The organism is Caballeronia sp. 11_S32 (assembly GCF_056930355.1).
The window spans coordinates 632,423-690,093 of sequence record NZ_JBXOWH010000002.1; the positions used below are offsets into that span (position 1 = coordinate 632,423).

The window sequence follows — 57,671 nt, forward strand, 5'->3', positions numbered from 1 at the left end:
CGCGAATTTTGAAATTCAGCTTGATGAAAATGATTAGTATCACTACAGGAGACGTAAGGTGAAGAGCATCAGACTTATTGAAGGAAGGACGATCAAGACCGCCGATCGTGGCGGCGCAACAAACGGCGTGGCAGAAATATCATGGGCGATCGGTGACAACGAAGGCGCAGCACTGCCGTGCGGATTTGGCGCCTGGGACGAAGCCGCGTGCGAGCCGAAGACCTTGGGCTACGACGAAGTCATACTCGTCCTCGAAGGCACGTTCGGCGTCGAGTCGAGCGACGGCGAGCGCGTGGAAGGGCGTTCCGGCGACGTTATCGAGCTGACCAAAGGCACGACCGTCAAGTATTTCGGCAGCAAAGCGAAACTGTTCTTCGTGACCAACTGAGGGGAGACGACATCATGCACAGCGCCTCTTCGTCAGGACATCTTCAGCGTCGGCTGAAGAACCGTCACATTCAGCTCATCGCGCTCGGCGGAACGATCGGCACCGGCCTGTTTTTGGGTTCGGCGGGCATCATCGAACTCGCCGGACCCGGTGTCATCCTCGGTTACGCCATTGGCGGCCTCATCATCTTCTGCATCATGCGTTTCCTCGGCGAAATGCTGGTGGAAGAGCCGACGGCCGGTTCGTTCAGCCACTTCGCCAACCGTTACGTGTCGCACTTCGCGGGCTTCATGTCGGGTTGGAACTGCATTGCCTTGTATGTACTCGTCGGGATGCTGGAACTGACCGCAGTCGGGAAATTCATCCAGTTCTGGTGGCCGGAAATACCGACCTGGGTGACGGTCGCCGTGTTCTTCCTGCTGATCAATGCGGTCAACTTCATCAACGTCAAGATCTACGGCGAGTTCGAGTTCTGGTTCGCGTTGATCAAGATCGTCGCGGTGCTGGCGATGATCGTGGTCGGTCTCTATCTGCTCGCGACGACCCACAACCCGAATCAATCCATCAGTAACCTGTGGTCGCACGGCGGCTTTCTGCCGAACGGCATCTCTGGGCTTGTCATGTCTTTCGCGTTCATCATGTTCGCGTTCGGTGGCGTCGAGATGCTGGGCTTCGCCGCTGCGGAAACCGACGACCCGCGCAAGGTGATCCCGAAAGCGATCAATCAGCTGGTTTATCGCGTGCTGGTTTTCTACATCGGCTCAATGGTGGTCCTGCTTTCGCTCACGCCCTGGAACACGCTCGTCGCACAACTCAAGGCCGGCGGTGGTACCTACAGCAGCAGCCCGTTTGTGCTGGTCTTCTCGGGAATCGGAGCGCACTTCGCCGCGAACATTCTGAACTTCGTGATTCTGACGGCGACCCTGTCCGTCTATAACAGCATGGTGTACAGCAGCAGCCGCCTGCTGTATGGCATGGCCCTCGAAGGCAACGCGCCGAAGTCTCTTATGCAGGTCAACAAGCGCGGCGTGCCGGTGCGCGCCATCGTCTATCCCGGCATCGTGACCGCGTTCTGCATCGTGCTGAACTACGTGGCGCCTGCAGGCGTGCTCGAACTGCTGATGTCCCTGATCGTGGCCGCGCTCGTCATCACGTGGGTCGTCGTCATCGTGGCACACATGGGCTTTCGCAAGAGCAACAGGGAGAAGGGCATCGCCGCGCGGTTTCCCGCCCCCCTCGCACCGTTCACGAACTACCTATGTCTGCTGGCGATGGTCGTGGTTGTCGTCGTCATGCTGCTGACGCCGGGCATCCGCGTGTCTGCTATCGCGATTCCGATCTGGATTGCCATCGTCTACGTGTCGTATCGCATCGTTGCGCCGAAGACGCTGCAAGTTCCTGTCGACGTGTCCTGAATTCAATCTCTAGAGGAAATCACCGTGACTGATCTATTCGATAATCCGATGGGTTTGATGGGCTTCGAGTTCGTCGAATTCGCATCGCCCGTTTCGAACGTGCTGGAGCCGATGCTGGAGAAACTCGGCTTCACGCTGGTCGCCAAACATCGCTCGAAGGATGTGGTGCTGTATCGTCAGGGCGACATCAATTTCATCGTCAATCGTGAACCGAACAGCCCGGCAGCGTATTTCGCCGCCGAGCATGGCCCGTCGGCTTGCGGTCTGGCGTTTCGCATGAAGGACTCACATAAGGCGTACGCCCGCGCTCTCGCGCTGGGCGCTCAGCCGCTCGAAACGCCGACCGGCCCGATGGAGCTTCGCCTTCCGGCGATCAAGGGTATCGGCGGGGCGCCGCTGTATCTGATCGACCGTTTCGAAGACGGCCAGTCCATTTACGACATCGATTTCGAGTTCCTTCCCGATGTCGACCGTCGCCCCAAAGGACACGGCCTCAAGCTCATTGACCACCTGACGCACAATGTCTATCGCGGACGTATGGCGCATTGGGCAAGTTTCTACGAGAGGCTCTTCAACTTCCGCGAGATTCGCTATTTCGACATCTCGGGCGAATATACCGGCCTGACTTCGAAGGCGATGACCGCGCCCGACGGCAAGATCCGCATTCCGCTGAACGAAGAGTCGGCCAAGGGCGGCGGGCAGATCGAAGAGTTCTTGATGCAGTTCAACGGCGAAGGCATTCAGCACGTCGCGTTGCTGACTGACGACCTCATCTCGACCGTCGACAGCCTGCAAATGGCCGGCGTTCCGTTGATGACTGCGCCGAACGAGTACTACTATGAGGCGATCGAAACGCGCCTGCCTTCGCACGGTCAGCCGGTTCCGGAACTCCAGGCGCGTGGCATTCTGCTCGACGGTACGACGCAAGGCGGTCAGAAACGGCTGTTGCTACAGATCTTTTCGCAGCCGACTTTCGGCCCGGTCTTCTTCGAATTCATCCAGCGCGCGGGTGACGAAGGCTTCGGCGAAGGCAATTTCAAGGCGCTGTTCGAATCGCTGGAGCGCGATCAGATTCAACGTGGTGCGCTGAAGGTAGAGGACACCCAGTGAAAATCGATCGAATACACCACGTCGCCTATCGCTGTCGCGACGCCAAAGAAACCGTGCTCTGGTACAACCAGATGCTGAAGATGGACTTCGTGCTCGCGATTGCCGAGAACCGGGTGCCATCCACCAAGGAGCCGGACCCATACATGCACGTCTTCCTTGATGCGGGCAACGGCAATGTGCTGGCGTTCTTCGAGCTTCCGACCCGGCCGCCCATGGGACGCGATCCCAACACGCCAGAGTGGGTTCAGCACATCGCGTTTCGCGTGAAGGATCGCGAGGAAATGCTCGAATTCAAGACGCATCTGCAAAGCAACGGTGTTGAAGTACTGGGCGTCACCGATCACGGCGCGTTCCATTCCATTTATTTCTTCGATCCGAACGGGCACCGCGTCGAGCTGGCTTGTCCGGACCCGGACGAGGAAGAGATGATCCGCAGGCTCGATGCGGTCAAATGGGCCATGCTCGAAGACTGGTCGAGGACCAAGCGCGCGCCGCAGCACGCTGCCTTTCTCCATGACCGGGAGTTCAAAAAGTGATTGCCGCGATGGATGACACACACGACCCGGCGCTGAAGAGCTGGGTGAGTTCGGCCAATGCCGACGGGACCGATTTCCCGATCCAGAATCTGCCGTTCGGCTCGTTGCGTCGCCGCGGTGCTGACGAGCCCTATCGCATCGGCGTGGCTATCGGCGATCAGGTGTTCGATTTGCGGCTCGCGTCGGAACGCGCTGCGTGGCCGGATCAAATCGCCAAGGCGCTTGTGCCGTTGGCCGCAGGCGATCTGAACGCCTTCATGGCGATGGGTGCGACGGTACGCGCAGACGTGCGGCGTGCGCTGTCGGCAGCCCTTGCGGAGGGTTCCGCCCAGCAGGCGGCGTTGATCGAATGCCTCGTGCCGCAGGCGGACGCGGAGATGGCGCTGCCGTGCCGCATTGGAGACTACACCGACTTCTACATCAGCGTTCATCACGCGACGACCATCGGCAAGCAGTTCCGTCCCGACAATCCGCTGCTGCCGAACTACAAGTGGGTGCCTATCGGATACCACGGCCGCGCCTCGTCGATCCAGCCGAGCGGGCGCGCCTTTCATCGTCCAGTGGGCCAGACCAAGGCGGCGGACGCTGATATGCCCGCGCTCGGGCCGAGCAAGCGGCTGGACTATGAACTGGAGATGGGCATCGTGATGGCGAGCACGAACGAGCAAGGCGAACCGGTTTCGATCGAGCAAGCCGAGGAACATGTCTTCGGTTTGACACTGTTCAACGACTGGAGCGCGCGTGACATCCAGGGCTGGGAATATCAGCCGCTCGGGCCGTTCTTGTCGAAAAACTTCGCCTCGACGCTCTCGCCGTGGGTCGTGACGATGGAGGCGCTCGCGCCGTTTCGTCGGGCGTTCAGCCGTCCGGCAACGGATCCGCAGCCTCTGCCGTATCTCGATTCGCCGGAGAACCGGGAAGCCGGTGCTATCGACGTACAGCTCGAAGTCTGGATTCAAACCGAGGCGATGCGGCGCGCCGGCCATGCGGGCGATTTGCTGTCGACGTCCAATCTCGCCGATGCCTATTGGAGCATCGCCCAACTGGTCGCGCATCACACGGTCAACGGCTGCAATCTCAATCCTGGCGATTTGCTGGGCACCGGAACGCTTTCGGGACCGAAACCGGAACAGGCGGCGTCGTTGATGGAGCTGACGTCAAACGGCAAACAGCCCATCACGCTCTCCAATGGCGAAGAGCGCGGCTTTTTAAATGACGGCGACAGCATCATCCTGCGAGGATATTGCCAGCGCGCGGGACAACGCCGCATTGGATTTGGCGAGTGCCGCGGCACGGTCCTGCCAGCTCGCGGCCCTCGCGCGACCTGATACAGAAGCCACTCGATGAAACGGAAGGAGGCTCGATGGGCAAGACCTGTAATGTGAGCGATGCGGTGGCTTCCATTCCGGAGGAGGCGACGCTGATGATTGGCGGGTTCATGGGCGTCGGTACGCCACGACGCCTGATCGACGAACTGGTGCGGCAGGAACGACGCGGATTGACCGTCATTGCGAATGACACGGCACGACCGGGCATCGGTATTGGCCGGCTGATTTCGGCGCGCCTCGTGAAGCGTCTCATCACCAGTCATATCGGCACCAACCCCGAGACGCAGCAACAGATGCTTGCGCGTGAGATCGATGTCGAACTCGTTCCTCAGGGAACGCTTGCGGAAAGAATTCGCGCCGGCGGACACGGGCTCGGCGGGGTGCTGACGCCCACGGGCGTCGGCACGGTCGTGCAGGACGGAAAGCAGACGCTCGAAATCGACGGGCAGATATTTCTCGTGGAACGACCACTGCGGGCCGACTTCGCGCTCGTCAACGCGTGGCGCGCGGATCACATCGGTAACCTGACGTACGCGATGACGGCCCGCAACTTCAATCCCCTCATGGCGATGGCCGCTGATGTCGTCATCGCAGAGTCGAAGGAGATCGTGCCGACGGGCGTCATCGCGCCTGACGATGTGATGACGCCCGCCGTGATCGTGGACCGTCTGATTGGCAGGGAGAGGCTCAATGGATGACAAGAAGCTGATCGCGATGCGCGTTGCGCAGGAGCTGCGCCCGGGATACCTCGTGAATTTGGGTATCGGGCTGCCGACGCTCGTAGCCGCCATGGTGCCTAAAGACGCCGATATCTTCTTTCAGTCGGAGAACGGCATCGTCGGTATGCACGCCATTCCCGAAGAAGGCCTCGAAGCGGAAGACCTGACAGATGCAGGCGGAAGCCCCATCAGTGCCCTTCCCGGCGCGGCGACGTTCGACAGCGCGATGTCTTTCGGCCTGATCCGCGGTGGTCATCTCGACGTGACCGTGCTCGGCGGCCTTCAGGTCGATCAACAAGGGCGGCTTGCGAATTGGATGGTGCCCGGACACATGGTCCCGGGAATGGGAGGAGCGATGGATCTGGTCACGGGCGCTCGACGCGTTATCGTGGCCATGACGCATACGGCGAAGGGCAAGCCGAAGATCGTCGAGAACAGTACATTGCCGCTGACTTCGCAAAGAAGAGTGGACTTGATCGTGACCGAACTTGCGGTCATCAAGCCCTCGGACCAGGGACTGATCTTGCAGGAGCTCGCGCCGGGCGTCGATGTAGCGACTGTCCAGCGCGCGACGGAAGCGCGTCTGATCGTGCCAGACGAAGTCGTCACGATGCGTCTCGACTCGAAATAGGCGTCCTGCGAATCATGCGAGCGTCTCGCGCAAATCGGATCGCGCCGCGCCGGCTTTTCCCGCGTCAACGATCATCTGTGTAACGACGTCGAGTTGCAACGACGTCGCCTGTTCATCGACACCGAAGATCCGCATCACGGAAAGACCGCGCAGCGCAGCGAACACTACCGCCGCGAAGTGCTCGGGTTGGGAATGCGTCTCGGCAATTTCGGGGAAGACGGTCACGAAATGCTGGAAGAACAACGGATCGTGCTTCGCCCGATGCTCATCGATGCGCTGAAATAACTGCGGAGAAGTTCTGCACCCGAAAAAAAGACTCCACGCGGCAACGTAACTTGGGGGCGCATACACCTTGTCCCAGGCAGCGTGCACAAAGCGGCTCGCACGTTCTTCGAGCGGCACATGAGCCGCGTTCTCCGGCCATACCGAGCCGAGTTCGCCAAGTGGCTTCATGACCTCATCGACGACGTGTTCCATCAGCACGGCCCGATTTCCAAACTGATGTTGCACCGCGCCCAGCGTCACCTTTGCGCCTCGCGCGATGTCCTGCAGATTTGTCTCCTGGAAGCCGACTTTCTGGAGCAGCCGGATCGCGGACGCGATGATTCTTCGTTGCGTGGTCTCGCTTCGCTCCGCTTGCGTGCGCCGCTTTGGCAAGGACCTCGCTGCTGGTGACTTTGGTTCCTTCATGACAGGTTTCGCATGTTGCAATACACGATTAACGTTCAACCAATTCTACACAGTCGCAAGACAGCCAGCACGCGTTCTGATGGGTGCAAAGACGATGCCCGCCGCTGAGCCGCTCCGGTCCGGTTGCCCGTAACGAGATGCGCACGGCGCGCCAATTGAGCCGAGCCGCCGAATGCAGACGATGAGAGATTTTCCGATTCTCTATTCGGCACCTCGTACCAATACACGCGGGGAGGCGGAACGACAGGACACGAGGGCGTGACCTATCAGCAGGCCAATATCGGGCTGGATTATTTTCTGTCGAAGCGCACGGATCTCTATGCGGTCGTGCTGTGTCAACATGCGTCCGGGACCGATTCGACGGGCAACAAGGCGGTTGCCGCGATCTATGGATTCACGCCGTCATCGACATCGAATCAGGTCGGTGCGACTGCGGGCATTCGCCATGCGGTTTGAGTTTTCAGGAGTCGGTCCAGTCGTTGCGTCTCGTCGCCGGCGTTTGCTCTTCGCGAACGGCAGGTCCTCGCATTTGAGGGGACGTTTGGATCGGCGTACACCGGAAGGAGGCTTCGGGCCGGGAGCGAGAATTGGTCAATGCAAGACGCGGCTCTCGCCTGCCTTACACGCGACCAATCGGCTCAAGAATCAACGGAAGCGGTGCGATGTTCCGCTTCCCCGTTGCAAGGTCCACGAAGATTTGCAGCGAATGAGCCGTCTTGGCCGGTTCGGCGGGCACTTCCTCATGTACAACGCCGCGACCCGCCGTGGTTCAATGCAAGCCCCCGGCAGGATGAGGTTGCGAGTCACGATCGAGTCACGATCGAGTCGCGGTCGTTGATGCCCGTCTCCGAGTCGAGGAACACGTAGGACACGGCGGAAATGCCTTCATGCAGATGAGGCGGAAACGTCGGCCCGCTCATTCATGCATGATCGACTCCTATGTACGGATTGATCAGCTCGGCCACACCACGCAGGTTGTAAGCCTGGAAGTGGCTGCCATGATTGGCGCGCTGCAGTGTCGCGACGGTAAGCATCATGTCCGCCTTATGCGCTCGCGGAGGCGGCCAAGGCCGGATAGTCGGTGTACCCTTGCGCGTCGCCACCAAAGTAGGTGTTGCGATGGGCCTCATTCAGCGCGACGCCGGCCAGAAGACGTGCAACGAAGTCCGGATTGGCGAGCACCATCTGGCCGTACGCTTCGAGATCGGCCAGGCCCGATTCCACATCAGCACCAATCTCTTCGCGCGGACGCCCCGGTCGATTCAGGATGAGCGATCCCTTCCAGAGTTCGCGGATATCATCCAGCAGCGCGTCGTTGCCCAGATGCATGATGTGCAGATAGGCGAGACCGAGCTTGTTCAGCTCTGCAACCAGATAGCGGTAGAGCTCCGGCCCTTCGCTGCCCTCGTCGATACCCCACATCGCGGTACCGGGCGACAGACGGATGCCGGTCCTGTCCGCACCGATCTCTTCCGCGATCGCAGCCGCCACTTCGATGGCAAAGCGCGCGCGGTTCTCGATGGAACCACCGTATTCGTCGGTCCGGGTATTCGCGCTCGGGGCAAAGAACTGCTGGACGAGATAGGCGTTCGCACCGTGGATCTCGACGCCGTCGGCCCCGGCTTCGATCGCGCGCCGCGCAGCATGGCGGAAGTCAGCAACGGTCCGACGCACTTCCTCGGTCGAGAGCGCGCGCGGCACGGGAATGTCCTGCATGCCCGTTGCTGTGAACATCTGCGTACTGGGCGCAATCGCCGACGGCGCCACGCCCGGGCGATGATGCGGCGTGTTGTCCGGGTGGGACATGCGTCCGGCGTGCATCAACTGGATGAACAGATGGCTGCCGTTCGCGTGCACGGCATCGGTGGTCTTCTTCCAGCCAGCGACGTGCGCGTCGGTATAGATGCCCGGCGTGGTGAGGTAGCCCTGTCCGACGTCCGACGGCTGGGTGCCCTCGGTGACGATCAGCCCGACGCTCGCGCGCTGCGCATAGTATTCGGCCGCCAGATTACCGGGCGTGCCATCGGACTGCGCACGGCTGCGGGTCATCGGCGCCATCACGAGGCGGTTTTGCAGCGTGTAGCGGCCGACGCTAATCCGACTGAACAGGCGATTATTGCTCCCTTCACGAACAGGGCTGAGGCGGTGACTCATGGTGAACTCCCGGAGATTGAATGGGGATAACAGAGCTCGGTTTCAGGTTCTACGAAGCTGCGCTCGAACTGCCGGCCGGGCGCTCAGCGCGGCCATGAAGTTGCGGATGTTCGATTCCGTGGCGAGATAATCAACCGCTTTGTCGCTGAGATAAATATGGTAATTTGGAGATCATTGATCCATTGGCGGAGCAATCAGCGTGGAACTGTTGAACGACATGGCGCTCTTCGTGGAAGTTGTGAGAGCCAAAGGCTTCCGTAGTGCTGCGGAGACGTTGCGAATACCAAACTCGACCCTGTCCCGGCGCATCAGCCTGCTTGAAAAGACAATCGGGCTGCGCCTGCTTCACCGCACGACGCGCAAGATCGAATTGACCGAAGCGGGACAGATCTACTTCGAGCGCTGCAAGCGGATTGTTGACGAGGCTCGACTTGCTCATGAGCAATTGGGCGAAATGCTCGCTCAACCCAGCGGCCTGCTGCGCGCGTCGCTTCCGGTGGATTTCGCGGTCACGTATCTCGCGCCGTTGATCGCCGAGTTCGCCTCCCTTTACCCTGGCATCGCTTTCGAGTTCGACCTGACGCCACGCCGGATCGACCTCGTGAGTGAACCGTTCGACGTCGCGATCCGGATGGGTGAGTCGGAAGATTCACAGTTGATCGCGCGCCCATTGGCAATGCTCGAGGCACATCTCTACGCTTCGCCGGCTTACCTCGCTCGCTGGGGCGAACCACGCGAACCAGCAGACCTCGAGCGGCATGAGTGCCTGAGCATATTGAAAGGGGGATCTGGTTCCTGGACGCTGCAAAGCGGTGCGCAATCGACCCAGGTCACAATCGGCGGACGATTCACGATCAATAGCGTGGGCATGATCCGCCGACTCGCGACGCTCGACTTGGGCATCGTCCTGCTACCGGAAGAAATCGTTGCGGACGAGGTCGCCAACGGACAGTTACGCCGGGTGATGCCCGAATGGCATGGCAAACCCCAGCCGGTTTATGCGATCACCGAGACTCGCCTGCTGCCCGCAAAAACGCAGCGGTTTATTGAGTTTTTGCGCGACCGCCTTGCCGCCCGCAGGTGATTGGGCGTGTACGCACCGCCCGACCACGGGTCGTGTCTCCGTGCTGCGCTTCGTCGCGGCCGACTCCAACGTGGACCGGGGCGCTAGGGCAGGTCACGTTCCATTCCGGATAACAGTGATTTGCATCCGTCGGTATTAACCCGGCGCGGATTCGCCATTAGACTTCCGCCATTTGCTGTGCAAGGTTCTTCTTGCTCGCAGCGGTAACAGGTCACGGAGTGTCTATGGAAATCACGCTTAAAGCTATTGCGCTCGGCGCGCTGCTCGCGAGTCCGCTCGCAACGCTGGCGCAGCCGTCTCAGCCGTTGACTCGCGAGCAGGTTCGCGCGGATCTCGTGCAGTACGAAAACGCCGGATACAACCCGACCGACTGGTTGCACTATCCGCAGAACGCACAGATGGTGCGAGCAAGAATCGACGCGAACCGCGATTACGGCGGCAGTACGCCGGAAACGTCGCAAGCGGGCGAGCCGCACGCGTCGCCAGACTAAGCTTGCATCATGTTCGTCCTTACGCCCCACCCAAGGCGGGGCTTTTTGCTTCCGCTGCAGGGGGCGACGCCATCGATGTGATTGAACCGACGCACCGGCGGAACGACGAACGTTCCCGATCCCACGCGACTCATCGCGGTGACTGTCAGTTCTTCGCCGGGCAAATATTCCTCGACGATCGCACGCGAGCCGAACGCCCCGCTCTCGAACAGCGACGTCAACGCGGCAATCAGCGCCGCGCGATCCTTTACGAGACTCACGCTCTGGCTGCCGCGCCCTCGCACGGGTTTGACGATCACGGGAAAGGTTAGCGCGCGCTCGTCGAGCGAGACGAGGTCATCGCGGCTCACGAGTAAGGACGCGGCAACTGGAAGGCCGATGGCGCGTAACGCGTCGTTGGTCGCGAATTTGTCGTCCACAGGCAAGGCGGCGCTACCTGCTGATAGATGACCGCGACGCGCCGCGGCACGTCATCGCCGATAAACTCGACGCGCTCCTTCACTTGTCGAACGCCGATGAAGGAACCAGCACGAAGCCTTCCATCAGTCTCCGTGCGCTGCGGCTCATGAGCGCCTTGGTGACGGTCCATGCGCCGTCCTTCTGCTGTGCTTCCGCGCCCACTTCGAGACTGCCCGACGGATGCCCGAAGCGCACCGAACGCTTCGATTTAGGCACAAGCCGGTTGACCACGGTTCCCCGAATGACCGCCGCGACGGCGATCGCTACCGCGCCGGTGCCGGTCATCGCATGATGCAGTTTGCCCATGGAGAAGATGCGCGCGTTGATGTCGAGCGTGTGCGCGCACGGGAAGCAGCCAGATCGCGACGCTCGTCGAACGCCAGACCCGCTATGACAGCCCACGAGCATAAAGGGCAGGTAAGGAGCGCATCGGTATGCAATGCCCGCCTTTGGCGGGCATGCTTATTTGTACTTCGATGAGGTGCGTCGTGTGCATCTTTCGAGCGATGCACACGCATGAAAGGCATCAAGCAATCGGCGGATTGCAGGACCACCGATGCCCCTTCGCACACTGATGATCCGTCGGGCAATGCCCTTTGGGCAGCACGCAAGTCAAGGCACAACAACCGCCGCCCGGCGTTCCGGGCGGATCATCGTGCGTGCATGCTTCGCCGCAGCGCGTATCCGCGTTTGAGGTCGCGTCTTCATCTGAATCTGTCGACATGGTCTGCCTCCTGTCCGTCGAAACTTCCCTTCGGCCCCGCTGCCTGCCGTACCGTGAAGTTCGAAAGAAAGCGAGTCACGCATACAGCATACGCAGAACGAAGTAGCACCGTTCGCGAATCAAGCGGTCGATTTCGGCCAGAGTGTAGGCGGCAAACGCAAGAACCGAACGTCCGGCTTCTGATGAATTAAAACGATATTGGCGAGACCCGTCACGCATGAACATGCAGGCGCGCACTATCGGGGAAAGACATGGCGACACGAACCTATGCCAGGACGCAGGACCAGACGCCGCGTCGAGCACGATCGAATGCCGAAAAGCCCGCGGCGGTCCTTCCTCAGCTTGAGCGCCAGACACCCGAACTCCTTCGATTGCAACGTGCGCTCGGCAATCAGGCGGTTAGCCGGCTGCTGGGCGAGGCGCAATCCGGCATCGCGGTACAGCGCAAGGAGCCGCAGGCCGACAGCCCGGCACCCGCCAACGATGCCAAAGCAACAACGACTCCGGCCACGAATTCACCAGCGCCTGCAAAAAAGACCTCGACACCGATGAAGATCAAGGCGAGCTACGAAGAGTTGCCGGGTGCATCGAGCACAGGGGCGGAGCGCAGCAAGGCGGAGAACGCGCTCTGGTTCAACCCGCTGACCATCGCGTCGCTGTCGCCATCCGTCGATGAAGTCTCGGTGTCGAAAGGCGTGACGCGTGGAGGCGGTCAGTTGATCGAGACCTACAACGCGCCGCTCAACGAAAACCCGGCCGAGGGCACGGGCATGATCTCGGCGCAGCTTCAGTACGCGAAGGATGTCAACAAGAGCTACAGCATCAAGGTGAGCGGCCTGAAGGGCAAGCAGGCGACGGACGCGCAGTTCGAAGCCAAGAAGTTCGTCGCGGAGAGAATCAAGACATTCGGCGACTTCGAAGAGATCCAGCAGCAGGCCTCCGCGCACATGGAAGAGAAGTTTCCTGGCTCGCAGACGGAGATCACGGTCTCAAGCGACCAGAAAGTCATGAGCGATGCGGGCCGCAGCAAGTTCTTCTACAAGGCGCGCGCGACCCCGACCATCCTGCTCGAAGTGCCCGTCACGCCCGTCGCGGAAAAGACCATCCACAGTGGCAGCACGACGACCAAGTCGCAGGGTTCGGAGAGCCAGCAGGAAACGCACAGGGACAACGAGAGCGAGAAGGTCGACACCACCAGAACGAAGACCGATCAGGAGCGCCACGGCGAGTCGTCGGTCGAGAAGGTGCAACAGGAGTACAACGAGGCTGTCGTGAAAACGCTCGACGATATGGTCACCAACGTGACGACCGTGCATGACAAGGTAAAGTCGGAACTGGTGCAGAAGACGGTTTCATCGTTCAAGTATCACGATCAGGATGCATGGGAAACGCATCGCGTCGAGGGACACTTCACCGACTATACGAAGAACGTGAAGGGCTACACCGAGAGCGGCGACAAGGAGAAAAGGAACTGGGCCTGGTGGCTGCAAAAAGGCGTGAACATCGTTCAGAAAGTCACCGATATTCCCTTTATCACGGACATTCCGAAGATCGGCAAGTATGTGCGAAAGGTCAAAGGATGGGGCATTGCGCTCGATCTCATCGATAAGGTCGCCGGTACGTTCGCGGAGACGGGCAAGGTCAAGTACACCGACAGCAAGGAAGACACGACCGTTCACGAGAAGGGCGGCACGAAAGACGATACGTCGGGCAAGGGCCGCCGGGACGTCACGGGCGACGCCACGTCCACCACGACCGCCAACCTCGAGCAGTCGTTCGACAGCACGACCAAAACGGAATGGAACCGTCACATGAGCGAGGCGACCGACACGAAGAAGTCGTTCTCCAGCGTCACGACCAAGGATTCCTCGGGCGGCTCCAGTAGTTCATCCACGGACGATTCCACCTACGACCGCAACAAGCAGAGTAGCGGCGGCTCGGACAAGAAGAAGGAAAATCAGAGCATGACCACGACGATGAACTACGACGTGAGCGCCAAGGAAACCTATACGAAGCCGTATCTGAAGGCGACCGTGGTGGACGGCGACGGCGAGGTCAGCGCGACTCCGTTCACTGCCACCAAGCCGGAAAACACCGAAGGCAAATAGGCGCATCGAAGAGGCAGACTGTCGCCGTCTCTACGTCTTTGCGTCTATATCACGCCGACCGAAGGCGCGGCCCGGGCGCAAGACGAAACGCAGGCGCGCCCTCACACGCGGAAGCAGGCCTTTGCCGATTTTGGCGACCTTCGAGCCTTTGACACTGAAGACTGAGACAACGTCCGCTTCCCCGGCCACGCCGCGCGCGCGATTCGCGTCGGCTTTAACGACGCTTGCGTCAATGGCAAACCCTTTGCCTTCGACGAGTCCTTCATTCATGCGGCGACGCAAAGCCGATTCGAACACATGCCGCATGGTTTCGCTGTCGCGGAACCGGCCATGCACGTGATCGTCAAGGTTGAAGGAGTAAAAGAGTCTGTCTTGCACGCCACCTTGACGACCCATCATGGCGACGCGCTCCCGTCGCCCAATGCATCGAGGATAGGCAACCGACGTCTAATTCGCCGAGTTCCTCACCAGAATCGGCCAGTTGCCGCCTTTCGCCGGGACCTCGCGGCGGCTAGACATCTAAAGGTCCGAAGCATACCGGTAAGGGTTTACCAATAAGGGCAATTCTCGGGCATAGGTTCGCCCTATGTGCGTCAAATGAAACTCGTATTTCCGCCGGACGGGGCTTTCCAATAGAGTCCATCTAACCAAACAACGACTTGCTAGTTCGGCACACCGGTCGCCCTTGTTGTGCGTATTTCACCGCAACGGTTGGCGTGGTGTCCGGAGCCAACGACGCCATAAGCCACCGCCCGCCTTTGCTTTAACGACGGACGCCGAATTCGGCGCCGCTGGCGCTCTCGCGTTCAACGAGGCGACATGGTAATCAGCCAACCAAATGATTTGCGTGAGCGCTTTCAAAAATAAGATCTAAATCGATTCAGGCGCGCGAGCCGCAATGCTTGCTCTGAGATGCGTCGGTCGGCCGGTTCACTAAATATAGACCCGCCGTCTAGTTAGAATTTCAGGAGACACAAATGCAAAAGGATTTAGGCCATATCGGAATCGAAAGTGATTCGTCTTCCCCTTCCACTCCCATGTCCATCCGAGTAAAGGGAATCATCGGTGCCTGCTCTGGCAACCTCGTCGAATGGTTCGACTTCTTCGTCTACGCGTACACATCGATCTACTTCGCCGCTGCGTTTTTCCCATCCGGGAACCAGGTAAGTCAGCTTCTCGCGACTGCAGGTGTATTTGCCGTGGGATTTTTCATGAGGCCACTAGGAGGCTGGATATTCGGATGGATTGCCGATACCAAGGGCCGAAAAGTGTCGATGATCATCTCTGTCTTCATGATGTGCGCCGGCTCACTATTGATCGCTCTGTTGCCGACCTACCAGACGATAGGGGTTGCCGCACCGGTGCTCCTCGTGGTCGCCCGTCTAATTCAGGGCTTGTCCGTAGGTGCGGAGTACGGGACTGGAGCAACATATCTCAGTGAAGCGTCCGTTACTGGCCGCCGCGGCTTTTTCGGCTCGTTTCAGTACTTCACGATCATCTCCGGGCAACTGCTTGCCTTGCTCACGGTCGCCATTCTTCAGCACACCCTGTCACTTGCCGAGCTGAAAGAGTGGGGATGGCGGATCCCGTTCTTCTTGGGCGCGGTAAGTTCGATTGTGGTGGTCTACCTCCGGCGCTCGATGGTGGAGACTGCGTCGAGGCAGGACATGAAACGTAAGGAAGCAGGCTCCATCTCTGGATTGCTTCTGCACAAACGCGCCGTACTGCTCGTGCTTGCGTTCACCGGAGGGGGCTCACTGTATTTCTATACGTTCACAACCTACATGCAAAAGTTCTTGGTCGTTTCAGCCGGAATGACGCCACAGGTTGTCAGCTTTGTCATGACTGCCTCGCTCATTTGCTTCATGCTTTGTCAGCCGATTCTCGGCTTGCTCGCGGACAAGATTGGAGTCAAAACGCATATGCTGCTGTTCTCCGGCCTTGCGACCTTATTGGTTGTCCCGCTCCTGTTTGCGTTGAAGTCGGTCACGAGCCCATACATGGCCTTTGCGCTGGTTGCAGCCGGATTGTTGATCGCATCGTTCTACACGCCGATTTCTGGCTTGGTGAAAGCCGACCTTTTCCCGCCGACGGTGCGTGCACTCGGTGTTGGTCTTCCGTATGCGCTAGCGAATGCAACCTTCGGAGGCACTGCGGAGTATGTGGCACTCACCTTGCGCTCGGCGAACGTCGAATCCACGTTCTTTTACTATGTCGCGGTGCTCACGGGAATCACTTTCGTGGCCTCAATCCTAATGCCGGACCTTGGCAAGCATGGCTATCTGGATGGCAGCGGAGAAATCGAGGCGAACACTGGATTGAGGAAGCAAGGCTAGCATTTGCGAAGCCCTCCATTAGGTGCTGGATCGCCAATCGGGCTGTAAGAGGAAAGGCGTAAGTCGGAGTTGTCCTCCAAGTTGAATTTCAGCGAGGGACGTATCGGATGATGGACTTCTGGAATATGGGCCGAGCACGGCGGCCAACGGAAGCCGGTATCGCGTCGTTGTGCAATGCGTTGTCGAACTTCGGCGGATGAAAGTTGTTCGGCTTGGCTTCAGACTTCGTAACGAAGGTTAGAAGGGAGATTACTTTGAGGATTTTGGTGCCAGTCAAGCGCGTGGTCGACTACAACGTGAAGGTCCGTGTGAAGTCGGATAACACGGGTGTCGATATCGCCAACGTGAAGATGTCGATGAACCCGTTCGACGAGATCGCCGTGGAAGAGGCGGTGCGTCTGAAGGAAGCGGGTGTCGCTACGGAAGTGATCGCCGTGTCGTGCGGCGTGACGCAGTGTCAGGAGACGTTGCGTACGGCTTTGGCCATCGGCGCGGATCGCGCGATTCTGGTCGAAAGCGCTGATGAATTGCAGCCGCTCGCGGTCGCGAAGATTCTCAAGGCATTGGTCGATCAGGAAAAGCCTGAGCTCGTGATTCTCGGCAAGCAGGCCATCGATGATGATTCGAACCAGACCGGCCAGATGCTCGCCGCGCTGGCGGGCCTGCCGCAAGCGACGTTCGCATCGAAGGTCGTGATCGCGGACGGCAAGGCCACGGTGTCGCGTGAAGTCGATGGCGGCGCGGAAACGCTGTCGTTGAAGCTGCCTGCGGTCGTGACCACGGACCTGCGCCTGAACGAGCCGCGCTACGTGACGCTGCCGAACATCATGAAGGCGAAGAAGAAGCCGCTGACGACGGTGAAGCCCGCTGATCTGGGCGTTGACGTCGCACCGCGCCTGAAGACGCTGAAGGTCACGGAGCCGCCGAAGCGCAGCGCCGGCATCATGGTGCCGGACGTGAAGACGCTGGTCGAGAAGCTCAAGACCGAAGCCAAGGTGCTGTAAAGGAGACGCGAGAAAATGACGATTCTGGTAATTGCGGAACACGACGCCCCGAAGGAAGCCCCCTTGGGGGGCAACGCGTCGATCAAAGCAGCGACGCTGAACACGGTTGCAGCGGCGGCTGAGGTTGGCAAATTCGTCGGCGGTGACATCCATGTGCTGGTCGCGGGTTCGAACGCGCAAGGCGCGGCGGACGCGGCGGCAAAGATCGCAGGCGTGGCGAAGGTGCTGCTGGCCGATGCGCCTCAACTCGCCGATGGCCTCGCGGAGAATGTCGAAGGCACGGTGCTGAACATCGCGAAGGACTATTCGCACATTCTTGCGCCCGCGACGGCTTACGGTAAAAACATCGCGCCGCGCATCGCCGCGCATCTGGATGTCGCGCAAATCAGCGACATCACCGCCGTCGACAGCGCCGACACCTTCGAGCGCCCGATCTACGCGGGCAACGCCATCGCGATCGTTCAGTCGATCGATCCGATCAAGGTCATCACGGTTCGCGCGACGGGCTTCGATCCGGTCGCGGCCGAAGGCGGCAGCGCGGCGGTCGAAAAGATCGAAGCCGCAGCCGACGCGGGCATCTCGCAGTTCGTGAGCCGTGAAGTCACGAAGCTCGATCGTCCGGAACTGACGAGCGCGACGATCATCGTGTCGGGCGGCCGGGGTCTCGGCAGCGGCGAGAACTACACGAAGACGCTCGAGCCGCTGGCGGACAAACTCGGCGCGGCGCTGGGCGCATCGCGCGCGGCAGTCGATGCGGGCTATGTCCCGAACGACTTTCAGGTCGGTCAAACCGGCAAGATCGTCGCGCCGCAACTGTACGTGGCCGTCGGCATCTCGGGCGCGATTCAGCACTTGGCCGGTATGAAGGACTCGAAGGTCATCGTCGCGATCAACAAGGATCCGGAAGCGCCGATCTTCAGCGTGGCGGACTATGGTCTCGTCGGCGATCTGTTCACGCTCGTGCCGGAACTGGCGGCAACACTGTGACCGAGGACACTGCCATGAGTAGTCTTGCGCAACTCCGCTCATTCCTGTTCGTGCCTGGCGATCGGCCGGAGCGTTTCGACAAGGCACTGCAAAGTGGTGCGGACGCTGTCATCCTTGATCTGGAAGACGCGGTTTCACCAGAGAATAAGAATGACGCAAGACGAGCGATCGAAGCATGGTTAACGCCCGATCGCCCGGTGCTCATCCGCGTGAATGCGCGAGGCACATCCTGGTTCGAGCAGGATGCGCAGCTTGGCAAGCTGCGAGGCGTCGCCGGAATCGTACTGCCGAAGGCGGAAAGTGCGTCCGACGTCGTCGAACTTGTATCTCAAACGAAGAGCAGGATGCCTGTCTATGCGCTCATCGAGACGGCGAAGGGAATGTTCAATGCAATGGAAGTCGCCCGAGCACCATTTGTCCGCCAATTGATGTTCGGAACGCTGGACTTCTGTGCGGACCTGAGGCTCGCTTCGGATGGCGGCGAACTCGACCATTTCCGCGCCGACCTCGCCGTTACTTCGCGGGTCGCTGGAATTGCGCCTCCGATCGATGGCGTGACATCCGCCATCGGAGACGAAGACTTGTTACGCGCCGAGACCCTCAAGGCAAGGCGATGGGGATTCGCCGGGAAACTCTGCATTCATCCGCGCCAGGTCCCGATTGTGAATGCGGGCTTCGCGCCGAATGAAGACGAGCTTGCATGGGCGAGACGTGTCATCGAAGCCTTCAAAACTGCGGATGGCGCTGCCGTCGCCGTCGATGGAAAAATGGTCGATAAGCCCGTCGTACAGCGCGCGCAATCGATTCTCGATGCTGTCGGCGCATGAGCAGCAATTCTCTCATCGAGCAATACGGTCCCCGCGAATCGATGGAATACGACGTCGTCATCGTCGGCGGCGGACCAGCCGGTTTGTCGGCGGCCATCCGTTTGAAGCAACTGGCGGAGGAAAAGGGCGTCGAGATCGGCGTGTGCGTCCTGGAGAAAGGCTCCGAGATCGGCGCGCACATCCTCTCCGGCGCGGTGATGGACCCGCGCGGCCTGTCCGAACTCATCCCCGACTGGAAGGAAAAAGGCGCGCCGCTCGATGTCGAAGTGACCGAAGACCGCTTCCTGTTCCTGTCGCAGAACGACGCGAAGCAGGTGCCGAACTGGCTGCTTCCCGACAACTTCAAGAACCACGGCAACTACGTCATCAGTCTCGCGAACGTCACGCGCTGGCTGGGGCAGCAGGCCGAGGCACTCGGCGTCGAGATTTTCCCGGGCTTTCCGGCCGCCGAAGTGCTGTACGCCGATGACGGCGCGGTGCGCGGCGTCGTGACGGGCAACATGGGCGTCGGCAAGGATGGCGAGCCGACCGAGAACTTCCAGCTCGGCATGGAACTGCACGCGAAGTACACGCTCTTCTGCGAAGGCGCGCGCGGGCATCTGGGCCGTCAGCTGATGGAGAAGTTCAGGCTCAACCAGAATTCCGATCCGCAGGTGTACGGCATCGGCATCAAGGAGCTGTGGGAGATCGATCCGGTCAAGCACAAGCCCGGCCTCGTGATCCACACCGCCGGCTGGCCGCTCGAACCCGATACCTATGGCGGCTCGTTCCTCTACCACATGGACAACAACCAGGTGGTCGTGGGCTTCGTCGTCGGGCTCGGATATTCGAATCCGTATCTCTCGCCGTTCGAAGAGTTTCAGCGCTACAAGACGCATCCGTCGATTCGCGCGTTTCTCGAAGGCGGCAAGCGCATCTCCTACGGCGCGCGCGCGATCACGGCCGGCGGTCTGATGTCGCTGCCGAAACTCACGTTCCCCGGCGGCGCGCTCGCGGGCGATGACGCGGGCTTCCTGAACGCATCGCGCATCAAGGGCAGCCACGCGGCGATCAAGTCCGGCAAGATGGCCGCCGAGGCCGCATTCGAAGCCGTGCAGGCGGGCCGTCAGAACGATGAACTCACCGCCTACCCCGAACTGTTCGATACGTCCTGGCTCAAGACCGAACTGCACCGCGCGCGCAACTTCAAGCAGTGGATGAGCAAGGGCCTGTACCTCGGCACGTTCATGGTCGGTCTGGAGCAAAAGGTGATGGGCGGCAACGTGCCGTGGACGCTGCATCATCAGCATTGGGATCACGAGATGCTGAAGCCGGCGTCGCAGTGCAAGCCCATTGTCTATCCGAAGCCGGACGGCAAGCTCACGTTCGATCGTCTCTCGTCGGTGTTCATCTCCAACACGAACCACGAAGAGAACCAGCCCGCGCATCTGACGCTGAAGGATGCGAGCGTGCCGGTCAACGTGAACCTGCGCACCTATGCCGGACCGGAAGGCCGCTACTGCCCCGCGGGCGTGTACGAGTTCGTCAAGTCCGACGAAGGCAGCGAGCGCCTGCAGATCAACGCGCAGAACTGCGTGCACTGCAAGACCTGCGACATCAAGGACCCGACGCAGAATATCGTGTGGGTCACCCCGGAAGGCGGCGGCGGGCCGAATTATCCGAACATGTAGCAGGCGCTACGTCGGCGTCCGGAGCGTACAATTCGCATCACTTCAACGCTCCAGTCGCTGACCAGTCAGCCTTTCACGCTCATGGACGTCCGGCAGCTGCGCTACTTCGTCAACATCGTCGATTACGGCAGTCTCGGCAGGGCAGCGGAGAAGCTATACGTCGCTCAGCCTTCCTTGAGCCAGCAGATGGCGCGCCTCGAAGAGGAACTCGGCGTTGCGCTTCTGCTGCGCAGCAACCACGGCGTCACGCCAACTGCGGAAGGCAATGCGCTTTACCGGCACGCGCGACTCGTCCTGCGCCAGATGGAGCAGCTCAAACAAGAGGTCAGCAAAGGCGGCGGCGCGGAATCGGGCACCGTCGCGCTCGGCCTGCCCACGACGATGGCCTGCGTACTTGCCGTGCCGCTCTTCGAGCGAGTGCAGGACAAGTATCCAGGCATCCGCCTGCAGTTCTTCGAAAGCATGAGTGGCTACCTGAATGAGTTGCTCGCAAACGGAAGACTCGATCTCGGCATACTTTTTCGCGAATCGGACACGCCGGGGATCGGCGCGCTGCCGGTTTTCGATGAAACGCTTTACTTGCTGGGAGAGCCGGACATCGATATTTCCCCGCGTTCCAGCACGTGCGCGCTAGCCAAACTCGCGGGGGTCAAGCTCGTCGCGCCTGGCGTTGCAAATGGATTGCGGCTGTTGATCGAACGCACGTTCTCCAGCGAGAACGTCGAGTTGAACATCATCGCGGACATCGACTCCTTGCCGTCCCTCCTGCTCATTGCTCATTCGGGGAGAGCCTGCACGATCTTGCCCGCTTCCGCCGTTGCCCAGTTCGATTCTTCGCGTTTGCCACGCATGCGCAAGATCGTCGATCCGGTGATTCGGCGTCCCGCCAGCATTTGCTGGCCGAACAGCATGCCGATGCATGCTGCCACTGTCGCTGTTCGGCAAACGCTGGTCGAACTGATCACCGAGCTCGTTGCGCGCGAGACATGGAAAGGCGTGTCGCTGCGCGATCAGGAAAGCGATCAGTGAGTCCGGCGCACCACGTCGATGATCGAGCCATCACGATATTGCTGAAGCGCCACGACAGGCGCATCGTCGGGCGGGCGTGTGGTCCGTTCGGGCTCGCCTGCACCTTCCATCGCTAAATCGTGAAGCCGCGCGATCGATACGGTTTCGATGCCCGCGCTTTTCAGCATATCGGCGAGATCGTCGCGGGACGGATTCACCGCGATCCCCGCTTCGGTGACGACTACATCGATCGATGCGCCCGGCGTCGTTATCGTGCGCACCGATTCCACGACCTTTGGATTCGCGCCCGCGCGAAGACGCGTTGTGACGATGGCAAGCTTTGCACCCGCGGCGGTGTCGCTGTGTCCCCCGGAGCCGCCGATGATGCGTCCGTCAGCAGTCGTCGTGACGTTCACATTGAAGTCGAGGTCGACTTGCGCGGCGCCGAGAATCATCGCGTCGAGCCTGTCGGCGACGGAACCGCGCACCGACGGGCTCGCATACATCGAAGCCGACATCGCCTGGTGCCTGCTATTCCTGCGATAAGATTCGACCGCATGCAGGTCGAAGCATTGAACATCGAAGAGTGTGTCAAAAAGCCCCGCTTCGAGCATCCCGACGATCTGCCCGGTGATGCCGCCAGAAGCAAAGCTCCCTTGTACACCGCGGCGGCGCATTGCGTCTTCGACGAACCTGGCGACCGCCAGCGAAACGCCTCCTGCGCCAGTCTGGAATGAGAAGCCGTCGTCAAGCAATCCCGCCGCTTCGATGATTCGCGCAGCGGACTTCGCGATATCGAGACCGACAGGATCATCCGTAATCCGCGTCGTACCCGAAACGATACGTGCCGCGTCGCCGATGCTTTCAACGGGAACGACGAAATCCACGCAGTCCTGTGCAATGTCGATGGGGCAGGCCGGATACTTCACCAGATGGTCCGTTATGGCGACAACCCGTTTGGCGTAGCGCGCGTCGACCATTGCGTATCCGAGTGTGCCACATGCGTTCGGCCCTGAAACGCCGTTGATGTTGCCGCAGTCGTCTGAAGCAGGCGCCGCGATGAACGCGACGTCGATCATGAGTTCCCCGCTCTCGATGGCATGCGCCCGCCCGCCGTGAGTTTGCAGCACGGCGGGTACATTCAGCGCGCCCCGGCCGATGGCATCGGCGGCCGGACCCGACACATAAGCGGTATGAATGCTTCGAATGACGCCAGCATTCATGAGCCCGACGAGCGGCTCATGCACTGGAAAGATCGAACTTGGCGCGATCCGCAGATCGCGCAGCCCCATGCGCGCCGCCTCGGTCAGAACGAGGTTCATCACATGATCGCCATTGCGCAAATGGTGGTGGAACGACAGGGTCGCGCCATCCCGAACATCGCATGCGGCAAGCGCGCTTCGAATGTTGGCGAGCAGCTTCGGAGTGCCGTCGCTACCTGATCTGCGGCCAGCGTCCCGTGCCATCGACGGTGAGCCGTATGGGCGCAGATCACCGATTCCGTCGATAGCGTGCGGAAGCTCGCGCCCAAGCACATTGCGCATTTTGGGTCTCCTTGAGGTGCGGCGCGAGGATTCGCTTCTTATGCCCGATGCGTCGCGGGGGATTCGATCTTGTTCTCAACAATCGTAGCCGAAGCGTCGGATACGGCCGGCGCGAGGTCCTCCAGCGAATGCCGGCTCGTTTCCACTCGGATCACGAGGATCGCAACGCAGAGGACGGCAAGAGTCACGCTCACCATCGCGATTACACCGGACACGCCGACATGCTGGTAGAGCGTCAACGCGAGATACGGTGTCGCAATCGAGGCGGCACGGCCGCAGGTTCCCGCCACGCCGGTGCCGCGCAGACGTACCTCCGTCGGAAACAGTTCGGGGATGTAGCCGAACAGGCCGAGCGTCGTGATCGTATAGATCGACGTAACCAGACAAAACCCGACGATGATGAGTTGCGCAGGCTCACGAAGCGTCACGTAAAACCATCCGAGCGCGATGCTCACCAGTGCCGCGATCACGATCCCCTTCGCGCGTCCGATGCGGTCCGCGATCAGATAGCCGACGAGTCCGCCAACGGGCGAGCCGATCGACATCAACATCACGAATCCGAGTGACTTGACGACGGAAAGGCCCTCGCTCACGAAGAAAGTCGGGAGCCACGCGATGAAACCGTACAGCCCGATGTTGACGGCGATGGCCGTGAGCGCCGCGACAATCGTGCGTCCACGCAAACCAGGAGCGAATAGTGCGCGAAGCGGGACGGAGCCTACGTTCAGATTCACCACGCGTTGAACCGCGGGCAAAGGGCCCTTGCGCGCCTCGACTTCGCGTTCTATCGCGGCAAGCGTGGCTTCGGCTTCCTCCAGCCGTCCGGTGGATTCGAGCCAGCGCGGCGACTCGGGCATGCGATGACGCAGAAACCACACGATCAGCGCACCGATACCCGCGAGCGCGAACATGTAGCGCCAGCCCAGATGCGGAATGATCCAGTAACCGGCGGCGAGTGCCGCGAACAAGCCGCTGTTGATGATGATGGCCAGCAGCGAAACCCACTTGCCACGCGTCGCGGGCGGCACGAACTCCGCGAGCGTGCCTGCCGCCACGACGAGTTCAGCGCCGAGACCGATGCCCATGATGAAGCGCAGCACAATCAGCCATTCGATATTGGGCGCGAAGCATGCGGCAATCGACGCGAGTCCGAAGATACCCAGATTCAACTGGTAGGAGTAGCGCCTTCCGAAGCGATCGCCGACCCATCCGGCGGCATACGCGCCCAGCATCATGCCGATGAACGTCGATGACACGAAAATCGCGCCGTGCCGCAAATCGGTGAAGCCTTCGTTCACCATGGCCGCGACGGCGCCGTTGGCGAGATAGATATCGAACGCGTCGAGAAACGCGCCGCCTGCGATGAGTCCGAGAATCTTCCAGTGAAAACTGCAAATGGGTAGGCGATCGAGCCGGCCGGCAGCGTTGACCATGTCTTGTCTCCAGGTGATGTGTTCGAACGAGGTGGCCCTGTACTGCTGGCTTATCCGGAACGTTGTGTTTTGATTGAGTGTTCCGGAAGTCTCGCGCCTGAAACCTTAGATTGCGGCGGCGCTGCGCATTTGCTCTATCCGGCGATCGTCGAAACCGAGTTCGTGCAGGATCGGCGCCGTGTGCTCGCCCAAGGCCGGGACTGCGTCCATGCGCGGTTCATCCTTGGCGGAGATGCCCGGCGGGTAGAGCGCGGGGACATCGCCTGCCGCGGTTTTCACGCGTGTCCAGCGGCTTCGTGCATCGAGTTGCGGATGCTTCCAGACAGCGTGCATGTCGTTCATGTGCGCATTGGCGATGCTCGCTTTTTCAAGGCGCGCGATGACGTCCTCCGCCGAGCAATTCGAAAATGCATCGACGATGATTTGCGTGAGCGCTTCCCGATGCTGCGTGCGTCGGCTGTTCGATGAGAAGCGTTCGTCCTGCAAAAGCTCGGGGCGCGCGATGACGATATTGCAGAAGCTTTTCCATTCGCGCTCGTTCTGAAGCCCGAGCATCACGGTCTTGCCGTCGCCGGCAGGGAAGGGGCCGTATGGAAAGATCGTTGCATGCGACGCGCCTGCGAGTGCCGGCGCGGGCTGGTCATCGATCGAGTAATAGAGGGGATAGCTCATCCACTCGACCATGCTTTCGAGCATCGATACGTCAATGTGCTTACCTCGTCCCGTGCGGCCGCGTTCGATCAGCGCGGCGAGAATGTTCGTGTAGCCGTACATCCCCGCGGCGATATCCGCGATCGAACATCCGGCCTTCGCAGGTTGTCCATTGGATCCAGTAATACTCAGGAATCCGGATTCGCTCTGAATGAGCAAGTCGTACGCCTTCTTGTCGCGGTAGGGGCCGTCGAGACCGTAGCCCGAAATGTCGCAGACGATCAGTTTCGGATACCGCGCGCTCAAGGTCTCGAAGTCGAGGCCGAGCCGTTGCGTCGCGCCCGGCGCGAGGTTTTGAACGAACACGTCCGCATCGGCGAGCAACGCATGCACTACTTCCATCGCGGCCTGTTGCTTGACGTCCAGCGTGATGCTTTCTTTCGAGCGGTTGGTCCAGACGAAGTGAGAGGCGAGGCCCGACACGCGCTCGTCATAGTTGCGTGCGAAATCACCTGTTTCAGGCCGCTCGACCTTGATGACGCGCGCGCCCAGATCCGCGAGTTGACGTGTGCAGAACGGCGCGGCGATCGCATGCTCGAACGTGACGACCTTGATGCCTTGAAGCGGACGCATGTCGGTGCCTCCTTAGAAGGAACGCGGCAGACCGAGGATGTGCTCGGCGACGTAGGACAAGATGAGATTCGTCGAGATCGGCGCGACTTGATAAAGACGCGTCTCACGGAATTTTCGTTCGACGTCGTATTCGGAAGCGAAACCGAAGCCGCCATGAAACTGCAGGCACGCGTTCGCGGCTTCCCAGGAGGCGTCGGCGGCCAGCAGCTTCGCCATGTTGGCTTGCGCGCCGCAGTGCTGATGTGCATCGAAAAGCTCACACGCCTTGTAGCGCATGAGATTCGCCGCTTCGACATTGACCAGCGCGCGCGCAATCGGGAACTGCACGCCCTGGTTCTGTCCGATCGGCCGGCCGAAGACGACGCGCTCCTTCACGTATTGCGACACCTTGTCGATGAACCAATAGCCATCCCCGATGCATTCCGCGGCGATCAGCGTGCGCTCCGCGTTGAGGCCGTCGAGAATGTATTTGAAACCCATGCCTTCCTCGCCGATCAGGTTATCGGCGGGAATTTCGAGGTTGTCGAAGAACAGTTCGTTGGTCTCATGGTTGACCATGTTTGGGATCGGGCGAACGGTCATGCCGTGGCCGATCGCTTCGCGCAGATCGACGAGGAAGATCGACATGCCTTCGCTCTTCTTCTTGACGTCGGAAAGCGGCGTGGTGCGTGCGAGGAGGATCATCAGGTCAGAATGCTGGATGCGCGAGATCCAGACCTTCTGGCCGTTGATGACATAGCGATCGCCCTTGCGTTGCGCGGTCGTCTTGATCTTCGTCGTGTCCGTGCCCGTCGTCGGTTCCGTCACGCCCATCGACTGAAGGCGCAATTCTCCCGAGGCGATCTTCGGCAGATAGCGCTCCTTCTGCTCTTTCGAGCCATGCCGCAACAACGTGCCCATGTTGTACATCTGGCCGTGGCACGCGCCCGAGTTGCCACCCGAGCGATTGATTTCTTCCATGATGACCGACGCTTCCGTCAGGCCGAGTCCCGAACCGCCGTATTCCTGCGGAATCAATGCGGCGAGCCAGCCAGCTTTGGTGAGCGCATCGACGAATGCTTCCGGATAGCCGCGTTCTTCATCGACCTTGCGGAAATATTCGGATGGGAACTGCTGACAGAGATCGCGCACGGCATCGCGAATGTCCTGATAAGCATCGGCGGAGGTATTGAACATGATGAATCTTCCAGAGCGTGTTAGGCGAGCGTGGCGCGGGCGGTCATGCCGATCCACCCTTCGTGGTCCTTCGACCACAAGTCGACCGTTTTGCCATCGGCTGACGGCTTGCCACAAAGATGAAGGGCGTTTCCGGCAAAGCACGGACGCATGGCCTTGAAGGCGAATTCGACGACGCGGGCATCGGGACGCTGTCTGCGCACGAGATCGAGGAGGAGCGTCGCGATCAGCGGGCCATGCACGACGAGACCGGGATAACCTTCGACCTCGGTGACGTAGGGCTTGTCGTAATGAATGCGATGACCGTTGAATGTCAGGGCCGAGTAGCGGAAGAGCAGCACTTCGTCGGGAACGATCGTGCGTTGCCACTCGGCTCCTTCGGGCGCGGCGGTCGGCTTGGGCGCCGGCGCGCCGGGCGCGGGCGGCTCGCGATAGACGATGTCGTGCTCTTCCTCGATAGTGGGCACGCCATCGCAGGAAATGTGATGCGAGACCGTCACGAAGCCGAGCTTGCCGGTCCTTCCTTGCTTTTCGGTTACATCGAGAATGCGCGACTCGCGCAAGATGGGCTTGCCGACGATGATCGGCGATTTGAAACGGAGCCGTCCTCCCGCCCACATGCGGCGCGGCAGGCCGAGGTCGGGAAGGAAATCGCCCTTTTTCGGATGCCCGTCTTCCGCGATCAATGACTGCGCGACCAGTGGGCGGAAGAAGATCCAGTGCCACAAGGGCGCAAGGGCATCGCCCTCGAGCGGCGGCGTCGGGTAATCGAGCGTTACGCTGAGTCCGGCTGCGTGCGCGGGCGCGACGAAGTCAGCGGCTGATTCGATACGTTCCTGAAAGGCGTCGGACCGGCTGTTCATGCTTGTCTCCGATGCTGGTCTTCCTGACGGCCAGCTGTTCGTTGTCGGTAGACAAACTCTAGGGGAATCGCTCGCAGCGCGGAAATATCCGTTTCATGTGCCGGTCATAGGGCGATCCTATTACGAGTCGGTGGATGTGTCCTTCAGAAGCTGGGCCGTGGTCCAGGTTCCGCCGCGCACGGCACGGCCGATCTGATCGACGAGCAGGTCGACGACGCATTGAACCGCCGCAGCAATGCGCCTGTTGTTCGGCATCGCAAGAACGATCCTGCGTGACAGAAACTCGTCGGCGAGCGGCGCCGCGCTGAGCCGTCCTGCCGCGAGATCGTCGGCGACGGCGATACCCGGCAATATCGTGACCCCGTGTCCACCGGCGACAAGCCCTTTTTGCACGCTCATCGCATTGGTTTCGGCCGCAACAGTAAGCTCGATGCCTGCGTTCACGCAGGTTTGCTCGACGAGTGAGCGAATGCCGTGTGGCGCGTTCGGCAGGATCATCGGCAGATGCGCGACGTCAGCAAGCGCGATGGGTTCATCGGAGGCGAATCCGGCATCGGGCATTCCGACGATCCACAGCTTCTCTTCGACGAGCGGCGTGACAGCAAGTACTGGCGATGGCTTGGGATCGTAGAGAAGCGCGGCGTCCGTTTCGTTCTGTTCGAGCCAGTTCTGCAGGGTGCCGGTATAGCCCATCAGGACTCTCAGCCGGATTGCCGGATAACGTGATGCGGCTTCGGCAACGAGGTCGCTGGCTAGCAGCTCGCATGTGCTCGGCAGCAATCCCACCGTGACTATGCCGCTGACTCCCTCCGAGACGCGAAGCTCCGAACGCGCCCGATCCAGCTCGGCGAGCGCGCGGCGCGCATGTTCGACGAACACGGCGCCGGCTTCCGTGATGTCCATGCCATATCGGCCGCGAGCAAATAGTGCCGCGCCGACGTCTTCTTCCAGCAGACGAAGCTGCCGTGATACCGCCGGCTGAACGATATGCAGCAGGCTCGCAGCCTTGGTGACGCTGCCCGTGTCGGCAACTGCGATCAGCGCGCGAAGCTGCTTGATGTCCATATCACGCTCCCCGTGGAAACCCTGCCCAATGCCGAAATCGAATGCAGGAATCACGAAATTCTATTTCAAGACTCAAGGAATAGCGAACTATGATGCCTCCATCGAAGCCGACTTTCGTGGAGGAACAATGAGTTCGACAGAGATGCAAGCTCCGGCCTGGCAGCAGGAGATTTTCAAGGTTCTGAAAGAAGGGGGCGTGAAGCAGGTGGCGTACGTCCCCGATGCGGGACATTCGCACGTTATTCGCAGCGTCATCGCCGATCCCGAGATCGAAGACGTGGTGCTCACCACCGAGGAGGAAGGTGTTGCGGTGACGAGCGGCGCGTGGCTCGGCGGGCAGCGTGCAGTCCTGCTCATGCAAAGCAGTGGCGTTGGCAACTGCGTGAACATGTTCTCGCTGCTGTCGAGTTGCCGGTTCCCGTTCCTCACGCTCGTCACGATGCGAGGCGAATACGCCGAGTTCAATCCGTGGCAGGGGCCGATGGGAAAGAACACGCAAGCTGCATTGGAATTGATGGGCATCACGGTCTTGCGCGCGGACGATCCGGAGCAGGTCGGCGAGATCGTCAGCGCGGGATTCGACGCCACATTCGAAGCGGGCGAGCAGGTCGCCGTTCTGTTGTCGCAAAGCCTGATCGGGCGCAAGAAATGGGAGAGAAAGTAATGTCGAATCGAAACGATGCCATTGATCGCCGAGCCTTCGTTGCAGGCCTCGTTGAAGCGGTGCCCGATGCATTGATCGTGACCGGCCTGGGATCAGCGTCATATGACGTGTTCGCCGCTGGCGACAGAGATCGCAATTTTTATCTGTGGGGCGCAATGGGCGGCGCTGCCTCTCTTGGTCTCGGCCTCGCGCTCGCGCAGCCGAGCAAGCCAGTCATCGTCATCACAGGCGATGGTGAGCAACTGATGGGCATCGGCAGTCTCGCCACGGTTGGCGCGAAGCAGCCGAAGAATCAGTCGATCGTCGTGCTCGACAACGGCCATTTCGGTGAAACGGGCATGCAGCGCAGTCATACCAGCCTCGGTACGGATCTCGTTGCCGTAGCCAAAGGCTGCAATTTGTCCGACGCACGTCGCGTTCAGCGCATCGATGAGCTTCACGACCTCGTCGAACGGATTCGTACAAAGACCGGGCCGCTTCTCGCGCAGGTGCTCATCGCGGCAAACGAGCCGCCGCGCGCACTGCCTCCGCGCGATGGCGTGTTCGTCAAGAACCGCTTCCGTGCGGCGCTGGGTTACCCAACGTTCTAAGGCGCTTCATTTCTACGAAGAGAGTTCGATGGAACACTATCGTCACTATGTCGACGGTGCGGACCTGAATCCCGCATCGGATGAATGGTTCGCGAGCGAAAGTCCTTTTACAGGCGAGGCGTGGGCGCAGATCGCACGCGGCAATGCTGCCGACGCCGAACGCGCGGTCGAAGCCGCGCACCGCGCCTTCGCTTCGGGCGAATGGCCGTCTCTGACCGCGAGCGCTCGCGGTCTGATGTTGAATCGCGTCGCGGATCTTATCGCTCGTGACGCCGCGAAGCTCGCCGAAATCGAAGTACGAGACAACGGCAAGCTGTACTCCGAAATGCACGCGCAATTGAGCTATGTGCCGCAATGGTTCCGGTATTACGGCGGGCTGGCGGACAAAGTGCAGGGCAGCGTCATTCCGCTCGACAAGAAGGGGTATTTCAACTACACGCGGCACGAACCGCTCGGCGTCGTGACGATCATCACGCCGTGGAATTCGCCGCTGCTGCTGCTGACCTGGAAGCTGGCGCCCGCGCTCGCCGCGGGTTGTACCGTGGTCATCAAGCCGTCCGAGTTCACGTCGGCGTCGACGCTCGAATTCGTGCGGCTGTTCGAGGAAGCGGGTTTTCCGCGCGGCGTCGTCAATGTCGTGACGGGCTTCGGCAATGAAGTGGGCGCGGCGCTCGTGTCGCATCCGCTGGTGCGCAAGATCACGTTCACCGGAGCGGACTCGACCGGCCGGCGCATCAACGAGCAAGCCGCCAAGGATCTGAAGCACGTTGGGCTGGAGCTGGGCGGCAAGTCGCCGAACATCGTTTTCGACGATGCCGGTCTCGAAGATGCCGTCAACGGTGCGGTCTCGGGCATCTTCGCGGCAACGGGGCAGACGTGCATCGCCGGATCGCGTCTGCTCGTGCAGAAATCGATTCACGACGAAGTGGTCGATCGCGTCGTGGCGCTCGCGAAAACCGCGCGCATGGGCGACCCGATGAGCGCGGATACGCAGGTCGGTCCCATCACGACGCGTCCGCAGTACGACAAGGTGCTCTCCTACATCGGCATTGCGCGGGATGAAGGCGCGCGTCTCGCGCTGGGCGGCCGGAAAGCAACGCGGGCCGAATGCGGCAGCGGATGGTTCATCGAGCCCACGATCTTCACGGGCGTCACGAACGACATGCGTATTGCCCAGGAAGAGGTATTCGGTCCGGTGCTTTCCGTCATTCCTTTCGGCGATGAGGAAGAAGCCGTCGCCATTGCCAACGACGTTCGCTTCGGTCTTGGCGCGGGCGTCTGGACGAGCGACATCAGCCGCGCCTTCCGTATGGCCGAACGCATTCAGTCCGGCACCGTCTGGGTGAACACCTACCGCGCCGTCAGCTACATGTCCCCCTTCGGTGGCTACAAGGACTCGGGTCTTGGACGCGAGAACGGCATCGACGCGATCAACGATTTCCTGCAGACGAAGAGCGTCTGGATCAATACAGGAGCAAGGACAGGCAATCCCTTCGTGATCCGTTGATCCGAAGGCTGCAGCGGCCCACGCTGTCCCGCACTCGAAAACCATGCCGAAGCGACGTCAGATCGCCGGCTTACGGAATTGAATGGAGACATCGTGACTGTTGATACTCTGGGCCGAAGCATGGCCGTGCCGCGATCCGACACGCGGCGTTGCATCGCACGAAAACGTGCATTTGATGAAAGACGTCCACGAGAGGCTCCGTAAGGCTTATTGGCGTGCTTGTTCGCTTTGAATGTTCTCGAGGGTTGAAGGGTTCGCCGCTTGCCCGTGCTACGCCCCGGCTCATCAAGAGCCAGGGCGTAGCCGGCGCAGATAGGGTCCCGCCTATGATGCCCGCAATAAGGCCTTCGTCAGGGGGCGGGGACCGCATTGCGCGGCGGCGCCGAGGCTGTGACCGTCTCCGGGTGCAGCTTCTCGTGGATCCAATAGGAGTAGGAGACGTGGGCGTTCTCCAGCAGCGAGATTAAGTTCGTGAGTTGGTCGCCGACCAACTGACCGAACTGGCCCACAAGGTTGAACTCCTGCTCCACGAGCTTCGACATCGTGTTCGCCGACATCAGTTGCTCGCGTTGGTGGAGCAGTGCGGCCCAGCCTTTGAGCCACGCCTGGTTTTGCTGGATCAGGCGCCTCGCAAACGCCTCCTGCAAGTGAAACTGCTCGCCCCACGTCGAGCGGTCGGCCCCGAGCGCGAGCAGCTGCGCGGTGTCGATCCGGGTGCTGGCCGCACGTGCGATCCAGTCGCTCGTCAGCGACTGAAACTTCAGCGCTTCCTCGATGGCGATCGCGCGCGGGATCGGCTGTGACGGCTGCAGTTGCACCGGCGAGACCGGCACGAGGGCAGCGGGCAGGGAGATAGGGTTGTGCGTCATATCAGTGTCCGTGCGTGATGTGGGGAAGGTCAGCCGCCGAGCCGGCTCAGCATGCCGTGGATCGCCTTGATCTGGATTGCGTCGCGCGAGTAGTAGTCTGGGTGGACCGGGTGCTCGCTCGTGTACCCCCACCAGTCCCAGCAGCCATCCGGGTTCTGGATCGACCCGCCGTCGGCACCCTGCGCCTGCGGGTACAGCACGATGATGTCGTTGCTGTCCGCGAGCTGGTTGTAGCCGGTCGTCGTGATGTACCGGTTGCCGTAAGGTGGCTGGTTCGCGGTGTCGGGCCGGCCGCGCAGGTAATCGGTGTAGTTGTAGCCCTGCTTGCAGCCGTGCAGCGCGATGTGCACGCGCGCCTTTGCACCTTGCTCGACCGCGAGCGGCACGTACGCATAGCCGAACTGGCTCATGCTCGCGCGCGCCTCGTTGCCGAAGAACTCGGTCTGGTCGAAGCGCACGAGCCGCCCAGTCAGGCGCTCGGACGCAGGCTTCAAGTCGTGGTAGATATGATGCAGGATGTGGTACGACTGCATGAAGCCACCATTGTTGATGTATGGTGGCTGGTTCGTCGACAGCGGCGAATCCTCAGGATTGTCGGTGAGGATCGAATGACCAGCGGGCACGTTGTCGACGTAGAGAATATTCTGGCGCGCGACGCCGATCAGTTCGTAGAACTCACGCGTGCGCTTGACAACGTCCGAGTAGACGACCTGGTCGCAGCTTCCGGTGAAGATGTACACGCGGTCGTCGGCGAGATGGGTCAGCGGATCGATCTCGCCGGCATTCGCGGTTTCGTGCGCGAGCTGGGCGAGGCGGTACGGATTCGGCCCCGTGCCCGGCGTCAGCGGACTCATGCAGATGTACTCGGCGTTCAGCTCGTACGCGTCCTCCGCGAGCGGGGCCGAATGTGGGAACGACTCGGAGCAACGGTACGGCCCGCCGGCGATGACCCCCACCCCCGTGAAGCTGGACGAATGCGCGAGGTGCAACTGCACGGTCATGAACGCGCCTGAAGAGAGGCCGGACACCGAACTCCTGCCCTTCTCGACGTTGTATGAGCCGAGTTGCACGACCCCTGAGTTGATACCAGTTGCCATTGGTTTTCCCCGGTTTGACAGCCGGGCCGCCCGGTGCAATGGCCCGGACCACCCGGCTGGTTGATGAAGTCAAGAAAGCGTCTTTGCAACCCTTTGCCTTGCTTCGTCTGCCCTGATTGGTTTTGTCCGCTGGGCCTGCGCCTTATTGGTATAGGTGATATTGCGCAACGCAGCAAGACTATTCTTCAGATAATTTATGACGGTTGTAAGACGGTTTTGGGCGGGTTGAACCCATGTACCGGGCCGCCCTTCGGGGTGAAGTGAACGAGCACAAGCAACTCGACCGCCGAGCGGTATGAGAGGACGATGTCGATCTTGGCGTTCACGCACTGGCATTCGTTGCGCGAATCGATAATCATTGAAAGGCTTCCTTGGTCGCCCCGTGCTGGTGCGATGTAGCGAGCGACAAACGCGTGACTTTGATCAGTGACGCGTGCTGCACGCGGCCGGATCCTCGACTGGTTTCGTATCGCGATTCACGTTGGTGAACGACGTCCCCGGCATCGCAAGGGCCTTTCGATCAGCCGCAGCACTGCCGAATCCGCGCTTTGAGCCAGCTTGTCAACTATCGTATGGGCCACGAAGCGACAGATGCGCTGGACTGAACCGTCAGGAGTGCAATCATGTTCCACCGGAAACTGAAAGACTTTCCTTCGGATTTTCTCTGGGGTGCCGCCTCGGCGGCTTATCAGGTAGAAGGCGCCTGGAACCAGGACGGCAAAGGCCCGTCGGTGTGGGATTCTTTTACCAAGATTCCCGGCAAGACCTTCCAAGGCAGTAACGGCGACGTGGCAGTCGATCACTATCACCGCTTTGCCGAAGACGTGACACTGATGGCACAGATGGGCATGAAGGCGTACCGGTTCTCCGTGAGTTGGCCGCGCATATATCCGCAAGGTCGGGGCGAGGTCAACGAGGCAGGGCTTGCATTCTATGAGCGCCTGATTGACGCATTGATCGCTCACGGTATCCAACCTGTGCTCACGCTGTACCACTGGGATTTGCCACAAGCATTGCAGGATGCATACGGCGGCTGGGAAAGCCGCGAGATCATCGCGGATTTCGAGCGCTATTGCGTCACGCTGTTTCAGCGCTTTAGCGGTAAGGTCAGGTATTGGGTTTCGCTGAATGAACAGAACTTCAACTTCACCAACGCCTATCAGTTGGGCACTCACCCTCCTGGCGTAGAAGACCGGAAACGTTTCTTCGCTGCCAATCATGTGGCCTTCCTGGCCAATGCCACAGTGATTGCAGCTTTCCGCCGGCACGTACCCAACGGCCTGATCGGCCCTAGCTTTGCCTATTCGCCTGCGTACCCGGCCTCCAGCGCGCCTGCCGACATTCTGGCTTTTGAGAACGCCGACGAGTTCACCAATTACTGGTGGCTGGATCTCTATTGCTTTGGCCGCTATCCGCAAGCCGCGCTGCATTACCTGCAGCAAACTGGCGAAGCGCCCCGCATTGAACCGGGCGATCTGGAGATCTTTCGTCGCGGCTTACCCGACTTTGTCGGCGTGAACTACTACTACACCACCACGTTTACCGAGAACCCGCTCGATGGTGTGGGCATGAAGCGTATCAACACCACAGGCCAGAAAGGCACCACACCATCAAGCGGCGTGCCCGGCCTGTATCGCACCACCGCGAACCCGAATCTGGAAACATCAAACTGGGACTGGGCTATCGATCCTACTGGATTGCGTATTGCGATGCGTCGAATCTCCAGCCGATACGCGCTACCAATGATGATTACCGAAAACGGTCTGGGTGAATTCGATACGCTGAACGCCGATGACACTATTCACGACGCCTACCGCATAGCCTATCTGAAAGGTCATGTCGAAGCCTGCCAGCAAGCGATCAGCGATGGCGTGCAGTTGCTGGGTTACTGCGCGTGGTCGTTTACCGATATCCTGAGCTGGCTGAATGGCTATCAGAAGCGATATGGATTCGTATATGTTGACCGTGACGAGACCGACGAAAAGGACCTGCGCCGGATACCGAAAGACAGCTTCTATTGGTATCGAGACTTGATCGCCAGCAATGGTAAAAAGCTTTGATAAGAATGCGCAACGACATGAATATTTGCTCGGCGGCTACGCTGACACGTCGGGTGCATTCGACGATTTTCGGAGGCCTCAACCTCGGTGATGACGGTGGCGGTCCTGTGATCTATTACGACGATGCCCGGCTGTAGCATCGGAACGCAAGAGCACCGCAGACGAGGCGGCTGACGAGTGACCGTTGCAACTTGCGGTGGTCGTGGATAGTACGACGAGGTGAAGGGCGGAAGTGAGTAGGTCTGGTAGGGAAGTTCGGCGGTGATGTTGCGACCGCCGGGCGTCGTGCGCCGTCATGTATCGCCAGATACTTTATCCACAGAGTAGATAGCGCAAGTTGCTTGAATCGCTTGCGCAACCCTCTATATTTAAGGTTGGATAGGCATTAGTAGCGTTGAAGGATGGCCTCCGATCACCCCTGCCCGGTAAGCCTGTTCCTCAGACGTTCGACCAATGAGGATGGAACACCCTGCCTACTTGTAACGGATGCGCAGGGCCGTGCGAATCGCCCGTTAAGTTACTTCGTTCGATACGCTCAAAGACGGTATGCGCCGACCACCGTTAGCGTTTATGCGCACGCGATGCTCCACTACTTTTCGTGGCTAATTGGGAAGCGGCGGCGGTGGGATAGCAACGTCGCGGGGGTCCGCGCACTCTGCGCGCAGTTTCTCTGCGAGGTCCTGCGCTGTCATGCCCGCGAGCGACGCGGGCAGTTTGTCGCGGTACATGCGACTGTCGCTAATCCTGCGGAAGTGCGCGCCTTCCTGGCGGCGGCGCGAGCGTTTTATCGGTTCGCCATCGACGCCGGCCTATATGCCCAGCCCGACCCGCTAGGCCGTAGTGCAGACACGACGGGTGTGGCGTTGCTCCGACACCGTCGCGACGATTATCCGGCGATGCCACAGGCCAGCGGCGTTCAGCCGTTCGAGGCTGCACCTCGAGGTCGTCACACAGCAGCGTATTTCGTGCTCGTAAACGAACGCTGGATCCCGCAGATCATCGATGATCCGCTATTCCCGCGCCGCATCCTCGATGCCGGCCGTGCGGCCGGTTGGGGCCTGCGCGACCAGCTGGTCACGCGTTTGCTGTTCGAGACCGGCGCGCGGATCAGCGAGGTATGCGGCTTGACTCTGGGTGACTGGCATAGCCATGGATTGCGCCGCGAGGTTAGCGCTTTCAGTAAAGGCAGCGGTCAACGGCGCGTTAAGACACTGCGCTTCAGCGAAGCGTCTGCCAAACTGCTGCGCCGGTATGTGGATCACGACCGCTGTGCTGTCGATCCCGATCACTGCAATCTGGCCGATTACCTCACCCACGACGCACCTGCACGGTGGTCCATCAGGCCACTTTTCCTGACCTCACACCATACCGCGCTGACCGCGGCCACCTTCCGCGATCTCGCGTGGCGCCCCGCGTGTCGCCGAGCCAACATCAGCGCAAATGTCCATCAAACACGGCATTGGTATGTCACGCAAGCGATGCGAGAAATCTACCGCACGTTTGCCGCTGGCCTCGCTCGCGACCGTGCCATTGACGCCCTTATCACGTACATGAACTGGCGTAGCGGACGCGCGACGCTTGAGCGCTACGATCACTACTTCCGCGACCTTGAGCATGCGGACCTTCAGAACACGCTGCATGCAACCATTGATCGTGCATTGCGCGCGCGTAAGCCGACCTTCGACCTTCCGAGCTCCCCCATCGCACCACGCTCGGTGCCGGATATAGTGGCAGATCCACACTGGCAATTCCTTCAGCATCTGGGAGGTGCGAACGATGAACTCCCGCCGTGAAACACGAGTCGACATGCGAATTGACCAGTTTCAGTCACTGCCTGACCTGCCACGGCTGATCAAGCATGCACCCGCGACTGAAGGTGATATGCAGAGTGGCGCCGAACTTGGACGGGTACCGCCTCCCGTCGTTCACTATCTGCTGCGTCATGTACTCGGCAAACCGTGGTACGGTCATCTTGCGCTAGCAGCGCTCGTGATGGCCGCACAGCGCTATGAACACAGCACGATCTACAGCGCGGTGTCGATAGTGAGCGCGAAGCTGCAACTCATCTTCGGTTATCGGCATCAAGGGCACCTGCTTAGCGACATGCCCGCATTTTTTGCCAGCCTTGACACCTATATGCGACCGTATCTGGATGGCACCGTCGGAGACGATCCGCAAGAAGTCCGTATCAGCTTCTTTCAGCGGTATCAGTCCGTCGCCAGCGCGGAACTGCTGTGGTTGCGGGGGTTATCCACTGCTCAACGCAGGCGCTTTGAGCCTTGGCTGCTTAAACATGCGAACCGGTCACTACATGATCCGTGGCTTAATATGAAGCCGATCGAGCAGGCCCGTCAGCAGCGGCGTAAAGAAGACACCGATGTATTGATGCAGGTGTATCCCGATATTCGAAGTGAAGCGCACCTGCGATGGAACTGGTTCATCCGGTTTCGTACCGCCTATCGCAACGCACTGCGTAACGCCGAATCGTCAGGTCTTCCGTGCAAGCCGACCGAATATACCTACATAGACGGCAACTGGCGCATGCACATGAGGATATGGACGGTGGACGCGCTTCTGGCTGCGTATCCGATGCTTGCGCGTCGCGCTAGCGCAGCCGTGCCGCCTCCTGATACACGTTTGCCCGAACTCGTTTCAATGCAGGAGGTCGGGACCGACCGCGAACTGGACGTCAGTGCCACGGTGTGGTTCGCTGATCTGCTCCGTTATGCATCAGATCGTGCACGAAGTACCGAAGCCGCTGCATGGCGCCAGGCGTGGGGATATGCCGCTCTCTCATTCAACACCCTCAACCCCGGCGTGCTTTTTCCACCGTGGCAAGTATTTCTTGTCCGGGCGCAAGCGTGCTTGGGCCGGGTGCTGATACCAGTTGAACAGGTCTTTCACGCGTTGACTTTCGGCGTCATGGCGGTCGACGTGCTCACGACCACTGGCGCCCGCATGAACGAGCTTATGCAAATCAGCCTGAACCGGCACTGTCTCGTGCGCTTGATTCAGCCCGCTCCGCCGGGCGCAGCGGATGAGTCGCCGAGGATTCGATACCTGTTTCGACTGATTCCAAAGGGCGAGCGCCGCAATGTCCGGCACGACTTTTTCGTGGGCGCGGAAACCGTCAGGCTGCTCGCCAAGATAGGCCAGATCCTGGCAGCACACTACGGCCTACTCAGCACAGATCCCCTCCCTCCGGTCCCATTCGACCCGCTGAATAGGCGAGCCCACCGTTTTGGCGTTGAACCTTATCTATTTCAGTTTGAGCACCGACATCTTTCGGCGATCACGATCAGTTCGTGCTTGCGATTCATGGTGCACGGAATGTTACTGCGGACGGCTTCGGGCAGGACAGTTTTTCTCCGACCTCATCTCCTGAGACACGGATTCGCCACGCATGCAGTCCAAATTCAAAAGATCCCGGTGGATATTGTCGGTGCCTGGTTGCACCAGAAGAGCATTCCCGTCACTCGATACTATTCGCAACCGACAGCGACAATGATCGCGGACGCCGCCGACCGGTATTTGGCCGCGATCGCCAGCAACATCGACGTCGAAGAGGCGGTCCTCCGCTCTCCTGCTGAATTACAACAACTGTATCGCGACGCCGCGATGCGGACCGGCACGCTCGCCGAAGTCGTCGGAGGGCATTGCGGGGCGCATGGCCTCTGCAAGGTGCAGTTTGCTTGCATTGGCTGCGCGGCCAAGATACCGGATCCGTCGAAGCGTTCGCAGGTTGAGCAGCGGCGCAACTGGGCCGAACATGAGATCAGTTACTACCGCAAGGAAGGGCTGCTTGCCGACGTGAACCGGCTTGGGCAGCTCATTGCTGCCGCAGACACCGAGCTTCGGGAAATGGACCTCATCGAGCACTACCGGGCCGACGAGGCACGGCGCCCTGAAACGGAGGAACATCATGCCATCAAGCCAACGTCCGTGGCTGGCCCGCATTCACCAGGCGCGTCGAGCACACACGCTCGATCTCGTGCGACGCGCCATCGCCGCTCTGCAGGGTGAGCGTCGGGCAGTCACCATCTCGGCCATCGTCACTTCGTCGCGAGCGCTTGATCCGGACGGAAAAGGTATCAGTCATAGCGCATTGCTCAACAATGCAGGTGCACGTCGTCTGTATGAGGACCACCGGGACTGGCGACCACGGAAGCCGCGCCGACGCCCCGCAGCTCCCGTCGACGCACAAGTGCTGCCTATGCCGGCGAAGCTCGACCGGGATATCCGCTCGACTCGACAGCGCCTTGAACGTCTGACCAAGATTGAACTAATCGACCGACTCATCGCGGCGGAACGCGCCTACGCGGCACTGTACTTCTGCTCATTGAAACTGCAGGCCCGAGCCGTTGAGGAGGAGTGGCAAGCGCTGGAAGCGCGAAGGTTGTCCACTGTTTTGCGGGATAACGCTGTGGATAAGAGCGGCGAAGCCCTTACCACACAGCGTAGGCGTCGAGCCAGCCGAACGTGATGCAAATAATGTGTTTACCAAACCCACAAGGGCCGATGGTCTACGTCCCTTCGGACATGACTTCTGCAGAGGTCGCCTGCCTGGACTCTTGGAGCAAAATGACGCATCAGCACACGCGTCCGACGAGAACCTACAGTAAGCGAAGTTTGACTGACGTACTGACGGGTTAAGATAGCTCCGTTCTCAACCTTTCTGACATCAGTCATGGCGCCACGGGACGGTAAATATCTGGCCACTTGCAAGGAGCGGAATGCGTTGTCAGCTGCGATAAACGGCCATAGTGCTGTTTGGCCACAGGCGCAGTGCACGATAGCAAAGGGAATCGCAATTTTTAATCGTGACGGGAAGGAAGTGTGGAGTTGCAACGCCGCGTACGCGGAAGTGCATTTCAAACTTGACCGAATCACCTGACCTTCGCTGGGACTGTCGGAATTCTCCAGGGACATACTTCTTCGATCCGATCTTCGCTCTTGCCCACAACTCGCAGATGAACGATATACGACACTAGCGCATAGCGTCATGCGTGTGAAACCTGACTCTTCCGCAAGTAGAGCGCGGTCGTTATAAAGAAACCGTGGACAACCCTGTTGAAAAGCAAGTCCGTACGACGTCGTCTACTTCCGGCATGAACCTCGACTAGCGTTAAAGGGAGCAAGGCGTCTATGGCCTCGTTGCAGTACTTTCGACGACGCAGCAAGGTAGATCTGAAATATCGTTCTCGCGAGGTGGATGGTTCAAAGGTTGGGGTAATGCAACTAATGGTCGAAAGCCACCACCCCATTAAAAAGCTTCGCCACCAATGCCCGACCAACTGGTGGGAATACGGTCGAATCCGTTGCTGAAAACCTTAAACCTTCAACGTCCGGGCATCGTCTGCGTTAGGGGCGAACCAAAAATACATTTCGAGGGCTCCCCGCGCCGGAGCAGGACGAAGGTAAGGTTGCTTGGAGTTGCGCAACAACACGATCACCTTGTCGAACTTCGGCACGATCGCCGGCAAGTACGCGGCTTCGATTGTCGTGCCGCTCAGTCTCACCTTCGATCACCGGGTCGTCACCGGTGGCGAAGCCGCGAGAAGCCGCAATGGATCAACCGATTGCGCAAGCCGCACTGCACACGCCAGCTTTGTTCTTTGTCCTCGACCATCCGGGCCGCCGAGCGTGAATTTGAGGACCCAGTGTCGAACGCCCGCCGATGTCAACAACATCTTTGCACGCAATAGCCATCGTGACAGTCAACGCTTCCAATCCGCGTGTGGTGAAAATGTCAAAGGACAGGCAGTCGTATTTTTGAAATGTATTTTTTGAGGGCCATCATAGGGCAACGAGCTGTGAATCAGGTTCGAAGCCAAATGGAGGCATGTCATGAGCAGCGCGCTGGTTTGGGCGGCAATCCCTCACAGCAGTGATGGGGTCGTGTTCCAGGTTCGCGTGATTCGCGGACTTCAACGTTTTCATATCCCACGCCGGGCGCTTGAGGAGGCTTTCGACCTGGCACCTCATGCATCGGATGCAGAGCAACTCGAACTCTTCTATCAGCACACGACTCTCATCCTGAGGCAGGCCATGCGGAAACGTCCGGTTGCGGGCGCTGACACCGCTGCACTTCAAACTGCCGATTTCACCACCGCCGTGGAACTGGGACGGGGCACAACGGCGTACCTTTCGGAAACGCTGGGGTCTCCGGCTTCAAACTAAATCGCTATTAACGAGAACGGTCGTTGGTGTATGGGAACGTCGAAGATCAAGAACGGGTCGGCACCACTTCAATGAAGAATCCCGTTGGAGTTCTTCGCACGCGCGGTCGAGATAGTGCTCAAGGAGAGTGAACTGAAGGACGCACGGGGCTATTGCCCGGATCGGGTCCAGTGGGACCATGCGGTAAGGCAGTGCGGCCACGTCCAGTCACGTCATGCAACCGGCCGCGTCTTCGTGGCCGCCTAGACAGATTCCCTTCTGTTCTACGCTTCCCGCCGCTCGTCTCGAGCCACGCATTCAACTCCAGTTCGGACAGCAGCAGTGCGAACGAGGAGGGCAGCCGCCTACAAACGGCGCGCCGTCCCGTGACAGTTTCCCCGGGGAAACTTCGAGGCTGCGCGACTCGCCGGCAACGGCGCGACGGCGGAGGCCGCAAATCGCTGACTCCAGTTCGGCGTACTTGGTCCCCGGGTTGCGCGGCAGAGCGGCTGCACGTTCAGCGGATCGACGACGCCCCGCGGAGACAAGAAGTTCCTCGACGCCACAGCGAGGTTCGGACCGGTGCCTTGCCTGTACCCGACGCGACGGTCGCGGGCGTCGTGTTTTCCGCCAGCAACGAAGTGCTCACCGGATTGACGCTACCCGATCGGTCCAACGCTTTCGCCGTCGCCGGCACCAAATGAGGCAGGCATGGCCGTGCGTTCGTGTGCGTCCATCCGAAGTAATCCCTAGTGCGCGCGGAAAGCCTCGCCGCGCGACGCGCAAGCACGCACAACACCTTATTTGAGGCCGGCGCCAGCGCCCGCCGCGGCATTGTTTGCAGATCGCGAATGTCGCATTCGCCGATTCTGCCGTTCTGTTCGATTCGCGCCTGAGTCACTCTCCATTCCGTCGGCGCCACCTTGCGCGGCCGCCGCGGATTCTGACTCAGGAGACAAGGATGAAATCGAACCGGTGGGATACGTCCTACGAATGGAAAGCCGTAACGCTGCTTGGGCTTGGATTCGGCCTGGTGGGTCTCGACCGGTGGCTGATCGCGCCGCTCTTCCCATCGATCATGAAGGACCTGCATCTGACCGCGCAGGATGTCGGCAACTGCATCGGCATACTGGGTCTGTCATGGGGCGTGTTTGCCGCGCTGATGGGCGGCATCTCCGACAAGATCGGGCGGCGCAAGGTGCTGATCCCCGCGATTCTCGCGTTTTCGCTGCTGTCGGGATTCTCGGGCGTCGCCGGCGGCCTCGCGAGCCTGCTCGCCATTCGTGCGCTGATGGGCGTGGCCGAAGGATCGTTCTGTCCGACGAGCTTCGCCGCGACCGCCGATGCCTCCCATCCGAAGCGGCGCGGCTTCAATCTCGGGCTACAGCAAAGCGGCTTCGCGCTGTTCGGACTCGCGCTTTCACCGATCATCGCCACGCAATTGCTCAGTGTGGTGACGTGGCGCTGGGTGTTCGCGCTGGTATCCGTTCCCGGACTGATTCTCGGGCTCGCAATGTACTTCGTGATTCGCGAACCGCGCACGGCCAGTGAGCCGTCCCTCGGCGATCGGCCAACGCAAAGCGCCGCGCGGCCCGCGCAGGGCAACTGGCGCGACGTGCTGAAGAGCCGCAACATTCCCGTCGCGATGGTCGCGCTCTTCTGCGCGATGACGGGCGTCTTCGTGCTCGGCGCGATGCTGCCGCTCTATCTCACCGATTACCTTTCGCTGGATACGCAGCGCATGGGCATCGTCGTATCGGCGATCGGCTTCGGCGGTTTCGTCGGGCAGTTCGCCCTGCCGGGACTCTCCGATCTCATCGGCCGGCGTTTCGCGAGCATCGCCGGTTTTGCGGGCACGGCGGTCATGCTGTACGTGTTCCGCGGCCTCGGCGCGCAGCCACTCATTCTGTTCATCGTGCTGTTCGTCGCAGCGTTCTTTACGCTGGGCCTCGTCGCGCTGCTCTCGGGACCGGTCGCGACAGAGGCGGCGCCTATCGGCATGGTGTCGACGGCCATCGGCATTGTGGTGGGCGCGGGCGAAATCTTCGGCGGCGGCGTGGCGCCCGCGCTCGCCGGGCTCGTCGCCACGAAGTTCGGAATCCAGAATATTCTATGGCTGCCGATTTTCGCGGTGCTGCTCGGTGTCGGCGTGAGCCTGCTGCTGGAAGAAACCGCGCCCGCCAAGGTGCGCCGCAATGCGCAGACGATGGCGCTGAGCGGAAGCGAGCAGCCCGAGTAAGCAAGGGGCCGTGCGCGCCGCCGCTGCGGATACACTGACATGCTGGACCCGATCGAAAGGAACCAGCATGGATCGTTTTCTCAGCATCGAGGCCTTCGTGCGGGTGGCGGAAACCAGCAGCTTCGCGGAGGCGGCACGGCAGCTCGGCGTCACCGGATCGGTGGTCACCAACCGCATCCAGCAACTCGAACGGTTCCTCAATGCGCCGCTGTTTCACCGCAGCACGCGGCACGTGCGGCTGTCCGATGTCGGCGAGGCGTTCTATCGCGACTGCGCCGAAGTGGTCGGGCGGGTCAACGAACTGACCGACCAGATGCGCGAACTGCGCGCGACGCCCACCGGGCGCCTGCGCGTCCAGATGCTGCCGGGCTTCGCGCTCGGCCACTTCGGCGCGTCGCTGGCCGAGTTCAACCGGCGATATCCCGGCATCCAGCTCGACGTGATCGTCAATGACCGCGTCGTCGATCCTATCGAAGAAGGCTTCGACGTCGCGTTTCAAATCTTCCCGGCCATCTCCGATTCGCTGATCGAGCGGCGTCTCTTCACCGTGCGGCGGCTGTTCTGCGCCGCGCCTTCGTACGTGAGCGAGCATGGCGCACCGCAGCATCCGCGCGATCTTCTCGTGCACCGGACGGCGCTGTATTCCGGCTATCCGTCGCGCAATCGCTGGACGATGACGCGCGGCGATGAAGTCGTCGAGCTCGAATTGCCGGGCATCATCCGCTCCAATTCCGTTCATCTGCTGCACGACTATGCGCTGACCGGCGGCGGCATCGTCTGCCTGCCGACGCTCGTGGCGAGCACGTCGCTGCTGGAAGGCTCGCTCGTGCCCATTCTCGCGGACTACGCGCTCTCCCCGATGAACTTCGCCGCCGTCTATCCCGAGACGCAACGTCAGGGGCTCAAGGTGAAGGCGCTGGTCGAGTTTCTCGCCGAACAGGTGAGCCCCGAGCCCGCGTGGGACGTGCCGCTGATCGAGCGTGGATGGGTGAAGTAGGCTACATTGAGCAACCGATTCCCTGGCAGCCGGCGCGGTGACTAAGAACGTCACCTCTGTAGGACGTTCATCGCGATGAAGGATCAGGACGAACTCAAGCAGGCGCACTGGCCCGACCGCCACGACGGCCACGATAAACCTGGCAAACCCGGAAGACGTAGTTCCCTCAAGGCGACGGGCGCGGTGATGGCGACGGCCGGCATCGGCATCGACGGGCTACCGATGCCCGCCTCCGGCGTCGAACCCGCACCTGCGTTCCGCGGCGCGGCCACCGCGCCCGAGCGTGCGCCTGTGGGCTATACCATTTTCTTCATCCTGACAGATCAGGAGCGGTACTTCGGACACGCGCCTTTTCGGGTGCCGGGCACGAATCGCTGCGCCGCGATTGCATTGAGATAGAACTGCATCGTTTGATGTCCCTGAACGTCATTGAGCTGTCCGCGGATGGACGCGAGAGCAGCACGAAAAGTGCAGATGCGCCAAATCGTGAGCGGGTCGGTTATTCAGACGTGGGACGCGGGACGAGGATCGTGAGCAGGGTGCCGAGCACCCCCACGCTGGCCAGCACGTAAAAGATGGTTTCGAGGGTAAAGCCGCCGCCAGCCAGGTAGCCGCCCAACATCGGACCGGCAACACCGCCCAAGCGACCGAAGCCTGCGCACCAAGCGACGCCCGCACCCCGGCAGTTTGCCCGGTAGTAAGTGGCGACGAAACCGTAGAGCAACGTCTGCGTGCCGCTGGTGCCCAACCCCACAATGGCGACGATCGCCAGTAGCACGCCTAGCGGCGCCCCCAGTGTTAGCAGATAAATGGATAAGGCGCCGACGGCAAAGCACGCTGCGACTACCGGTTTAGGGTTGAAGCGGTCAGCCACCTTTGAAGCGAGCAGTGCACCGATCACCGCACCAGCGTTGAGAACTACAAGGAAAGACAGGGAGCCCTTGGCATTGAAGCCGGCACGCAGCATCAGCTCTGGCAGCCACGTATTCAGGGCGTACACGAGCGTGAGACCGGTGGCGCTCGCCAAACCGAGCAAAAGCGTAGGTAGCGCATAGTAGGAAAGCAGTCCCAGCCAGCCAGACCGGCTGTGCGCAACGCTCTGCGTGGCTGTGGAATCCGCAGGCGCAGCTATTGACGATTCTGGAATCTCGACGCCGGTGCGCGCAGAGATCTCGCGAGCCTCGTCAAAGCGGCCGCGCGAAGCCAGCCACGTCACCGATTCGGGCATCTTGAAATATGCCAATGGCAAAAGCGTGATGACCGGCAAGGCGCCGATCCAGAACAAACCGCGCCATCCAATGTGTCCGAGAAGCAGGATGGCCACCAGGGCGGCCATCAGGCTACCGAGGGGCACGCCTGAATAAACGATAGCCACGCACAGATTCTTTTTGCCCTTGGGCGCAAACTCGGACACGATCGCGCCCGTGGTCGCGACCAGCGCGCCCACCCCGAGGCCGGTGAAAAAGCGCATTGCGCCAAAAGTCGCCATGGTGGTCATCGTTGCGGTGACGGCCATTCCAATTGAGAACCAGCCGTAAGCAAACAGCATGACCTTGCGACGGCCGATATAGTCGGCAACGGTACCGGCCATCAGCGCCCCCACCAGCACGCCGAACAGGGCATAGCTGCCAAGCTGGCCGGCGATCGAAGGAGTCACTGCCCCAATCTGAGAAGGGTCCCGCAGAAAGGTCGATACCACAGCTCCATAGACGACCAGATCGTAACCATCGAAGATTAGACCGAACAGGGCGAGGACCACGACCCAAACGACGGTGCGCAACTGCTTGGCTGCACGCTCAGCGTCATTCGGAATCGGGACGGCGACTGCGCGTGAATTGGCCAGAGACATGATTTGGTATCCTAAATCGTAAGCCTGTTAATTAACCGGATAGAGCGTTCAAGAAGGTCGCGAAAGCCTTGTCGGCGCTTCGCTGTCATGCGTTTCGTGACCAAGCTCAATATCGTAAGTGTACATATGATCAGAATACGTACTAAAATTCGGTTATCAAATGAGGGCTAACCCTTGATGGGCCGAACCTTGGCTCCTGTGAAGATCCACGCCGGGGCGGTGTGCGCGTCGCAAAGGTTGGACGGCAGTGGCGATTCAGGGAGCAAGCGTCGCGGCCTGGGACGGCGGCTTCGCTGGCAGACGGCCGGTCGAGCCTGCCGAAATGAACAATAAATAGAACTTGCGTTCGCACCCGTCGCGAGCCACTGTTTGCAGGGGCTACCGATGTCTGTCGAATCAAGAGCGCGTTAAGAATGCGCTATCCTCAACGGCAAATTCTGTGTCCGCATACTGCAATGACCACTACCCAACCCGTTGACTCCTCCCTTCATGAGCTGCCAGGTCACTATATCCGTCGTCTCCAGCAGCTGGCGGTTGCGATCTTCCTCGATGAGACGTCGGCTTACGGGATCACACCCGTGCAATATGCCGCCATGCAGGGAGTGCATGACTGCCCCGAGATTGACCAACGCTCACTTTCCCGCGCGATCGGTTTCGATGCCTCAACCATTGGCGGGGTCATCGACCGGCTGGAAAAAAGAGGCCTGATGCGTCGCAACGCTTCGGCAGAGGACCGGCGCGTGCGGCTGCTCACGCTAACAGAGGAAGGTGAAACGCTGCTTCGTACAGTACGGCCGGCTACGTTGCGCGCGCAGGTGCGGATGCTGGAACCACTGTCCGAGTCCGAACGGCAGTGTTTCATGTCGATGCTGAAGGTCTTAGTGAATCGATCGGACGGGGAGTTCGATGCTGGTGCTACCGACGGGGCGGACTGACAGATAGCCGATCCTGCTCGATCCTGTCAGCAACCGAACCGATGAACCCGGAACTGAAGAGGGTCGGCGATCGGTTCCGCGCCGACCATCACCTCAGCGAGCAAACGGTCACTGACAAGGCCGAGCGTCAATGCATGATGCGCGTGTCAGAAGGCAAACCCTAGGTCCTTGTGTTGTTCGCGGGTCCAATGATCGGCATCACGTGAGGCGTGCAGGAACGACGGCCGAGCCACGGTTGGTCATCGAGTTGTTTTCCGAGCGGAAAGGTCTCACGTGCGATCAGGTGGATCGTGTCGAGTAGTACGGGCGTGGCGGCAGCGCGGACGGAGCAAGCTTGTTTAGCAAGATCAAGGGACAATCGGCCGACTGCCGGACGCAGCAGTCGGATATCGATGTCTATCGAACGCTCTGGCTTCCCGTTGCGTTGGCCGAAGTTAAATCAGAGTTAGGCAGCTTCGTTGGTCTCAAGAGAGAAATCCTCAGCGATCCGACGGGTCGCCGAATCGATGAATTCATAGTCGGTCGCAACCACCTCATGGGTGCGGCGCCAGAACTCCACAGCGCTAAACGGGAAGTTTTGCGCGACGCGACCCTTGCTATTCTTGTACCAGCTGTTCACCTTTGAGAATCCCCACGCACGTAGTGCGTTTGCTTCATCCACACGCTCATTGAAGCGCTCGAATACGTCCTCTCGCACGTCGATCGCATCGTGTCCCGTCTCGAGCAGAAGGCGCGTCGCATCGACGATGTACTTCGCGGTAAGCTCGGAATACAGAATGATGGTGCCGTTGACCACGAGGTTCGTATTAGGGCCATACATGCAGAACAGGTTCGGGAAACGTGAAATGGTCGTGCCCATGTAAGCGCGGGCGTTTCCGTCCCACATTGCATGCAGATCCACGCCGCCGCGGCCGGTGACTTTCATCGGCATCAGGAACTTCGAGGCTTGGAAACCCGTGCCATAGATGATGACGTCGAATTCGTGATTCACGCCGTTTGCGCAGGAGATGCCATGTTCGGTGATTGCATCGATCTGTGATCGCTCTACGCGCACGTTATCCCGCTTGAGCGTGGCGATCCACGTGCCATTATCACGTACGATGCGCTTGCCACCGATCGGCGAATCCGGTATCAGGACATCGCGCAGGTCAGGGCGGTCCGCAATTTGCGGCTCCATCCATTTTGTGATGGATTCGCGCAACTGGTCGTTCAGAGCAGAGACCGCTTTTTCAGTCGGCGGGAACTGCGGATCGACCACGACTGCATCCAGAAGACCGATGCTTTGTGGCAAGGCGAGCGAGGCACGATACCACATCGAATAATAGGGAATGTTTTCGTGCAGCCAACGCGTGCTGTCACTGACCTTGTGATGCAAGTCAGGCGTCGGCAGGAGCCAGTTCGTCGTGCGCGCAAAAACCGTAACCTGTGCGGCCTTCTTCGCTACCTGTGGAATGAACTGCGCAGCGCTCGCGCCGGTGCCGATGATCCCGACGCGCTTGCCGCTCAGATCGATCGCATGATTCCAGCGCGCAGAATGAAAGGACACGCCCTTGAAATCCTTCTGTCCGGGAATATTCGGCATGCTGGGACGGTTCAATTGCCCAACTGCACTCACCACGATGTTGCTTCGTGAGCTGAATTCTTCTGCTTCCATGCGCAGCGTGAGATTCCACACGCAACTTGTATCATCCCAGTTCATTGCCGTGACTTCGGTATTGAAGCGGATATGCTCGTATAGGCCATATTCGCGAGCCACTTCTTTCAGGTAACCCAGCACGTCCTGGCTGGTGCTGAAATAGTCGGACCAGATCTTCCGGGCAAAAGAGTAGCTGTAAAAGAAACTGTTGATATCGACGCGGCAGCCCGGATAGGTGTTTTCGAGCCAAGTGCCACCCACCTCGTGGTTCTTCTCATAGATCACGAACGGCACGCCTGCTTGCTTGAGGCGCAACGCGGCGACGATTCCGCTCTCACCGGCGCCGACAATCGCGACGTGAAAATCGCGCTCCGGCGCGATCTGCTCCCTGGTCCAGCGAGGCCGTCTGAGATCCTGATCGTTCGTGACAAGTTCTTCTGAAACGAGAGGAAGGAACGGCTCGACTTGCGGTCCGATCAACCATGTCGCCATCTGGTGAAGCTCGTCATAGGTCGGCTTCGAAGGCGCCTGCATTTTTCGATCGCGGAACTCCGTCAGCTTGCGATGGCAGAATTCGCGTGCCTCGCGCTGCTCGCTTTCCGTCATCCGGCTCACCACTTCACCGAATTCGAATGTCGGCCGCCACGCGTCCTTTAGGACGGACATGTCTTGCGACACATGTGCCACAGTCATCAGCAGGGTTGGAATGTCTGCCGACAGGAGGTGCGTGCGCAACGTGTCGTCGTCGACTTCGAGTGTCTTGATGGTGGCGTTGAATTTCATGGTTTGTCTCCGCAGTAGTATGGCCTCGCGCATTGCGGGCACGTGAGTGTCGAACGGGTGGCTGTGGGGAAGGGGCAAGCAATCGCAGCAGACGATTACGCGAGGCTCGTGCGGATTTTCAGCGCGACACACTCGATCGCGTTTGCACTACTCGAAAGCATGTTGACCAGGCTGAAGAATCCATGCATCTGTCCGTCAAAGCGGACGTGGTCGACGCTCACCCCGGCTTTCGAGAGACGTTGCGCGTAAGCCTCGCCTTCATCGCGTAGCACGTCGTGTTCGGCAGTGACGATCACAGCGGGTGGCAGTCCGCGCAGATCCGTAGCGACGAGCGGCGACGCCCGAGGATCGCGCCGCGAGGCCGGATCGGGCGCGTAATGGCTCCAGAACCAGGCCATCGCGTCGCGGCTCAGGAGCAACTGGTTTTCCTCCTGCGTATACGAGGGCGTGTCGAGGTTGCAATTGGTTACCGGGTAGACGAGCACCTGCAATGCAACAGATGGCGTTCCGAGCCTGCAAGCGCGCTGGGTGACGACCGCGGCGAGGTTGCCGCCGGCGCTGTCGCCCGCGACGACAATTTTCGCGTCCGTGCCGCCCAGTTCGTCCAGGTGTTCGACGGTCCAGTTCAACGCCGACCAGGCGTCCTCGACCGCACACGGATAGGGATGTTCCGGCGCGAGCCGGTAGTCGACCAGCACGACCGAGCATCCGGACCGGCTCGCCAGGGTTCGGCCCAGACAGTCGAAATCGTCGATCGAACCCAGCACCCAGCCTCCGCCATGCAAATAAACGATGACGCCCTGTGGATGGTCATTCGGAATGAGCGCGCGCACGCGAAATGTACGATTGGAGTCGGTGCCGACCTCCGAATCGAAGGTCCGTGCCATCGCCGGTCCGTCGCCCATTCGTGCTCTAAGCGTCCCGAGCATCTCGCGTGCTTCGCGCGGGCTCATCGTATGGAACGGCCGCGCGCCCTCTTCGGCCAGTTGCGACAGAAGGGTTACGGTCTCTGCGTCCAGCGCCATCTCTATCTCCTTTGATGCCACGCTTCTTCGGCGCGGCGTTGTCGAAGTTCGCCCCTGAGATACCGGATGCGAAGGCATGGTCCCAATGTAACGATCACACCGGCCCGGAACACCTATAGAAAGGAAGGAGGGTTCGTCTTTCGCGCCCTTCCGAACGGACTGGGAGCGCAATCGATCTCCTGCCGGCGCGGCGGTGAACGCACCCGCTCGGTGCTTTCCCTAGGACCCAATTTGCGCCAGGATCAGGCCGCGCCATGGAGCAGTCATGGCCGAGCACGGGTCAGAACGCCTATCTTTGGATAGGGTCTCCGGCACCGCGGTCGGTGTATTCTTGAGCACGCCACGCCGCACGACTCGAGGACATCAGCCCCAAAAGTGCGCTTGGAAACGGCTTGCGCCGATATGAAAAAACGGGACGCGCGGAGGCGTTCCAGAAGGAGACAGGGAATGCTCGTCGTGGCAACGCGGCTGCGTCCTCCGAGAAGGAACGCCAAAGCAGTGCATCGGGAAATGCTCCCGGCTTTACTCGCGCAGCTCACCTCGCGGCGCCTTCTCTTCGCCTGTGCGCCCGCTGGTTACGGCAAGAGCCTGCTGATGGTGCAGCTTTTCGACGAGCTACAAGCCGGGCAAAGAGGACCGGCGTGGCTCAGCGCCGCGGACCTCGACGGGTCGCTGCCCGACATGGCGTTGCACTGCGCGGCCGCGCTCGCGATTCCGGGACTCGAAGACGCAATCGAGGCCGTGCTATCCACCTCGGCCGGCGCAACGCCTGAAGGCATCGGCGGCGTGATGTGCAACGAACTCGAGCGGGACTCCCGCGAACGGTATCTGTTCGTCGATGACGTCCATGCCATACGCGAGACGCAGGCCGGACGGCTGCTCGCCTGTCTGCTGCGCGACGCGCCTGCGCAAATCCACTTCGTTTTCGGCAGCCGCACGGAACTGGGCTTCAGCATTCAGCATCGCAAGGCTGCGGGCACAAGGAGAACTCGTGGAGGTAGATGCCGCGACGCTGCGCTTTTCGGCAGACGAGGCGAGGGTCTTCCTTACCGACAGCGGCGCAGGCGCTGGCGACGATGAGCTGATCGCACGCGCGCTCGAAAAGACCGAAGGCTGGGCCGCCGGCCTTCAGCTCGTATCGCTATCGATCAGGGACATCGAACACGGGGAGGATCGACTCAAGGCGCTCGCCGGTGAAATCCGTGGTGTCCACGCATTCATGGCAGACGACGTATTCGATGCACAAAGCGAGGAGGTGCAGCGATTTCTACTGCACACGTCCGTGCTGCGGCAGTTCTGCCCTGCGCTGTGCGACGGGATCGGGGCGTACGACGGTAGCCAGGAGATCGTACGGCTTCTGGAACGATGCGGGTTGTTCATCTTCTCGCTCGACCAGCAGGGTCAATGGCATCGGTATCATCACCTGTTCAGGGAGTTTCTACAGCAGCGCTTGCTGGAAACCGAGCCGTCGCTCGTTGCCGAACTGCATCTTCGCGCGGCGCGCTGGTACCACGCCAACGACCTGATCGAGGAGGCGCTCTTCCATGCGCTGGAGGTGCGCGCCTTCGAATACGCCGCCGACATTCTCGATACGGTCTGCATCGATCTGTTTTATCAAGGCAGCCTCTGGTCGTTGATGAGCTGGGTCAGACAGATCCCCGAGTCGGTGTTGAGTGGACATCCACGGATACAACTCGCCCGCGCATGGTTCGTTATCCTTGAATGGCGATTCGGAGAGGCGTCTGCAATTCTCGCTGCGGTGAGTACGCAGATCGAGGCGATGACTCGCAGCGGAGCCCTGTCGCTGGATGATTCGCTGAAGTTTCATCGGCTTTACGTGCACCGGAAAATGATGCTCGCATCTTTCTCGGACGATATGCCGACAGTGGAGCGTCTTTGCTTCGATCTCCTCGACGACTTCTCCGACGACCCCTATGCGCGTGGAACGCTGGAAACATCACTTGCCTTCGCGCAGCGCGAACACTACAGGCTGGATTCGCTCGATCGTTTCGACCGGGCAGCACGAGACTACTATGAACGCGCGGGCAGGGCATTCGTGCTCATCTGGCATGAAAGCCTAATCGGACCGGCCTTCTTCCAGCGTGGTGACCTGGAACTCGCTGCGCGCGGCTATGAAAGGGCGATTCAAATCGCCCGGCGAATCGGGGGGGATTCCGGGCCGTTGGCCTCCATTCCATCGGTATTGTTAGCGGACCTGTTACTCGAACGTGGCGAGTATCGCGAAGCGAAGGCCGCACTCGATAAATACCTGCCACTTTCGGGCGAACTCGGACTGGTCGACCATCTCGTCGCTGCTTTCGTAGGCAGGGCGAGACTCGCTGCACTGGAGGGCGACGCTCAAACGGCTCAAGATGTCCTCGCGCGCGGCACACGGTTCGCCGTGGCGCGATCGTTCGATCGCCTGCTCTGGGCTGTTACGGCGGAGCGGGTGCGCCAGGCAGTGCGCCGCAACGACATCGAGGAAGCGCATCGCATCGCCGCGACTGTGAACCTGCCACGTGAGCCCGAAGGGTTGGCCCCTGCCGATGATGTCACGACGCGTACTGAACTCAAGGCGATCACCTGGATCCGGCTCGCGCTCGCACGAGGTTCGAGCAAGGAGGCGGAAACGCTCGCAAGGAAGTGGTACGCGTTCGCCGAGCGTCGCGCTTGCATACGAAGTCAGATCCGCATGGGCACGCTGATCGTGGCGGCAAGACTGATGGCGGGCGATCGCAAAGGCGCGACACGCGCGCTGCTGCAGGTGGACGAACTGACCGCATCACGCGGCATGGTTCTGGGATTTCTCGAAGAGGGGGAGGCCGTCAAGGAGGCGATCGCTTCGCTGTATGACCTGCCGGAAGCGCCGCGATCTGATCTACAGCTTTCGGATGAATTGAAAGCCGCTTTCGGCGCCGGACGGCGTCGCGTCAGTCAGCCTTCGAGTCTGCTCCCGGAAGCGCCGGCAGGCGACGAGGACGCAGTCGTCAGTGGGCGGCTGTCACAACGGGAGATGGATATTCTTAAGCTGGTGGCGCGCAGCCTTCGGAACAGCGAAATTGCTGATCGCCTTGGTTTGACGGAAGGATCGGTGAAATGGTACATGCAGCAGATCTACGCCAAACTCGGCGTGCGGCGGCGACTGCAGGCTTTTCGCAAAGCGGAAGCTTTGGGTTTGATCGATCGTTCACGTTGACTTGCACAGTATCGAATCGACCGCATTACAACGGGGCGGCGAACCCCGAGATTTCACTTTGCGCGCGTCGCGGCTTTCGCACCTTTGCTCGACGCTTTTGCCTCCTTGGCGGCCCTGGCCGGTATCGGCCGACCGGCGAGCTCAGTCGCGAAATCCACGCCGATGCCGGTCATGCACAGTAACTGAACGAGGATTTCGTTCTTGATGCTGGCGGGCAGTTCCCCGGTGGTGATCGCGATGCTGACGCCGACCACCGCATGAGACGTCAGTCGCCACACGAGGTCGGGATCACGTGTGGGAAAACGCCCGGCGCTCACGGCATTGCGTACATCTCGTATGGCGAATGGACCCATGCGCCGGAACAGGGCATCGGCGATCACCTCCGAACGATAGAGCATCTGCTTCCAGCTGAGATCGGTGGTCGCGGTCTCGAGCACAGTGCGAATCCCGAAGGCGTAGACCTCTGCCGGGTCCTTGACGGCGGCGGTGGCTTCTTCGATCTGCAGCGCGAGCTCATGCATCATCTCTTCGAGGACTGCCACCGCTAGCTCGTCCTTCGATTTGAAGTAGTTGTAGACCGTCCCCGCGCCCACGTCGGCAAGCTCGGCGATCTCCAGCATCGTCGCCGCGTCGATTCCTTTCTCTGTCATGACGGCGCATGCCGCCTTCACCAGCGCTTCGCGGTTGCGGCGCTGCCTGCGCGCCACCCGTCCTTCCTGCTCTGATTCGCGTGCCGAAGAGTTCATTCCCGTTTTTCCATTCGTTCCTGACGATCATTCTACTTTGAATGCGCATTGTGCGCGTATCCACGATGTGAAGCGCGAATCCTGCGCTTCATTGGCTGAAGCGGCTGCGCGGCACGTGACTCCAAAATCTCCCCGACAACAACGAACGATCGTTATATATGAACTATAACCGAGAGTGAGTGTTTACCATAACTGACGAGCATTCATCTTCGACCTATATTCGGTCCCATGATGTTCGTTCTGCCCGGCGAGGGCGAATGGACAACATCCATTTCGCGGAACACTGGGAGACAAAGATGAGCACCACGATGTTGTCGACAATCGAAGCATTCGACGCAGATGTCGTAATCGTTGGAGGCGGGCCGGTCGGGACGCTGCTTGGCATTCTTCTCGGGCAGCGCGGCAAGCGGGTGACGCTCGTCGAGCGCTGGTCGCAGGTCTATGGCCGGCCGCGCGCGGTGACGTTCGATCACGAGATTGCGCGCATTCTCGCAACGCTCGATATCGATTCCGAGACCGATCCGGCGATCACGTATCACGACGAGTTGTATTACTGGAAAAATGCCGCGGGCGAGAATTTGCAGATCGTCGACTGGCAAAGTCAGTCCGCGTCCGGCTGGCGCGTTCGGTACTGGTTCAATCAGCCCGACCTCGAAGCACGGCTGACGCGCATCGTCGATGCGATTCCGAATGTCGTGCATTTGCGTGGCTGGGAAGCAGCCGCGCTTGCGCAGGATGCAGAGAGCGTGACACTGACGATCCGGCGCACGGTCCAGGAAGTGGGTCCCGACGGCGAGACGCGAACCTTGCGGGCGAAATATGCGGTCGGCGCTGATGGAGCCAATAGTTTTGTCCGTGAGGCACTCGGCATCGAGTCCGAAGACAAAGGCTATTTCTTCGACTGGCTCATCCTCGACATGATTCCGCGCGAGAAATATGAGCCGCAGCCTGCCCAATGGCAGCTCTGCGATCCCAAGCGCCCGACGACCATCGTGCCGGGCGGCCCTGGCCGTCGCCGCTGGGAATTCATGCTGCTGCCGGGCGAGTCGGTCGCGGAAATGCAGACCCCTGAACGCGCGTGGGAGCTTTTGGCGCCGTGGGGGATGACGCCCGATAACGCCGAGCTGGAGCGCAGTGCGGTCTACCGTTTCCAGGCGCGCTGGGCCAAGGTCTGGAACCAGGGCCGTTGCGCAATTGCTGGCGACGCTGCACACCTGATGCCTCCTTTTGCGGGCGAAGGCATGTGCGCGGGTCTTCGGGACGCGCTGGCGCTCGGCTGGCGCCTGAACGCAATCCTCGAAGGCAAGGTGGCGGATACGGTGCTGAACAGCTACACGACGGAGCGACTCGAACACGCGAAGCATTACATCGAGTTTAGTCAGGAACTCGGCAAAATCATCTGCATTGCGGACGAAAAGCATGCGGCCGAACGCGATGATCGGATGAAGGCGGACCTGGCCGCTCGAAACAATCAGCCCGTTCCGACGGACGTCTGCCATCTCGGTCCGGGCATCTGGTGTGTCGATGCCCCGCATGCAGGCGAGCTGTCGGTCCAGGGCGTGGTCGAGGCCAACGGTGAGATAGGTCGCTTTGACCAGGTCGTCGGACATGGCTGGTTCGTGATCGGCCTGAATGCCGATCCAAACGCTGCATTGACTGACGAGCAACTTGAACAACTCGCAGTGCTCGAGGGCAGGACCGCAAAAATTGGCGCACCTGGGACGGCATGCGATGCCGTGGATATCGATGGAACCTACGCACGCTGGCTGAACGGCATCGACGCGAAGTACGTACTTCTGCGCCCGGATTTCTATGTCGCGGCTACGGCCAACAGCGCCGAATCGCTTCAGCAGCGATTCGATGAAGTGATGGAAAAACTTCATGTCGCCGAACGCGAACTCGCGTAACTGGAGCGACTGATGATTCCTGCATTCATGTACGAGATCAATCCAGGCCGCATCCTGTTTGGTCCGGGCAAGGCGCAAGCCGTCGGCGAAGAAATCGAGCGGTTGGGCGCGAAGCGGGCGTTGATTTTAGCAACGCCGTTTCAGCGGGCGGACGCGCAGCGCCTGGCCGAGCGCATCGGCCCCCTGGCTGCTGGCGTTTTCAGCGAAGCGGCGATGCACACGCCAGTAGACGTGACCCTCAAGGCGCTGGACGCATACCGGGCGTCGGACGCGGACTGTGTGGTTGCATTCGGTGGCGGTTCGACTATCGGACTCGGAAAAGCGATCGCATGGCGCAACGGCGCACCCCAGATCGTGGTCGCCACGACGTATGCCGGC

The 57,671-nt window shown here is 60.4% G+C and carries 49 protein-coding genes and 3 pseudogenes (1 of these 52 cut by a window edge); 34 read left to right on the forward strand and 18 right to left on the reverse strand.

Going from position 1 to position 57,671, the window contains the following annotated elements; translation table 11 throughout:
- The first annotated feature begins 58 nt into the window (after window positions 1–58).
- From AC1Z32_RS11090 to AC1Z32_RS11120, 7 genes are read left to right on the forward strand one after another with little or no spacing between them, the layout of a single operon-like run.
- On the forward strand, window positions 59–388 hold the full coding sequence (locus AC1Z32_RS11090) for a hypothetical protein (protein ID WP_483478743.1): 330 nt from the start codon (window positions 59–61) through the stop codon (window positions 386–388).
- A 14-nt stretch (window positions 389–402) separates the two neighbouring features.
- Entirely contained in the window at window positions 403–1,803 is a 1,401-nt protein-coding gene (locus tag AC1Z32_RS11095; protein WP_483478744.1) for an amino acid permease, read from the forward strand.
- A gap of 24 nt (window positions 1,804–1,827) precedes the next feature.
- On the forward strand, window positions 1,828–2,913 hold the full coding sequence (hppD, locus tag AC1Z32_RS11100) for a 4-hydroxyphenylpyruvate dioxygenase (protein WP_483478745.1): 1,086 nt from the start codon (window positions 1,828–1,830) through the stop codon (window positions 2,911–2,913).
- Complete coding sequence (locus tag AC1Z32_RS11105) at window positions 2,910–3,449, forward strand: VOC family protein (RefSeq protein WP_483478746.1); 540 nt, start codon at window positions 2,910–2,912, stop codon at window positions 3,447–3,449. Before hppD ends, AC1Z32_RS11105 begins: the two co-directional genes overlap by 4 nt.
- Window positions 3,450–3,457: 8 nt before the next feature.
- Window positions 3,458–4,777 (forward strand): fumarylacetoacetase, encoded by a 1,320-nt coding sequence (gene fahA / locus AC1Z32_RS11110; RefSeq protein ID WP_483478747.1) that lies wholly within the window; start codon window positions 3,458–3,460, stop codon window positions 4,775–4,777.
- A 35-nt stretch (window positions 4,778–4,812) separates the two neighbouring features.
- A complete protein-coding gene (locus AC1Z32_RS11115) occupies window positions 4,813–5,475 on the forward strand; it encodes a CoA transferase subunit A (RefSeq protein WP_483478748.1) in 663 nt (220 codons plus the stop codon).
- Window positions 5,468–6,127, forward strand: coding sequence for a 3-oxoacid CoA-transferase subunit B (locus AC1Z32_RS11120; RefSeq protein WP_483478749.1), 660 nt, complete (start codon window positions 5,468–5,470; stop codon window positions 6,125–6,127). Before AC1Z32_RS11115 ends, AC1Z32_RS11120 begins: the two co-directional genes overlap by 8 nt.
- 12 nt (window positions 6,128–6,139) lie before the next feature.
- Here AC1Z32_RS11120 and AC1Z32_RS11125 read toward each other — a convergent pair whose 3' ends face one another.
- Window positions 6,140–6,856: a TetR/AcrR family transcriptional regulator gene (locus tag AC1Z32_RS11125; RefSeq protein ID WP_483478750.1), complete on the reverse strand. Its 717-nt coding sequence runs from the start codon at window positions 6,854–6,856 to the stop codon at window positions 6,140–6,142.
- A 219-nt stretch (window positions 6,857–7,075) separates the two neighbouring features.
- Between AC1Z32_RS11125 and AC1Z32_RS11130 the strand changes: the two genes are divergently transcribed.
- Window positions 7,076–7,273 carry a hypothetical protein gene (locus AC1Z32_RS11130; RefSeq protein WP_483478751.1) on the forward strand — a complete coding sequence of 66 codons (198 nt, stop codon included), beginning with the start codon at window positions 7,076–7,078 and terminating at the stop codon, window positions 7,271–7,273.
- A 588-nt stretch (window positions 7,274–7,861) separates the two neighbouring features.
- On the opposite strand, the gene AC1Z32_RS11135 is transcribed toward AC1Z32_RS11130, so the two are convergent.
- Window positions 7,862–8,971, reverse strand: a complete 1,110-nt coding sequence (locus AC1Z32_RS11135; protein WP_483478752.1) for an alkene reductase — start codon at window positions 8,969–8,971, stop codon at window positions 7,862–7,864.
- Between the two features lie 199 nt (window positions 8,972–9,170).
- Between AC1Z32_RS11135 and AC1Z32_RS11140 the strand changes: the two genes are divergently transcribed.
- Both AC1Z32_RS11140 and AC1Z32_RS11145 read left to right on the forward strand, forming a co-directional pair.
- Window positions 9,171–10,055, forward strand: coding sequence for a LysR family transcriptional regulator (locus AC1Z32_RS11140; protein ID WP_483478753.1), 885 nt, complete (start codon window positions 9,171–9,173; stop codon window positions 10,053–10,055).
- 224 nt (window positions 10,056–10,279) lie between these two features.
- Window positions 10,280–10,546, forward strand: coding sequence for a DUF4148 domain-containing protein (locus tag AC1Z32_RS11145; RefSeq protein WP_483478754.1), 267 nt, complete (start codon window positions 10,280–10,282; stop codon window positions 10,544–10,546).
- Here the strand turns inward: AC1Z32_RS11145 and AC1Z32_RS11150 are convergent.
- Window positions 10,543–10,965: an ATP-grasp domain-containing protein gene (locus tag AC1Z32_RS11150; RefSeq protein ID WP_483478755.1), complete on the reverse strand. Its 423-nt coding sequence runs from the start codon at window positions 10,963–10,965 to the stop codon at window positions 10,543–10,545. The genes AC1Z32_RS11145 and AC1Z32_RS11150 overlap by 4 nt on opposite strands.
- A 79-nt stretch (window positions 10,966–11,044) precedes the next feature.
- A pseudogene (locus AC1Z32_RS11155) lies at window positions 11,045–11,365 on the reverse strand (PrpF domain-containing protein); the annotation flags it as partial.
- Between the two features lie 615 nt (window positions 11,366–11,980).
- On the opposite strand from AC1Z32_RS11155, the gene AC1Z32_RS11160 reads away from it, so the two are divergent.
- Window positions 11,981–13,837 carry a hypothetical protein gene (locus AC1Z32_RS11160; RefSeq protein ID WP_483478756.1) on the forward strand — a complete coding sequence of 619 codons (1,857 nt, stop codon included), beginning with the start codon at window positions 11,981–11,983 and terminating at the stop codon, window positions 13,835–13,837.
- Between the two features lie 177 nt (window positions 13,838–14,014).
- On the opposite strand, the pseudogene AC1Z32_RS11165 reads toward AC1Z32_RS11160, so the two are convergent.
- A pseudogene (locus AC1Z32_RS11165) lies at window positions 14,015–14,173 on the reverse strand (IS5/IS1182 family transposase); the annotation flags it as partial.
- Between the two features lie 641 nt (window positions 14,174–14,814).
- On the opposite strand from AC1Z32_RS11165, the gene AC1Z32_RS11170 reads away from it, so the two are divergent.
- The 6 genes from AC1Z32_RS11170 (at window position 14,815) to AC1Z32_RS11195 (ending at window position 21,690) form a co-directional block, all read left to right on the forward strand.
- A complete protein-coding gene (locus AC1Z32_RS11170; protein ID WP_483478757.1) occupies window positions 14,815–16,173 on the forward strand; it encodes an MFS family transporter in 1,359 nt (452 codons plus the stop codon).
- Window positions 16,174–16,427: 254 nt separating this feature from the next.
- Complete coding sequence (locus AC1Z32_RS11175; protein ID WP_483478758.1) at window positions 16,428–17,177, forward strand: electron transfer flavoprotein subunit beta/FixA family protein; 750 nt, start codon at window positions 16,428–16,430, stop codon at window positions 17,175–17,177.
- A 15-nt stretch (window positions 17,178–17,192) separates the two neighbouring features.
- Complete coding sequence (locus AC1Z32_RS11180) at window positions 17,193–18,164, forward strand: electron transfer flavoprotein subunit alpha/FixB family protein (protein WP_483478759.1); 972 nt, start codon at window positions 17,193–17,195, stop codon at window positions 18,162–18,164.
- A 14-nt stretch (window positions 18,165–18,178) separates the two neighbouring features.
- Window positions 18,179–18,991 carry an HpcH/HpaI aldolase/citrate lyase family protein gene (locus AC1Z32_RS11185; protein ID WP_483478760.1) on the forward strand — a complete coding sequence of 271 codons (813 nt, stop codon included), beginning with the start codon at window positions 18,179–18,181 and terminating at the stop codon, window positions 18,989–18,991.
- Window positions 18,988–20,661: an electron transfer flavoprotein-ubiquinone oxidoreductase gene (locus AC1Z32_RS11190; RefSeq protein WP_483478761.1), complete on the forward strand. Its 1,674-nt coding sequence runs from the start codon at window positions 18,988–18,990 to the stop codon at window positions 20,659–20,661. The genes AC1Z32_RS11185 and AC1Z32_RS11190 overlap by 4 nt, the downstream gene beginning before the upstream one ends.
- Window positions 20,662–20,742: 81 nt before the next feature.
- Entirely contained in the window at window positions 20,743–21,690 is a 948-nt protein-coding gene (locus AC1Z32_RS11195) for a LysR substrate-binding domain-containing protein (protein WP_483478762.1), read from the forward strand.
- Here the strand turns inward: AC1Z32_RS11195 and citF are convergent.
- The 6 genes from citF to AC1Z32_RS11225 form a co-directional block, all read right to left on the reverse strand.
- Complete coding sequence (gene citF / locus AC1Z32_RS11200; protein ID WP_483478763.1) at window positions 21,684–23,213, reverse strand: citrate lyase subunit alpha; 1,530 nt, start codon at window positions 23,211–23,213, stop codon at window positions 21,684–21,686. The two genes, AC1Z32_RS11195 and citF, sit on opposite strands and share 7 nt — an antisense overlap.
- A gap of 38 nt (window positions 23,214–23,251) precedes the next feature.
- A complete protein-coding gene (locus AC1Z32_RS11205; RefSeq protein WP_483478764.1) occupies window positions 23,252–24,646 on the reverse strand; it encodes an MFS transporter in 1,395 nt (464 codons plus the stop codon).
- Window positions 24,647–24,751: 105 nt separating this feature from the next.
- Window positions 24,752–25,930: a CaiB/BaiF CoA transferase family protein gene (locus AC1Z32_RS11210; RefSeq protein ID WP_483478765.1), complete on the reverse strand. Its 1,179-nt coding sequence runs from the start codon at window positions 25,928–25,930 to the stop codon at window positions 24,752–24,754.
- A 12-nt stretch (window positions 25,931–25,942) separates the two neighbouring features.
- Complete coding sequence (locus AC1Z32_RS11215; RefSeq protein WP_483478766.1) at window positions 25,943–27,106, reverse strand: acyl-CoA dehydrogenase family protein; 1,164 nt, start codon at window positions 27,104–27,106, stop codon at window positions 25,943–25,945.
- Between the two features lie 20 nt (window positions 27,107–27,126).
- Complete coding sequence (locus AC1Z32_RS11220; RefSeq protein WP_483478767.1) at window positions 27,127–27,969, reverse strand: HTD2 family dehydratase; 843 nt, start codon at window positions 27,967–27,969, stop codon at window positions 27,127–27,129.
- A gap of 120 nt (window positions 27,970–28,089) precedes the next feature.
- A complete protein-coding gene (locus tag AC1Z32_RS11225; RefSeq protein WP_483478768.1) occupies window positions 28,090–29,034 on the reverse strand; it encodes a LysR family transcriptional regulator in 945 nt (314 codons plus the stop codon).
- Between the two features lie 127 nt (window positions 29,035–29,161).
- Here AC1Z32_RS11225 and AC1Z32_RS11230 point away from each other — a divergent pair, with 127 nt between their 5' ends.
- From AC1Z32_RS11230 to AC1Z32_RS11240, 3 genes are read left to right on the forward strand one after another with little or no spacing between them, the layout of a single operon-like run.
- Window positions 29,162–29,698 carry a phosphonopyruvate decarboxylase gene (locus AC1Z32_RS11230; protein ID WP_483478769.1) on the forward strand — a complete coding sequence of 179 codons (537 nt, stop codon included), beginning with the start codon at window positions 29,162–29,164 and terminating at the stop codon, window positions 29,696–29,698.
- Window positions 29,698–30,288, forward strand: coding sequence for a thiamine pyrophosphate-dependent enzyme (locus AC1Z32_RS11235; protein WP_483478770.1), 591 nt, complete (start codon window positions 29,698–29,700; stop codon window positions 30,286–30,288). The genes AC1Z32_RS11230 and AC1Z32_RS11235 overlap by 1 nt, the downstream gene beginning before the upstream one ends.
- A 28-nt stretch (window positions 30,289–30,316) precedes the next feature.
- Window positions 30,317–31,795, forward strand: a complete 1,479-nt coding sequence (locus tag AC1Z32_RS11240) for an aldehyde dehydrogenase (protein ID WP_483478771.1) — start codon at window positions 30,317–30,319, stop codon at window positions 31,793–31,795.
- A 350-nt stretch (window positions 31,796–32,145) separates the two neighbouring features.
- On the opposite strand, the gene AC1Z32_RS11245 is transcribed toward AC1Z32_RS11240, so the two are convergent.
- The 3 genes from AC1Z32_RS11245 to AC1Z32_RS11255 all read right to left on the reverse strand — a co-directional run bounded on the left by AC1Z32_RS11245 (window position 32,146) and on the right by AC1Z32_RS11255 (window position 34,120).
- Window positions 32,146–32,664 carry a hypothetical protein gene (locus tag AC1Z32_RS11245; protein ID WP_483478772.1) on the reverse strand — a complete coding sequence of 173 codons (519 nt, stop codon included), beginning with the start codon at window positions 32,662–32,664 and terminating at the stop codon, window positions 32,146–32,148.
- A 29-nt stretch (window positions 32,665–32,693) separates the two neighbouring features.
- Complete coding sequence (locus AC1Z32_RS11250; protein ID WP_483478773.1) at window positions 32,694–33,761, reverse strand: extracellular catalytic domain type 2 short-chain-length polyhydroxyalkanoate depolymerase; 1,068 nt, start codon at window positions 33,759–33,761, stop codon at window positions 32,694–32,696.
- A 194-nt stretch (window positions 33,762–33,955) separates the two neighbouring features.
- A complete protein-coding gene (locus AC1Z32_RS11255) occupies window positions 33,956–34,120 on the reverse strand; it encodes a hypothetical protein (protein WP_483478774.1) in 165 nt (54 codons plus the stop codon).
- 264 nt (window positions 34,121–34,384) lie between these two features.
- On the opposite strand from AC1Z32_RS11255, the gene AC1Z32_RS11260 reads away from it, so the two are divergent.
- From AC1Z32_RS11260 to AC1Z32_RS11295, 8 genes and pseudogenes are all read left to right on the forward strand, one after another.
- Window positions 34,385–35,821 (forward strand): glycoside hydrolase family 1 protein, encoded by a 1,437-nt coding sequence (locus AC1Z32_RS11260; protein ID WP_483478775.1) that lies wholly within the window; start codon window positions 34,385–34,387, stop codon window positions 35,819–35,821.
- A gap of 581 nt (window positions 35,822–36,402) precedes the next feature.
- Window positions 36,403–37,614, forward strand: a complete 1,212-nt coding sequence (locus AC1Z32_RS11265) for a tyrosine-type recombinase/integrase (RefSeq protein ID WP_483478044.1) — start codon at window positions 36,403–36,405, stop codon at window positions 37,612–37,614.
- Window positions 37,598–39,844, forward strand: coding sequence for a hypothetical protein (locus AC1Z32_RS11270; RefSeq protein ID WP_483478045.1), 2,247 nt, complete (start codon window positions 37,598–37,600; stop codon window positions 39,842–39,844). Before AC1Z32_RS11265 ends, AC1Z32_RS11270 begins: the two co-directional genes overlap by 17 nt.
- A 1,407-nt stretch (window positions 39,845–41,251) precedes the next feature.
- A pseudogene (locus tag AC1Z32_RS11275) lies at window positions 41,252–41,380 on the forward strand (dihydrolipoamide acetyltransferase family protein); the annotation flags it as partial.
- A gap of 288 nt (window positions 41,381–41,668) precedes the next feature.
- On the forward strand, window positions 41,669–42,001 hold the full coding sequence (locus AC1Z32_RS11280) for a hypothetical protein (RefSeq protein WP_483478776.1): 333 nt from the start codon (window positions 41,669–41,671) through the stop codon (window positions 41,999–42,001).
- Window positions 42,002–42,941: 940 nt separating this feature from the next.
- Complete coding sequence (locus AC1Z32_RS11285) at window positions 42,942–44,219, forward strand: MFS transporter (RefSeq protein ID WP_483478777.1); 1,278 nt, start codon at window positions 42,942–42,944, stop codon at window positions 44,217–44,219.
- Window positions 44,220–44,286: 67 nt separating this feature from the next.
- Window positions 44,287–45,216, forward strand: a complete 930-nt coding sequence (locus tag AC1Z32_RS11290) for a LysR family transcriptional regulator (RefSeq protein WP_483478778.1) — start codon at window positions 44,287–44,289, stop codon at window positions 45,214–45,216.
- 75 nt (window positions 45,217–45,291) lie between these two features.
- Window positions 45,292–45,615, forward strand: coding sequence for a hypothetical protein (locus tag AC1Z32_RS11295; RefSeq protein WP_483478779.1), 324 nt, complete (start codon window positions 45,292–45,294; stop codon window positions 45,613–45,615).
- Window positions 45,616–45,715: 100 nt separating this feature from the next.
- Here the strand turns inward: AC1Z32_RS11295 and AC1Z32_RS11300 are convergent, their stop codons facing one another.
- Complete coding sequence (locus tag AC1Z32_RS11300) at window positions 45,716–47,065, reverse strand: MFS transporter (protein ID WP_483478780.1); 1,350 nt, start codon at window positions 47,063–47,065, stop codon at window positions 45,716–45,718.
- A 455-nt stretch (window positions 47,066–47,520) separates the two neighbouring features.
- Here AC1Z32_RS11300 and AC1Z32_RS11305 point away from each other — a divergent pair, with 455 nt between their 5' ends.
- Together AC1Z32_RS11305 and AC1Z32_RS11310 are read left to right on the forward strand one after the other, a co-directional pair.
- A complete protein-coding gene (locus AC1Z32_RS11305; protein WP_483478781.1) occupies window positions 47,521–48,000 on the forward strand; it encodes a MarR family winged helix-turn-helix transcriptional regulator in 480 nt (159 codons plus the stop codon).
- Window positions 48,001–48,041: 41 nt separating this feature from the next.
- A complete protein-coding gene (locus tag AC1Z32_RS11310) occupies window positions 48,042–48,164 on the forward strand; it encodes a hypothetical protein (RefSeq protein ID WP_483478782.1) in 123 nt (40 codons plus the stop codon).
- Between the two features lie 281 nt (window positions 48,165–48,445).
- Here AC1Z32_RS11310 and AC1Z32_RS11315 read toward each other — a convergent pair whose 3' ends face one another.
- Both AC1Z32_RS11315 and AC1Z32_RS11320 read right to left on the reverse strand, forming a co-directional pair.
- A complete protein-coding gene (locus AC1Z32_RS11315) occupies window positions 48,446–50,419 on the reverse strand; it encodes a flavin-containing monooxygenase (RefSeq protein ID WP_483478783.1) in 1,974 nt (657 codons plus the stop codon).
- Window positions 50,420–50,514: 95 nt separating this feature from the next.
- Entirely contained in the window at window positions 50,515–51,465 is a 951-nt protein-coding gene (locus tag AC1Z32_RS11320; protein ID WP_483478784.1) for an alpha/beta hydrolase, read from the reverse strand.
- A gap of 381 nt (window positions 51,466–51,846) precedes the next feature.
- Here AC1Z32_RS11320 and AC1Z32_RS11325 point away from each other — a divergent pair, with 381 nt between their 5' ends.
- Window positions 51,847–52,524, forward strand: a complete 678-nt coding sequence (locus AC1Z32_RS11325) for a hypothetical protein (RefSeq protein WP_483478785.1) — start codon at window positions 51,847–51,849, stop codon at window positions 52,522–52,524.
- Window positions 52,436–54,640 carry a winged helix-turn-helix domain-containing protein gene (locus AC1Z32_RS11330; protein WP_483478786.1) on the forward strand — a complete coding sequence of 735 codons (2,205 nt, stop codon included), beginning with the start codon at window positions 52,436–52,438 and terminating at the stop codon, window positions 54,638–54,640. The genes AC1Z32_RS11325 and AC1Z32_RS11330 overlap by 89 nt, the downstream gene beginning before the upstream one ends.
- Window positions 54,641–54,693: 53 nt before the next feature.
- Here the strand turns inward: AC1Z32_RS11330 and AC1Z32_RS11335 are convergent, their stop codons facing one another.
- Window positions 54,694–55,386, reverse strand: a complete 693-nt coding sequence (locus AC1Z32_RS11335; protein ID WP_483478787.1) for a TetR/AcrR family transcriptional regulator — start codon at window positions 55,384–55,386, stop codon at window positions 54,694–54,696.
- Between the two features lie 179 nt (window positions 55,387–55,565).
- On the opposite strand from AC1Z32_RS11335, the gene mhpA reads away from it, so the two are divergent.
- Both mhpA and AC1Z32_RS11345 read left to right on the forward strand, forming a co-directional pair.
- Window positions 55,566–57,293, forward strand: coding sequence for a bifunctional 3-(3-hydroxy-phenyl)propionate/3-hydroxycinnamic acid hydroxylase MhpA (gene mhpA, locus AC1Z32_RS11340; RefSeq protein ID WP_483478788.1), 1,728 nt, complete (start codon window positions 55,566–55,568; stop codon window positions 57,291–57,293).
- Between the two features lie 12 nt (window positions 57,294–57,305).
- Window positions 57,306–57,671: the 5' end (the start) of a maleylacetate reductase gene (locus AC1Z32_RS11345; RefSeq protein WP_483478789.1), read on the forward strand. 693 nt of this gene lie beyond the right edge of the window; only the first 366 of its 1,059 coding nucleotides appear in the window; its start codon is at window positions 57,306–57,308; its stop codon lies beyond the right edge, outside the window.

Excerpts from the sequence above, each read along its gene's own strand:
- AC1Z32_RS11095 (WP_483478744.1), top strand. The coding sequence starts at position 403 with ATGCACAGCGCCTCTTCGTCAGGACATCTTCAGCGTCGGCTGAAGAAC.
- fahA (WP_483478747.1), top strand. The coding sequence starts at position 3,458 with ATGGATGACACACACGACCCGGCGCTGAAGAGCTGGGTGAGTTCGGCC.
- AC1Z32_RS11115 (WP_483478748.1), top strand. The coding sequence starts at position 4,813 with ATGGGCAAGACCTGTAATGTGAGCGATGCGGTGGCTTCCATTCCGGAG.
- AC1Z32_RS11120 (WP_483478749.1), top strand. The coding sequence starts at position 5,468 with ATGGATGACAAGAAGCTGATCGCGATGCGCGTTGCGCAGGAGCTGCGC.
- AC1Z32_RS11135 (WP_483478752.1), bottom strand. The coding sequence starts at position 8,971 with ATGAGTCACCGCCTCAGCCCTGTTCGTGAAGGGAGCAATAATCGCCTG.
- AC1Z32_RS11145 (WP_483478754.1), top strand. The coding sequence starts at position 10,280 with ATGGAAATCACGCTTAAAGCTATTGCGCTCGGCGCGCTGCTCGCGAGT.
- AC1Z32_RS11160 (WP_483478756.1), top strand. The coding sequence starts at position 11,981 with ATGGCGACACGAACCTATGCCAGGACGCAGGACCAGACGCCGCGTCGA.
- AC1Z32_RS11170 (WP_483478757.1), top strand. The coding sequence starts at position 14,815 with ATGCAAAAGGATTTAGGCCATATCGGAATCGAAAGTGATTCGTCTTCC.
- AC1Z32_RS11180 (WP_483478759.1), top strand. The coding sequence starts at position 17,193 with ATGACGATTCTGGTAATTGCGGAACACGACGCCCCGAAGGAAGCCCCC.
- AC1Z32_RS11185 (WP_483478760.1), top strand. The coding sequence starts at position 18,179 with ATGAGTAGTCTTGCGCAACTCCGCTCATTCCTGTTCGTGCCTGGCGAT.
- AC1Z32_RS11190 (WP_483478761.1), top strand. The coding sequence starts at position 18,988 with ATGAGCAGCAATTCTCTCATCGAGCAATACGGTCCCCGCGAATCGATG.
- AC1Z32_RS11195 (WP_483478762.1), top strand. The coding sequence starts at position 20,743 with ATGGACGTCCGGCAGCTGCGCTACTTCGTCAACATCGTCGATTACGGC.
- citF (WP_483478763.1), bottom strand. The coding sequence starts at position 23,213 with ATGCGCAATGTGCTTGGGCGCGAGCTTCCGCACGCTATCGACGGAATC.
- AC1Z32_RS11205 (WP_483478764.1), bottom strand. The coding sequence starts at position 24,646 with ATGGTCAACGCTGCCGGCCGGCTCGATCGCCTACCCATTTGCAGTTTT.
- AC1Z32_RS11210 (WP_483478765.1), bottom strand. The coding sequence starts at position 25,930 with ATGCGTCCGCTTCAAGGCATCAAGGTCGTCACGTTCGAGCATGCGATC.
- AC1Z32_RS11215 (WP_483478766.1), bottom strand. The coding sequence starts at position 27,106 with ATGTTCAATACCTCCGCCGATGCTTATCAGGACATTCGCGATGCCGTG.
- AC1Z32_RS11220 (WP_483478767.1), bottom strand. The coding sequence starts at position 27,969 with ATGAACAGCCGGTCCGACGCCTTTCAGGAACGTATCGAATCAGCCGCT.
- AC1Z32_RS11225 (WP_483478768.1), bottom strand. The coding sequence starts at position 29,034 with ATGGACATCAAGCAGCTTCGCGCGCTGATCGCAGTTGCCGACACGGGC.
- AC1Z32_RS11230 (WP_483478769.1), top strand. The coding sequence starts at position 29,162 with ATGAGTTCGACAGAGATGCAAGCTCCGGCCTGGCAGCAGGAGATTTTC.
- AC1Z32_RS11235 (WP_483478770.1), top strand. The coding sequence starts at position 29,698 with ATGTCGAATCGAAACGATGCCATTGATCGCCGAGCCTTCGTTGCAGGC.
- AC1Z32_RS11240 (WP_483478771.1), top strand. The coding sequence starts at position 30,317 with ATGGAACACTATCGTCACTATGTCGACGGTGCGGACCTGAATCCCGCA.
- AC1Z32_RS11245 (WP_483478772.1), bottom strand. The coding sequence starts at position 32,664 with ATGACGCACAACCCTATCTCCCTGCCCGCTGCCCTCGTGCCGGTCTCG.
- AC1Z32_RS11250 (WP_483478773.1), bottom strand. The coding sequence starts at position 33,761 with ATGGCAACTGGTATCAACTCAGGGGTCGTGCAACTCGGCTCATACAAC.
- AC1Z32_RS11255 (WP_483478774.1), bottom strand. The coding sequence starts at position 34,120 with ATGATTATCGATTCGCGCAACGAATGCCAGTGCGTGAACGCCAAGATC.
- AC1Z32_RS11260 (WP_483478775.1), top strand. The coding sequence starts at position 34,385 with ATGTTCCACCGGAAACTGAAAGACTTTCCTTCGGATTTTCTCTGGGGT.
- AC1Z32_RS11265 (WP_483478044.1), top strand. The coding sequence starts at position 36,403 with ATGCTCCACTACTTTTCGTGGCTAATTGGGAAGCGGCGGCGGTGGGAT.
- AC1Z32_RS11270 (WP_483478045.1), top strand. The coding sequence starts at position 37,598 with ATGAACTCCCGCCGTGAAACACGAGTCGACATGCGAATTGACCAGTTT.
- AC1Z32_RS11280 (WP_483478776.1), top strand. The coding sequence starts at position 41,669 with ATGAGCAGCGCGCTGGTTTGGGCGGCAATCCCTCACAGCAGTGATGGG.
- AC1Z32_RS11285 (WP_483478777.1), top strand. The coding sequence starts at position 42,942 with ATGAAATCGAACCGGTGGGATACGTCCTACGAATGGAAAGCCGTAACG.
- AC1Z32_RS11290 (WP_483478778.1), top strand. The coding sequence starts at position 44,287 with ATGGATCGTTTTCTCAGCATCGAGGCCTTCGTGCGGGTGGCGGAAACC.
- AC1Z32_RS11295 (WP_483478779.1), top strand. The coding sequence starts at position 45,292 with ATGAAGGATCAGGACGAACTCAAGCAGGCGCACTGGCCCGACCGCCAC.
- AC1Z32_RS11300 (WP_483478780.1), bottom strand. The coding sequence starts at position 47,065 with ATGTCTCTGGCCAATTCACGCGCAGTCGCCGTCCCGATTCCGAATGAC.
- AC1Z32_RS11305 (WP_483478781.1), top strand. The coding sequence starts at position 47,521 with ATGACCACTACCCAACCCGTTGACTCCTCCCTTCATGAGCTGCCAGGT.
- AC1Z32_RS11310 (WP_483478782.1), top strand. The coding sequence starts at position 48,042 with ATGAACCCGGAACTGAAGAGGGTCGGCGATCGGTTCCGCGCCGACCAT.
- AC1Z32_RS11315 (WP_483478783.1), bottom strand. The coding sequence starts at position 50,419 with ATGAAATTCAACGCCACCATCAAGACACTCGAAGTCGACGACGACACG.
- AC1Z32_RS11325 (WP_483478785.1), top strand. The coding sequence starts at position 51,847 with ATGAAAAAACGGGACGCGCGGAGGCGTTCCAGAAGGAGACAGGGAATG.
- AC1Z32_RS11335 (WP_483478787.1), bottom strand. The coding sequence starts at position 55,386 with ATGAACTCTTCGGCACGCGAATCAGAGCAGGAAGGACGGGTGGCGCGC.